Source organism: Planctomycetota bacterium (assembly GCA_016207825.1).
Classification (GTDB): Bacteria; Planctomycetota; MHYJ01; order JACQXL01; family JACQZI01; genus JACQZI01.
The window spans coordinates 1-57,671 of sequence record JACQZI010000027.1 but is presented as its reverse complement, the minus strand read 5'-3'; the positions used below and the strand labels follow the sequence as shown (position 1 = coordinate 57,671).

Genomic DNA, 57,671 nt, shown 5'->3' with positions numbered 1-57,671 from the left:
AGAACCAACGTATGGTGCTTAAGTCTGAATTCATAGTATCAATCCACGTTAGTATAAAGTTATTTTCTTATAAATCACGTGAACTGTCAAGAATTTCAGATATAAAACAGATTCAGTTTAAATAAAATCTTCTTGACTTAACCGCCGCAACAATCTATATTAAATGTAATATATAATGTATGAGGAGAAATTAATATGAAAAAAACGATTATCGGGCTGGCTTTAGTTTTATTAATCGGATTAGCGGGCGCATGCAAAAAGGATGACACTAACGGCGGCGGGAATGGGGGAATCGGAAACGGAGGAACAACACAACCCACCCAAATCATACCGATAAAAATCGGGTATGTAAAAACCATGATTATTAACGCCCACTTAGGAATTGCCCTTAAGCATACAAATATTCTTGAGAAAAACTCTTTCAAAGGAGAAGTTACAGCATACGATTCTGAAACCCAATTATTGAATGATTTAAACAAAGGAACAATTGATGTGGCGTTTACGGTTGATTTTCCGGGATTAATGGCATTAGGAAACGGGACTCCCGCACATATCTTATGCTCTTTCGGGAGCCTCGGCCGGGCGGTTCTGCTTATTGCCCCTGATTCACCTGTTCAATACCTCAAAGATTTAAAAGGTTCTAAGTTAAAAATAGGGGTCCCTTTCAACACGTCTGCACATGCGCACCTTTTAGACTGGCTAAATGCAGAACGCATAATTGCAGAACAAGACGTGTTTATTCAAAACATAAAGGAAACGGAACTGAAATCAGAGCTTACCGGTAAAGCAATAACCGGCGCGGTTATCTGCGACCCAGAAGCCACCCAATATAATACCTATAAACGAATTGCGGACAGCCGTATTACATCAATTGTATTAATAAGCCATAATTTTTATAATACTAACAAATCGAAAACCGCATCCTTATTAAAGAGCCTTAAAACAGCCTGTTATTATTTAACGAAAAACCAGGTTGCTTTAAATAATGAGATGGCTAAAAAAGGAAATTTATCCGGCTCAATCATTCCGGCATGGGCGTCATTTAACGCCATTTATCTGGCGGGATCCCCTGACAAGATAAATATTGCAACGATAAATCTTCTTCCTCTCTGGAATAAGACGGTGCAATATTTGGTTGGACAAAAATCAATCAACACTCCGTTTGCGCCGGGAGAAAAATCAACGAAAGAAATCCAGGAAGAGTCCGAACGCAAAGTTACGGACGCGGAGATCGATCTTAAAGACATAAAGTTCACGCCGGAATAATTTACCGCAATAAACGGATTTGGTTTCGGAAAAACAAAGAAATTTATTTCCCTGTATTGCGCACTTCAAACCGGTTTGTAGCGGAGTTGTAAAAAAGATTCTCTTTATTCCGGTGCCACCATTCACGCCAGCGGTCAAGAGATTCTTTATTATCGTCAGGTGCTTTAGCAGGATTGTACTTAAAATCAAGGCCTGTCAGATTATAAAGCAAATACCAGCCTGTCCAGCGCAATAAAGGATTCGGGTCGCTTAACGATTCCATCATGCTTTCCAGTCCTTTTTTATCACCAAACGGACCGTAATCCCTGATAAGCCATTCTTTCCTGACTTCTTCCAAAGCACGTGTCTGGTCCCAAAACTCATCTCCCGGGCAATCGTAAACAACTTTCCTTATTTTACATTCGTATCCGTATACTATTTTTTCACTAGCTGAATTACCAACCGGATTAGGAGGAGGATCGGCATCAAAACGCCATTTTATAACGTCAAATAACCCTCCTACCATTACTTCAAAGCGGACGCTCTTCGGATCAAATTCATTAAATACGGCTAAACATTTGATTGTTTCTTTAGGCAATATTTCCTTTTTATCCCTGAGTTCTTTACAATTCAAATAATTCAATTTCTTTTTTAACTCTTTAATTCTGTCTGCCTGGAGTGTTTGATTAAGCCCGGCCAATTTCTCTTCGGCAATTATTATTCCATCTTCAATAAATGGATGGATGGCATCCTGGTAATATTTATCCGTATCTTTTACGGGTTTCTCCTTATCGATATTTTCCTTATCGATAATCGCACGCACACATATATCAACTCCAAGATTGATTTTATCATCCGTCGGGTTAGTGATGGTATATACCATATACCAATAATTCTCCCGTTTATCGCTCGGGGTAACGTAAGTAAAAACATTTGGTGGATTGTTGGCAAACTCCAACATCCAACGCTGGCGAACTTTAGCTTTAGCACCTGAATTATCCTGAGCAAACAAAAACGGAACAAACACCGCCGCGCCCAATAAGATTGCCAAAACAGTCTTTTTAAATAATGCGTTCATAATATATTATATAGTAATATCTACATTAAAAACAACCCTGATGTCAAGTAAAAATTCCCCTTTACAATCTGCTTATCTCAGGCAAGTAAAACCGGGCATAAAAAAAGGCAACCCTTCTTAAAGAAAGGTTGCCTTCGCCAAGAGTTTTAGATAGATACCCACGCCTTTACAGGCGTGGTTCTTATTGCTTCAGGCTTCGCCTGTCCAGCAACTTCGTTGCTGGAAACGGCTTTCACCCCCGCCTTCACAGGCGGGGAACTCCCGCTGTTATTAGAGTTATGGTGTGGTTCCTTCGCCGCCTCCTTCATCAGTCAAATTATTGTTGGCATCATCCCACTCGCTGGTCCCTTTTTTTACTTCTTCCACAGTGCCATCAAAAAACAGGATGTTTACCGTATCATCGCCATGATTATCCACAATATCCCCTGCGATGGGCTGGGTGCCTTTGGTTCCGGAGGTAATCAACTTACCAGTCGTATTAATAGGCCCGCGATAATCATTCACACCAAAACCGGACATACCGCCTTTGACCGGGCATACATAATATACATGTTTTCTTTTGTCGTCTGCCAGAATGCTTTCATCTATTGTAGGCGCATTTCTTAAAACCTCCCAGAAGTTTTTGCCCTTATAATTATCCCCTTTCGGATAAGCGCCATAATTGATGTCTGTTACATAACGGAACATTGCTTGATAGAGATGTTTTTGCAGGTTTTGCGCACAAGCTGTTTTTCTGGCTTTTTTATTGCCTCCAACAACTGCCGGCAAAAGAACGGTCGCTAATATGGCGATAATAGCGATTACGACCAAGAGTTCTATCAGGGTAAAGCCTTTTTTCTCTCTCATTTTTCTCACCCCCTTTCTTTTATTAGTAATTCTAATTATTATGATAGTTGTTACACCTTGCAATTATTTAGGGGAGAATAAAGAAGAAATCAACCAGTTCTGGATAATATTATATATGATGCCTTTTTAAATCCTTTTATCCTCTTCCTTAACCCTCTCCTAATATATTTTTCGGTTTCTACCCCTTTCGTCTTTAGTATAATACACTTTTTGGGTATTGTCAACAAATTATTTTTAAAACCGGGTAAATTTTTATTTGCCGGCCTCTTTTAATTTATCGTAGTCTTTTTCCGAAAGCAACTTAGTCCATTCAGATTCTTTTTCATGACCCAGCTTTATTTTAATCAACCAGTTGTCTTTGTTAATCGAACCCAAATTAGAAACGATATTTTCATTAATTTCAACAACCTCACCCGAAAGCGGAGCGTTCAAATCAGAAACAGCTTTAACGGATTCCACTTCCCCGAAAGGAGCTTCACTTTTAACAGGCTGCCCAATTTTAGGAAGGCCTATATAAACAAGATCGCTCAATTGTTGCAACGCAAAATCGGTAATCCCCACAGACGCAATATTGCCATCCTCTATCCGAGCCCATTCATGAGTCCGGCTGTACCGAATTTCCCCTTGTTGCATATACATCTCCTTTTACTTATCAACTCTTTTTTAAATCCTCAACGGCTTTATCCACCGTTGCAAATATGCCGATGATTTGTTCTAACTTTAAGAGGGTTAATGTATTTAACACTATCGATTGCGGAGAAACTACCCTGAGACTATATTTTTCCGAAAGGAACATCAAAGCCGAAGCTCCCTGGCTGCCTATATATTCAAGATTGGTCAAATCAATGATTACTTTAGCTTTATCTTTAGTGTTTAAACGATTAGTGACTTCTTTTATCACATCTTCCGCTTCTTTACCGACAAAACGCCCTGAAAGCTCTATAATATTAATATCACCCTTTTTGGTAAAAGTCACCTGAACGTTCATTTTTCCTCTTCTTTTTTCTCTTCAAGTTCAATGCGTTTAACTTCTTTCAATTCTTCGGTTTTTGTATTTTGCCATACAGACGAACTTACCTTGGCTAATATGCCTCTGGGAATACATTCAATCACCAAAACCATTTTATCCCTTATCTCCAGTGAAACCGCGTTGCTTTCCAAAGACCAGATTGTTTTGCCTTCGTCTTTAGCCGCTGTCTGCTCGATAATTTCTGCATTATCATATTTTTTAGCCAGTAATTTAAAAAACGCATCGTAAAACTCTTTAGCATCTTTAGCGGTATCCCAAGTAGTATACCAAACCAACATCGTATTGGCATCCTGGATTTTTTCCTCTGCCCGCTTAATCACCTGTTTTACCTCAGCGTTTTCAGCTTTAATCCAGCTTTCCTTAAGAAACGGCACCGTGGATATGCCAAGAAGAAACAATTCTGACTCGGCTTTTTTGGCATTTTCTGGCTTGCCTTTTTCAAGTTCATTAATAAGATCTTTTACTTTTTCTTGTTGTTCTTTTGATAAAGGATTCCCTTTCTTCTCAAATACCGCAAACTTATCGCCGCCCCATCCAGCAGCGATTTGCTTGTTTTTTATACTCGGCAAGTATTCCTTGATCAAGATTGTAAGCGTAAATTCACCGATGACATTTTCAAACAGCTTTTCGTATTGTTCCGCAGGCAAAAAACCGGTCAAATCGGGCAATGTTACGGTTATGGGATTATCCGGCTCTTTGGAAGTATATTTTTCCGGGTGTAAAATCTGCTCGGTGGAAGCTGGCAATCTCTTTTCATACATATTATCTATCATATCCCATCCGTATTCTGATTTCACCTTAAGCACAAAATGCAAACCTTGCATATAGGGAAACAAAAGCCCTTCTTTAATATAGTTAGGCGCTGTGCTGAAAACATCTTTACCCCCAAGCGGAACATTATCCATATTCCCGATAATATCGGGAAAAAGAGCAAGGTCCCGGCCGATTCGCTGCATAAGATAATCATACATGACATAGCTGGCATCACCTTCAACCAAAGCCTGGACAGCAGTGGCAATATCATCATTTTCCAGGCTGTTCATAGGCAAGGTCCTCAAATTGTAATTCTGGTCCTGTAATGCATGCGTTAATTCATGGACGCCCGTAAAATTAGTGTAAGGAACACCGAAAAGCATTTCTATCTGTAAGGCTTCCGGGGACATCTTTTCGCCTTCATCGGCTTCAATCAAATAAAGCTCTTTAGCTTCAGGATCATAGAATCCGGCTATTTGCTCGGTGAGCAACTCAACCATAAATTTATTTAAGTCTAGTTCGCTGGGAATAAGCCCCATTTTAACCAGTGCCTTTTGAATGTTAGCCGATTCCTTGCTCCACTCTTCCGACTGGTAATCATCTACTATTTTCTTTTTAAGCTCTTTTTTGTTCTTAAAACCTATCTTGACTTTATCCTTAAACTCCATGTTTCGCAACCTGGATACTATTCTTTCCAGCTTTGACACATCCTCCGCAGAAACTGATTTGCGTGGCTCATTGTTTTCCGGCTGGGATTCGCTCTCGTCCGGCTCTTGCGTGAAAATAAGCAACGGCGTGCTTATAATACATGCCGCAATAAGCAAGCATAAAAAATTAATAGACCTGCTTTTGTTAAATATCATTCTGAAGATTATCTTATAATAAAGCCCCCCCTTTTACAAGAAAAATATATTGCCGCCTAAAGTTTTTTTGTAGTAACACCGATATTTATATATAGAGGAAATAGAGAGAGGAGGGGGGTATGCATTACAACAAAAGACGGTCGCAGCATTGTTTCTATTTGAGAGAGAGAGGGAATAAAACATCTTCCCGCTCTGATGCCTCAACGTTTAATCTCGCATCCCAGAAATTATGGACCATCAAATCCAGGATAAAAGCCGGGATGTATGAGAGCGACGACAAAATCAGGATAACAGCGGTGCGGTTGTTAAAATTCCTTAAAAGCACCTAAGCAGTTTGAGGGATTAGCTTACAAAGTATCGTTTAATCATCGACCCTTAAACTCTACATGGGCAAAATAGAAATACCGAAGCCGGTAAAGCTGATTACCGGAATTCTTTCGTCAATACCAGAATTATTTCCGGAAGCGGAACGACATCTTCTGGAAAAATTCGGGGCGATTGACCACAAAACCGCTTTAATCCCTTTTGACTTCACTGATTATTACAACAAAACCATGGGGAAACCAATCCTACGCCAATTCCTATCGTTTTCCAAACTTATCGAACCGGACACTCTCCCTGGGATAAAAATATGGACCAATAAGCTTGAAGACAAATTCGTAAATACCCGCCGGCAAGGCAATATACCCCGGCCGATAAACCTTGACCCCGGATATTTGGATGCGGCTAAACTGTTATTGGCATCAACAAAAGATTATTCACACCGTATATATCTTTCCAAAGGAATTTATGCGGAAATCACTCTCTACTACCAGAACGGCAGCTATCAATCCTGGCCATGGACATACCCTGATTATAAAACAAAAGCATATACGGAATTTCTACAAACCGTTAGAAATGCCTACCTAAAGCAGTTAAAAACCCTGAATCCGCTTGTTTAGCCCAGTGTAAAAAATGCCTATTTGCCTGGTTTTAATGTAACAAGAGAAATGAAAAACGTTGCGGCAAAATCTTCCTTTTTCGGAGATAATGTCAGCTTGGTTATCTTTACCGGAACATCCGATGTACTTATGTCATATAAAAAAGCAATCATCTTGTCCCTTGTCCCGAAGCAGTCACATCTGACGGAAATAGCGCTTTCCCCGCTTTTAGGCTCCTCTTTTATATTCTCCACACCGATTCCCCGAACCGCTGCGTTTCGCTCGATGAATCTTTGCAGCTCGGTTGCATCTTTAATTGCAATAATCCCTATGATACGGCTGTTAAAATCATTATAGTCGTTTTCTATTTTTTCCTTATTAGTTAAATAATACCTGTCTGATTTTATGTCTTCCTTATATTTTTCTATCTCATTATCAATACTTTCTATCTTGTCAAAAGCCGGGAACAAGATAAAATAGCAAAGGAAGCACACGCCAATAACGGCCACAGCAACGGAAAAAAGCCTTTTTTCCCTTTGAGACAACTTTGCCCACCAACCCATATTTATTTCTCCGCTTTTACGACAGCCTTATTCTTTTTGAACAGGCAAACCACTTCAAAATCATATAGTTCCCCACGCATATTTTTCGTGGCTTTATCCACCTCGAAAAACGGGGATTCTTTCAGAGAATCGATGAACCTCTGGATATCGGCTAACGATTCCCCGCTTCCGTCAAGCTTAAGATTCCTGTTATCTTTCTCATAAACATAGCTGATGTTATTCAGCCAAACAGTTTTGGGTGCCAGGCGGTACATCTCTGTTATCACTTCAAGAGCGAAAGTCCTTTCATCCAAATATCTCTTGATAACCCCGGTTTGCTTGTAAAATTCCTTCAATTTCAATGCATCCTGATGTTCTTTCTCATAAATACCAACGAATGACTTAAGGGTTGTTTGTTTGGTCGTTATTTTATTGTAAAGCACGAAAGAGCCGACAATCAGAATAAACATTACCAGCGTTGCGGTGAATATAAGGTCGCGGCTCTTTTCCGCCATGATTTCGCGCAGGCGGATATCCTCGGGTGTAAGGTCGATAAAATCATTTAATTGATAACACAACGGTGCGTATAACGCCGGTAAATAAGACATTTCCTTGCTATCCGCTTCCTTGACAGACTGCACTTCCGGCATGAAAGAAGCACGGTCAAAATACGGTTCGTTCATTACCGAAAAACCAAACTGGGTTCCCAATACTTTCGGCAATTCTGCCAGCTTATCAACCGCCCCAACCATTACCACCCGTTTGAACTTGTCCACGTTTTCCACCTGGTAACTTTCCAGGGAACTCTGGATTTCTTTCAGGAATCTTTCCTGTTGCGCCGGTCCTTCATAATTTAATTGATAGGCCCCTATCGGAATGTTTCTGGCAAAAATCACCTTGCCGTCCTGCACCACCAAAAAATCGGTGCCGGCATAATCCACGTGTAGCAGGCAAACCGGTTCCTGCTGGGCGCCTCTTAATTCCTGGAACCACCGGCAGATTATTTCCTTGCCCAAAACTACTTTCGTTAATTCTAATCCGGTCCGTTCCAGGATATCCTGGTATTTTTTGATAATATCCTTGTTTACTATCACCAAAAGCACTTTTGTATAACCGCCCTTGATAACGCCTATCGGGATATAATCAATAACAATTTCATCCCTTGAATACGGCGTATGGCGGCTGGCTTGCAGATTGATGATTTCTTTTATTTCCGCTTCGTTAGTGGAAGGCAGTTCTATGTTTTTGTTTATCGTATAACGCGGGCTGATGAACGTAATAACCTTTTTGGTTTTAATCTGGTTCTCGGCAACGTAATTCTTTATAAATTCTGAAATCTCGTCATCGGAAAGGGGGCGGATATCCTTGCTCACCATCTTAAGTACGCGGACTCCGCTTCCGGATTTCTTGATATGGGCAAGCTTCAGGTATTCCCCGCCGATTTCAACGCTTAACAGTTCTTTGGGAGAAAACATATTAGCCAGCATAATAAATCAAAACGCCTTAAGTTTCAAGTATTTATTAATTCCATCCGGCCAGTTTATGGACCTGCGGTATTATCCGCACATCGCTCAGCACTGCCCGTAAAATGCCGTAGGCATCGGCAAGTTTCTTCAGGGAAACGCAACTGCCGCTTTTCCCGTTACTGCCTGAAGAAACCGGTTGTATTACCACCGGCATATCCGGATTGATACTTGCCGCCAAATCGCCCGCTTTCTTTAATTCCTCCTCCTGGATTTTATCGTCTATAATTATTTTCACGTAACAATCTTTCCTGGAGGCAATTTCCAAGAACGCCTTGGTTTTATTCCAATCAATCGTTCCGTTCTGCATACTGGACGGTATTTTTATATCCATTGAAACAATATCCACCATTTCTATCATTTCTTCCAACTTTTCCGGTAATGTCCCGTTGGTTTCCAGGAATATCCTTAACCCGGTCCCCTTAAGTGCCGGTAAAAGCTTCTTCAGAAACCCGTTGCTGACCAAGGGCTCTCCGCCGGTCAACGCGATCGAATGAAATCCGTTAAAACTATCATTCATCCCTTTTACATGGCCGGCAATCACTTCGATTGAAAGCGGGTTTGATAACAGCGTCATATTTCCGGAAAACGGCGTTGCCTCAACCCGGGCAATCGCCTGCGGCGTAAGCGCCTCTGCCGTATCGCAATAACCGCATCGGATATTGCATCCGGTAAAACGTATGAATATTTGGGGGACTCCTACATAAATGCCTTCTCCCTGGACAGAAGCGAAAATGCTGAAAATATTGGCGGTATTCAAAGCAGTCCCTGCATTCATATATGCTAAATTAGTCATCAGCTGTTCTGGCTTTCAATTAATGCCCTCTCCAGAGCCCTGCCTTTATCCAGCGTTTCTTTATATTCGGCTTCAGGCACAGAATCGGCAACAATACCGCCGCCGACCTGATAATATACTTTATTTATCGTCTGATTAAGGGGTGTATCTACAAGTAAAATTCTTATGGCAATGGATAAATCCATCGTGCCGTCGAACCCTATCCAGCCCAAAGCGCCCGTATAAGGCCCGCGCGCGGTCGGTTCCAGTTCGTCTATTATTTCCATCGCCCGTATCTTCGGCGCGCCGGTAATCGAACCGCCCGGAAACGACGCCTTGATTAAATCGACTACATCCTTATCAGGCGACAGTTCCCCCTTTACGGTTGCCACTAAGTGATGCACCGTTTGGTAGCTTTCCAACTCTCTTGCATTTGTCACTTTGACCGAGCCGTATTTGCACACCCGGCCCAGGTCATTACGCTCCAAATCCACAATCATGGCAAGCTCCGCATTATCTTTCTCGCTTTCCAAAAGCGCTTTCTTCAATTTATTATCTTCGCTCTTTGTCTTCCCGCGCGGCCTGGTTCCCTTTATCGGCCTGGTTTCGACCACTCCGTCTTTCACCTTCAGGAACCGCTCCGGGGAAGAGCTCATAACAATCTGCCACGGATTCGGCCTAAGAAACGCGCTGAAAGGCGCCGGGTTAATCTTGCTCAGCTTCTTATATAGATGTAAAGGCGAACCGTAAAAATCCGTCTTGAACCGCTGGGAAAGATTGACCTGGTAAATATCACCCGCTGCGATATACTCTTTGGCTTCCTTTACCGCCCTCAAATAATCCGCCCGGCTGAAATTGGATACGAACTTGGTCGGCATCGTCTCCTTAATCCTGAACCGGCGGCCGGTCATGCTCATGCAGATTGGCTTGGAGATTGAATTATCCGCGGCCACCAATCTGACCAGAGTCATCTTGTTTTTCAGGTGGTCATGGACAATCAGTTGATTGTAAAAGGCGAAAAACATATCCGGAAAACCCAGGTCGTCTTTCGCCGTGTTCGGAAGTTTCTCCACAAAATGGCACAGGTCGTAACCCATATAACCTACCCCGCCGCCGATAAACGGAGCCGTCTCTTCACCCAAGGGCGCGGATTCCAGCCTGTATGTTTTCAGTATTTCCTTCAGCTCACTAAAAGGATTACCGGTTTTATGGATTACTTTATTCGACTTGATAACCGTAATCCGCATTCCCTTGGACTTCAAAACCAGAAACGGGTCTGACCCATAATATGAATACCTGCCGAACGATGGATTCTCCATCAGGCTTTCCAGGAAAAACGGATAGGAATGATAATACATCTGGTCTATCAGCTCTTCCCTTGAAGGGGGATATTGCAAATCCTGTGAAACCATTTTCAGCATATATCAATTATATCCCTTTGGCTTATCACAAGCAAGAAAATCTCTACGAGTTACTTAAATATATGTCTAACAAAACTTGCTTTATTCAAAAGTTTTGTTATTATTCTATTTTATGCCGATACTTTTCTCCTGTAAATGCGGTAAGAAAATAAAGACCAAGGACGAACTGGCCGGTAAAAAAGTAAAATGCCCCCAATGCGCCATGGCGGTTGAAGTCCCTATCCCTAAACGCCCAACCTCGGATAAACTGGAATTGCTACCTCTGGAAAACGAACCGCCAAAGCAAAAGGAAACCGCGCCATCTCCTGCCAAAGGCGATAAAAAAGCGCCTTTGCCTCCGCCGGAGAGCTCCGGAACCAAGCGCTGCCCCAACCCCAAATGCCGCGCGGAAATACCTCAGGGAGATGTTATCTGCCATGCCTGCGGAACGCAGGTCGGATTCATGAAAAGCGGGCGCGCCCAACGAAAGTTTTCATTCTTCCAACAGCCGCTGGTCAGGTTTGCTATCACCATTATCGCCCTGGCCGCCATCGGAATTAGTGTATACATCCAATTCTTTAAGGAAAAACCGGATGATGGAAAACCAAAAGCCGCCTCTCCCGACGAAACCTTAAAAGCGGCCATATTGGATACCGAATCGCCGAACCTTGAACCGCTTGCCAAGGCGCTGGCAGGAAACCCGGCAAACGCGCTCAAAATACTATTCGAAGAATACCAGAAAGGCGACCTGGCAAAAAAGATACGTGCAACCAAAGGAATGATTATCCTCGCTTATTACGGCCAATTCAACAATAAAACCGTTTACCAGAATATCACGGAAAAATACCGCGACCAGCATGCCACACTCAAAACTCTCCTGGCTGACCTCTTTTACCTTATCATAACCGAACAGCCTGAATACGAGCTGATAGAGGACAATACGGAAATCAAACAGTATTCCTCTTATTTCAAGGCAGGCGGCGGCGCAAAAACCTTCCCGGAAGCCAGAAGCTCGCTTTCAAGGCTTTCAACTGATGACGACCCCATGGTCAGCATGAAAGCCTCTGCCGCGCTGGTCTCTTTGGGCGAATGCACAAAGCTTGAAAAAGTCGCTAACTTCCTGGAAAACCCGGATACCCAGGTAAGGGATAAAGCCCGTAAAATAATATCCTATTTCACCAACCAGGCATTTACCGGTAAAGCAGTATGGGACAACTGGTGGTCGGCAAATAAAACCCTTACTCCGAAGGAGTGGAAGAAATGAAGTATCTTTCCCGATTGTCATTCCGGCGCCACATGTCATTCCCGCCCCGCCGAAAGGCGGGATAAACTCCAGCGGGAATCCAGAAAATAGATTCCGAGTCCCACCAAAGGCGAGGCTCGCCAAGGGCGGCAAGCACGGAAAGACAAGTTGATGTAATATATTACTACAATGAATCCTGAAGAAATATTCTCACCCAACGGACTCATTTCCAAGAAGATGCCCGGCTACGAAACGCGGCCACAACAGGTCGAAATGTTCAAGGCGGTCGTCAAGGCAATTAACGAATCACAACACTTGATGGTCGAGGCAGGCACCGGAGTGGGCAAGACCTTTGCCTACCTTATTCCCGCTATCGCCTATGCCTGCTCTGCCAGGGAAACACGTGAAGACACCGCAGAAGGTATTAACAGCCAAGCAGTCGTCATCTCCACACATACCATTAATCTCCAGGAACAGATTTTCCATAAAGACCTGCCTCTCTTAAAAGATATTCTTGGCGTTCCTTTTACCTCGGCACTGGTCAAAGGGCGCAATAATTATCTGTGCCTCAGGCGACTTAACCGCGCCGCCAATTACCAATCCGAACTCTTCGAGACTTCTCTTGAACTGGAGGAGCTCTCCCGATTAAAGGAATGGTCAGCCAAGACCAAGGAAGGCAGCCTCTCCGATATCAGCTGGACGCCTTCGGACAAGGTCTGGTCAGAGGTCTCCTGCGAGCGCGATAACTGCTCCGGGAAGAAATGCACTTATTACCGCCAATGCTTTTACCGGCTGGCGAGGAACGCCGTCTGGAACGCCGATATCATCGTCGTCAACCACGCGCTCCTTCTTATGGACGCCCTGATGCGCGAGGAGGAAAACAACATCCTCCCGAATTACGACGTGGCGATAATAGACGAGGCCCACCGGCTGGAAAGCGTCGCCCAGAGCCATTTAGGGCTGGATATCTCCAACTACCGCGTTAATTATTTGCTTAATTCCATCTATAACCCGCGGACGAATAAGGGATTGCTCTCATTTATCCCTCCCAAGATTACGCCGTTAAGGCGCTGCAAGGAATCGCTCCAATCCGCGCGCGATGCCGCGGAATGCTTCTTCAATTCGATTATCGAGTGGTATGAAAACGAGGCGCCGGAAAACGGCCGCGTCAGGAAAAAGGATTTTGTCCCCAATCCCCTCTCCGCCGAACTCTCCCGTCTCCACTTCGACCTGAAAGAACTCAAAGACGAACTCTTGAAGAAGAAAAATATGAAGGGGGCACGGAAATTTGATGAAACAGAACTGAACGCGTTCCTTATACGCACCGCATCGCTGGCACTGGAACTGGAAAACTTTGTGAAGCAATCAGACGTGAGCGAGTGCGAAGACTCTCCCTCGGTGAATACAACAAATACTCCGAATGGAGTCTATTGGATAGAAAAGCGGAAGTCCCGTTTTAACCGCCCGAACATCATCCTGAAAAGCGCCCCGGTCTCTGTGGCGGAAAGCCTGAAAAAGATTCTCTTCGGGAGATTAAAAAGCGTGGTACTCACCAGCGCGACCTTGGCAACTGCGCAAAAGGACGGGCTGGGGTATCTCAAGAAAATACTCGGGATAGAAAAGACCGGGGAAGTGATTCTCGGCTCGCCCTTTGATTACCAGAAGCAGGTCAGGATGTTCCTGACGCGTGACATGCCGGACCCGAATGACAAGGCATCGTTCCTGCCGATGGCGGGAGAGCGGATAATGAAATACCTCAATCTTTCCAAAGGAAGCGCCTTTGTCCTTTTTACGAGCTATGACCTCATGAACCGGATGTATGAGCATCTTTATCCGGAGCTGGAAAAAGCCGGGATGGCGGCATATCTGCAGGGCAAGGACCTGCCGCGTCACAAGATGCTGGAGGAATTCAAGAACCGGGTCGGCTCGGTCATCTTCGGGGCGGACAGCTTCTGGCAGGGTGTGGATGTGCCGGGCGCGGCATTGGAAAATATTATTATCACCAAGCTCCCTTTCCCAGTGCCTTCCGAACCGGTGGTCGAGGCGAAGATAGAGAAGATGGAGCGTGAGGGAATAGATTCTTTCATGGGCTATTTCCTGCCGGAGGCGATAATCAAGCTGAGGCAGGGATTCGGGAGATTAATTAGGACCAAGACGGATAAGGGCATGGTTGTGATACTGGATAATAGAGTGGTCACCAAGCAGTATGGCAGATTCTTCATTAATGCCCTTCCCAAGTGTGAAACCATTGTAGAATAAGCACCATTCTGTTTTTAATCAATCGGTAGCCCCCGCAACGAAGTGAAAGGGGAGAAATGCGGAGTAGCAACGACGCCCCCGAAGCGATAGCGCAGGTGGGGCACTACGGTGATTGAATAAAATAAGGGGCGTCCGCAACCCCTTTGATTGGGACGCCCTCTTATCAACCTATCAGCTTATAAACGTTTCCACGTTTACACCTGACTGACTTTTACCTCCAAGAACAACTGTCCGTTATCCTTGATAAAGTCAACGTGGCTTGCTCCGCCTGGAGTAAAGCTTTCCAGCCCTAACATCGGGTCAATCATCCCCTGAACAAGCGAGTTCAAGAGGGTATTGACTTCCGTTATGACCGGCATCCCCATTCCCGCATGGATGATTGTTATCCCTCCCTGAATCAGGCGAGCGAATAACAAAGACCTGAGCGAATTCCTCTTTTCCATCGTGGTGACGTTAAAAGGTTCGCTCGCGGCAACGTACTGGTCAGCGGCTCTCATCAGCCCTTTGGCTTTTGAGTCGCCTGATAACCAGAACACCGCTATCCTTGCCGGACCGGATTCCAATGCCTTAACGCCTGTCAAGGCAAGCGTGGTTTCGCTTAACCTGTCGGCATAAGCATCTTTGGAAGCCTGAACTTTGTCTTTAAACCTCTTGGCGGCGACGCCGTCAACGTTCTCAAACATATATTCAAGATTCTTCAGATACCTTGCCCATGCCTGCTTGATTTTATAAGCCTGTGTGGCATTTATCCTGTTCTTGTTTTTGCCTTTACGGCTGATAAAAGCAGGGTCAAGCACTTTCCGGAATTCCTGTTCCGCAGGTTCGGCAATCCGTGAAAGATAGGTGATTTCATCCGGGATAGTCGTCTTAATGCGGTCAATCAGCTTGTCCGCATTGTTGGACAGACCATTCGCCCAAAGTTCAGCCATCTTAGGCACGGCAGTCGTCAGCGGGTTTACGGCCAGCTTTATCCATAGTTTTACTGTACTCATGGTAGTATCCCCGAAGGTCCCGACCCTACAGATTAAACATGTTCGGTCGTCCCGGCCGAAGGTGCCGGGGCCACTTCCTGTTTCTGTCGGGTAGGGATACTTCATTAATTTATCTATCCGCCGATACATCTCCCTTCCGCGCATGCTAACGGAAAGACACCTCGATGCGTCTGATTGACGAACAGAAGAACTGAGGAACGGAAAAACGGAAGAACTATTTAATGTCCTTTCGTCCTTCGGTTCTTTAGTCCTTTGGTCGAGGAAATTGTATATTTCCGAGATAGGAACTATTCCCGCCATGGTAGTTATTAACTGGTCGCCATACAGCCTGACCCACACAGCAATACCGATTAACTCATATTGGTAGGCGTTCCCGTCATTAGACGGGACGGCGCTTCGCTTCGCATATACAGGCCCGCCCGAATTCCCAGGTAGAACAGGTGCAGAGACTTCCCAAGAATCGACCGCTAAGGCGCAAAGATGACCAAAAGAAGGCCTGGGGTCTAATCCTAAAGAACATCCAACCACCCAAACTTCTGCAAATAGATATGGCTTGTAATCCCTCTTTGCCAACTTCGCTGGATAAATCTTTTCACCACTAAGGTCACAAAGAACACGAAGAAGGGCTAAGTCTTTGGAAGTATCTGTCATTACTACGGATGCCGTAATTATGTTAAATGTAGAATTATCGTAATTGTAAAATGTAACTTCAACTTTGGCGTATTTCCCCACTACATGAGCAGCCGTTAATATGTAAGTTTCTTTTGAACTATTAAGCTGTTGAACTATTGAACTCGGAATTACAACCCCGCTTCCGCATCCCGTCAGCGTTTCAATCATAACTGTAGGTGCAAGCATTTCATCGTATTCCTTTTGATATGGGTTATTGGCTTTATCCATTGGCTTTATAATGGTAACGCCGGAAGGAAGTTCCGCAGGCTTAGTCGCCCAGGCGGTAACTCCGATACATAGGATTCCTGTAATAAGTATTATCAGGAGCCTTCCAACTTTTAACTTGCTACTTGTAACTTGTAACTTTGTAGTCATACCTCACCTCTCATTCTGGCTTCCCAGTAGTCTTCCATCTCCGCGCGGAATTCCGGAGACCAGACCTCCGGGTTAAAGCCTGCTTGTTCAGATAACCTGCGTTCTGACCATGACAAAGGTCCGCCTGTCCCCTCCCGTAAATTCATCCTGGTATATTTATGCTGTCTTGGGAACTCTCCTTTGTAGCAATACCGGCAATAACCTAACGTCCGGGCTGTTTGGTTAACCAAGCTGTTACCGTTCGGTAACGGTTTCCCACATAACTTGCACCCCTGTTTGTTTTTGGTTTCGTTTTCCATATCTTTACCCTCACTTTCATCACTTTTCTTCATTGTTACTCATCCCCTTGCATATCCTAATTCCAAAACGAGCCTCTTGTGACAGGAAATCTTTTAAGAAGGGCAAAATTTATCAGATTTGTGTATAGCGACCTTGATGTGTTGCCAAATTACTTTACACTTTTTGACACTCCCTTTACATGAATTGGCAGGGGAACACCTGTGAAAAGCTTTATTTAGGAATAGAAGTGCGTTAAAATCGTCTTTAGCGGTATTTTGTCACTTGGCACGATAATTGCTTACTAATCTGTTGAAGGAGTCTATATATGGTAACGGACGGCAGGTCGGATGAGGAGTTATTAAAAGCAAATTGCATGGAAACCCTGTTTAGCCGTTATTACGAACCTGGCTGGAACTATATCCGCAGCCAAAGCTGGTATCGGGACAAAGGATTTATAGATGACCTCGTCCAACAGGCATGCCTGACCGCGCTGGAAAAGCTTAATAATAATGAATTCACCCCTTCCGGCGAGGGCTCTTTCAAGGCATGGTTTTACCAGATATGCCAGAATGTCTGCTGGATTGGGAACAAAAGACATCGCCACCAGCCAAAATCATTGACTGAAATATATACCGAAGAACTGCCTCTGGATATAGCTGATTTAAGGCCGCACCCTAAGAACTACGACCGCGAGATGGAAAGGCTTAAGAAAATCCTGGCTCAATTGCCCGAAGAAGACCGGCAACTCATGCTCCTCATGGCCGGGCAGGAACCGGGCAAGATGGCTTATGAGAATATCCATAAAACCCCGCCTTTTGATAAATACGAACTGCCAAATCTGAGGCAAAAAGTTTGCCGTTTGCGCAAACTTATGCTACAATTATTAAGAGAGATAAAGGAGAAGGAAAATGGTAAAGAAGAAAAACCAATGCCAGGCAACGGCTGAATGCTCGGAAATGGAAATGGATTTGACCGATTACGTAATGGGCGATACGACCTTCCTGACCAGGGAAAAAGAGGAAAAACTCTTTGCGCATCTAAGGGTCTGCCCCAAATGCAGGCAGGACCTCTTTGACTGGGAAGATACCTTCGGCATGCTGGTCAGCAAAGTCCACCACGAAAAGCTGGAAACCAAGCAGAAACTGGATGCCTTAAAGAATATGCTTAAAAAAGAATTCCTGCCTTCTAAAGTTAAAGAACTCATTACGATTGATAAAATAGGCGAGACCGCGGGCGATATCTGGAAATACCTGAAAAAGAACGGGGCGACCAGCCTGACTGATTTGCCGGAAAAGATAAAGCGCGACCCGTATTTAACGATTCTCTCTGCCGGATGGCTGGCGCGGGAAAAGAAGCTCAAGATAGACGCGCAGATAGTCAATCTGACGGATGCGGAGCGTAAAAACACACAGTTGATGATATAGGAGAGGAAATATAATTAGGCTATAGAGTATGCTCAAAATAATAAAAATAATTACGGTTATTTTATTATTAACTACTTTACTTACTGTAACGGGCGCCGGCGCTCCAAACGATGACATAATTATCGGGTCTTCCGGCTCTAATAAAACGACTTCAAGAGCAAATGAATTCTCAAATCTCTATCTATTGATACTGGAAAACCATATTCCAGCTGCCCCTACTGGTTTACATGCCAATGTTGTATCTGCCTCTGAAATCTGCCTGACTTGGACGGATAATTCGAACAATTCGGAAGGGTTTATTGTAGAACGCAAAACCGGTATGAACGGTAAATACGAACAAATAGTCCAGATTTTCCAACCCAAATTTTCCGATGGCAGTCATTATTGCGGGCCGGTTTCGTCTGAAGATGATGGGATTGCTACCGAAACCACGTATTATTACAGGGTGCTTTCCTACAACAAAAAAGGGAATAGCAGTTATTCCAATGAGATAAAAGTATCTACTTTATTAGCCACTCCGTCAAATCTGGTTGCCACGCCGATTTCGCTTTCCCAAATAGATATCAAATGGCAGGATAATTCCAAGAGCGAAGATGGCTTTATTATAGAACGCAAGCTATGCTATGGCAAGTTCGAGAAAATTGCCACGGTTCCTTCTAATGCAACAAGCTATTCAGATACCGGCCTTCAAGAGGACACACCTTATTTCTATCGGGTTAAAGCCTTTGATGAACAAACCGGTAGCGATTATTCGGGAGAAACTAATGCGAGTACTCTTAAGCTCACCGTTGACTACCTGAAAAAGGTCGTAACCAAATACTTTGATGAGGGGTCAATAACTAACTATGAGGTATACCAGGCGCTCATATCAAAGCTAACCTTAGCGAATGAATCAGCGGCAAAAGGCAATTTAAATAATTACACTAAATACCTGGAAGAATTCCAGGCGATAGTCAAAAAAGAATCCGGGAAGTCAATTACGGGACCCCTAATGACAGAGGACAAAAAATAACTCCCTAAAAAACCACCAAAAGGAACAAATAAGCTTATGCCGAAACGAAAATCGGAATGGGAAGAGCTTGATGCGTGGGCGGTGATGCGCGAACGAGCGGATACCCTATTGAAAAAGCTCTACAAATTGACTACGCGAACCGCTTCCGAGATATCTAAGGGAACCAAGATAGATATGGATTTAACCCAAAAGGCGCTGGATTATCTGGTTGAACAAGGTAAGATTAACCGATTTGACGATGCGCCGGGATATGATAAACCGGTTTATGGCATCTCTCCTGAAAAAGATAAGATAGCAACATCTAATGCGGATATGGAGTTAGCCGAGCGGGTAGTCTGGCATTGCTTGGGCAAAAAAGGGCGGCTTGTGCCCTGACCGATAAGGAGCAGAGAATATCTAATAGACAGAGGAAGAAAAGCAGAAAATAGGAAGTGTGCGATGAATAATGATATTACATATACCCAAAAATTAATTTATATCAACGGGCTTAATTCTGCTATTGGCAATGTTGATATTGGTCCATTTGTTATACGCAAACTTTCTGAACATGAGCTAGCAAAAATATTTAGGGCTAAAAAAGTCAGTCAAATTATTAAGTGTTACGAAGATGGTTCTAAGGAATGTGTAACATCTGAAGCTATAACGCCAACCGGATTTGTTAAAGAAGCCCGATGGGATGATCAGCATGCAGAAACGATTAATATCTTATCTAAAGCTTGGTGTGTTGAGATTAAAAACGATTCTGGCTGGGAAACACTATCAGGTTTACATGCGTTCAGCGTAGGACGCAATCCATGTTCATGGGCAATAATGGCATTATTACGAATGACTCGTTCTGGCTATATAGCATTAGCAGATGAAATTGAAGTCAGATATTATAACAACACACCTACCACAAGTCGATTATGCGCTGGGACACAGTCATTATTACCAGGTGATTTTCATTCATATCTTATAGACGAAGAGCATAAAAACAAACTTATAACCCTAACAAAGCTATTATGGGAATCATTCAAACAATTACCACAAAATCCTCAATCTGATATACTGAATGCTCTTTATTGTTTTGTTCGGGCTCCAACTTCAGGATTGTTTTTTGATGTTATCGTAGATTTATGGACTTGCGCTGAAGCGATGTGTGGAATATCGGAAATGGAATTATCCCATAAACTATGCGAAAAAATGTCGGTTTTATCCATAAAAGACAATGAAAAGATGTATGATATCTTCCAAATATATAAAGATTTATATAAAACACGAAATGAATGGGTTCATGGAAGCGCTAATCTTGTACAACTAGCATATACAAATTTTGCAGAAATGATTGAGCAAATAAATAAATTAGAAGGTATTATTAGAATTGCTCTTATTAGATATCTTGTCTTGCGTCTTATTAAAAATATGTCACGTAAAGAATTACATAAAGAATTGCAGGAAGCCGTGTTTGATTCTCAGAAAAGAGATAATCTGTTAAACGAAGCCCAGATTCAATAAATCCTAAGTAAATCCCGAAATAATACAGCACCGATTCCCAAATAGTTCATTATAAATATTTTTCCATCCCAAATAAATTTAGGTTGAAAATGCTCTAATCATCGGTTATACTTTATATGGATGGATGATGCTATATGGAAAAACGTATCGTCAATTTGTCTCATTACTTCGATGCCGAAAAGGCAAGGCGAGTCCTCATTTCCTATTGGGAAGAAATATATACTGATAGCTTGAAAGACGCGATAATAAAAATAGTGGAAACCGTTTGCATGGCGGATTGTCTGGATATCCGGCTCGACCGCTACTTGAGCGCTTTAAAGGTGGAATACCCGCACCCAAGGTTCGGGGGCAATCCGGTGCCGGGTGATTTATCCGAGGACGGCTATTTCAATCTCGCCTACAGAATATATGAGGAAGAATCCACCCACGGCTGTTTTTGATATTCCACATGGGGGTATCCCCGGGGGGTAGATACCCTACCATCTCCCCCTCCAAAGTCCAACTCCCCCTTACCTGAAAGGCTATTCCACCCACTACACAGACGTAATCCCCCTTCTACATGGACGTAGTGCCCCCTCTATACGGACGGAATACACCCTCTACATGGATGGAATACTCCCCCTATACGGACGTAATACCCCCTTTACACGGACGTAATACCCCTTATAGTCAGATGTAATACCCCCTATAGGCCGACGTAGTCCCCCCTATGTTCAGACGTACTCCCCCTTATAGAATGACGTAATCCCCCCTATAGAAAATCGTATTCCCCCGTGGCACGGAAAGCATCCCCACCCCCTCTGGGGATATTCTCCACCCCCTATGGAAAAATTGATGGTTGGTATTTAATCTAATGGTTTAAATGTTTTTTGGAATGATTCTAATTAAAATCCGGTTTGACATGGGTTAAAACAAAGGATTATGATAGGCGTAAACTATTTCTCTAATGGTATCCCGGACGTAAGTATGTAACCTATTCAGGTGTGATGGACAACCTATTCAAGCGTGATGTATGACCTATTTAAGCGCAATCTATCCCCTATTTGGATGCATTGTATACCCTGCTCGGATATAATATCCACCCTATCCGTGATTTATTTATCCTTTTACCACTCACGGGTATAGTTGCTACTTAGGTTTTTCGGGATTATCCGAACCGCTGTCGGGCTTCTTGTCAGGCGTATCTTTTGGTTTATCAGTATCTGATTGGTCAGGTGAATCTTTGGCATTATTTTGCTTTTCTTTTGTCCTAAATATTTTTAGTTTATTTTTTATTTGGTTAGCTTCTTTAATCCAGCCTTGTTTTGTAAATATACGTCCACTTTCAAGTTCGTTTGCTCTTTTTATTTGGTCATTCACATATCCCTCAATTTGTTTTTCAAGAAATGCTGTACGGTCTTGTTCGCTTTCTTGCATCGTATCAGCCTGTTTAACCCACTTTTGAAGTAAATCGTTAATATGTCGCGTATATTTAAATACCTTTAAAACTGGATAGCGAAGTAACATTTCATTCCATTTAACTATTTGCTCGAGGTATTTTCTCCTGTCATCATTTTTATCCCAAGAAAGGCTGTTAAATAAATTCTTTAGCTGATTAATGCTTTCTTCGGACGGATAAGCCGCAAAGATTTCCAGAAACGAACGAGCAATCGGATAAGAATTTGTATCATCGGGAGTTTTTTCTACGGTTTGCAACATTGTATTTGATATAAGAGCCAAGGAACCGTATTCGGCAATAGCACACCATAATTCCATTACTTGAACTACCTTAGGGTTTTTGACATGCACAAATTCTGGTTTTTCATCTTGCATACTTTTGGCTATCGCATCAAATTTTTCTTTGATTAATTCGTTTATTTCATTGTTTTTATAATTAGTAGTGATATAGACGAAAAGATTTAAGAGCGGTTGCTTTCGTCCGCATACGCCTTTCCATTCCGGCGCGTTTCCGAATGTTAGCTGCCAAAGAGTGTTAATCCCTTCCGTGTCCCATGGTTTATTTAAGATGCTTTTTACTTTTTGAATCTTATCGTCTTCCCATATGAATGCCAAAACATATATTCTAAGTTCGTCTTCAACGCTATTCCTTAAATTAGTAATATCATTCTTTGCGCCTTTCCTCAGTAACTCCGGTCTTGTCATTGCCGGCTGATCAACAAGCGCTTGCTCTTCAGGTGCTAATTTCTGGTCTCTGGTGTCCACCCAAAAACCATAATATTTTTGGTCTATCTCGGCATGAGAGAATGTAAAACAGAAAACAAGTAGCACACCGATTGCTGACACGGTTATAATTCTTTGAACCCAATTTATTCTTTTCATCATACACACCTCCTTTTATAATTAAGGAATTTCCTCGCGGGACACACACCTCGCCTCCTATCCATTTATTTACGCGGTTTATCGGACGCTATTTTCGCAAAACGTCTATCATTCGTAAGGCGCTTCCGCTAACTCGTTTACTAGATGCAAAGCAAGATGAGATGTAAGTATATAATAGGACGGAGAAACTGTCAACGATAAATTAAGCATTAGGGAATAAGGACGATTCAGCTTAATCTTGTTTATCTTTTACCACTCTCCCGCCATAGGCGAGGCTCGCTCCGACTATCGGGGCGGCGGGTATCCCGATTTATCGGGACTACTTAGGTTTTTCGGGATTATCCGAACCGCTGTCTGGATTATCGTCTGGATTATCCTTGGGTTTATCGGTATCTGATTGGTCAGGAGAATCTTTAGGTTTGTCTTTATCTTTTTTACCTTCCTTTTCTTTTTCATTTTTCTGCTCAATTATTTCAGAAAGCTTATCAATAAATTTATTAAGGTCTATTTTAAGATCTATGTTTTCAGCTCCCTCCAGTATCTTTCGATTCTTTTTGATTTCATCTAAACACGCTGATAGCTTTTTGCTTGACCAATATTTTACCCCCTCGCTCTCGATTTTGTTGTTGTGACCAATAAATACATTCAATTGATCCTTATACCCTTCTCCAAGCAATGCATTAAGGCATTTTTCTCTAAAAATATAGGCAGTTGCCATTTTTGCCTTTTGCAGTTGCTCGGTAATTATGATTTGTTTCTTCTTTGTATCGCTTTCCCATACTTTTTCGATATTTAATATAACGAATAAAAGATAATCGACCGCTTTATCGTTTGAGCAATCCGATAGCATATTAATGTTTTCTAAATCCTGGCAAAGTAAATCTTTTAGCTGTTCAATATAATCAAACGCCTGATCGTTGCCAATTTTGATAAATCCTTTAAGAACAGATAGCATTGATTGTTCCTGTATTTTCTCTGATTCAAAATGAGGGCTTTCTGTAATATTACTAAATAATTTAATGGCTTCTTTTTCATTAATAGATTCTGCCGTTACCATTATAAGACTATGAAATATCTCATGATATTTAGGGTGCTCTTGATGTTTTAAATAGCCTTCAGAAAGATATTTCTTTAGAAAATTTTTTACATTTAATAGATTAGTGTTGTTTTTTAGGGCGTTTAAGAAGAATAATTTTTCTCGTCTTTCAGCGAGGATATATATCCATTGATCAGCAATAAAAAACTTTTCTAATGTCGCTACCGTTTTATCATCATTTGATTTTAAGATGTTACTTACGATTTTCTCCGCTTCTTGTTGATCAAACGAAGATGTTTCGATTAACGCAGAAAGTTGTTTTATAGATGAGTTAATATTGTTCTCGTTGTCATCAGTATCATCAGCAACAACAAAACTACAGAGCAAACAAATAAGAATGATCACAATAGTATTATGCTTTAAGGATTCCATGTTTTTTCTCCTTATCTATCTCTAACAAATTGTGATTTTATGGCTATGCTTCCCTGTTCTCCAATTAAATCTTCAGCAACAGGATAAGTCTGCCCGCGACCAGTCATAAGATTCCTCCCATCATTAATAATTAGCGGTGAAACATTACCAATATCATCTGGATGTCTTAAGCGGAAATAATGTCCTATTTCGTGAGCCCATGTATTCTTGATAACATCTAATACGGGAATATTACCGGCCGTATCGCCATCAACAAACATGCAGGGTCTAGCAAAAAGTATATCCCCAGTAGTTAGCTCAGTTGTGGTAAAAGCCAATTCTGATGGGGTATTTGCTGGATTTGTTGCAAGTCCGGGAAATGTAAGCCCCGCTACACCAGCACCTCCAACATTAGCTACAGAATAGATATTTACCACGTTAGCAGAAGCAGACCTGTTTATATTATTAACAATTTGTAATTCTGTTATTTCCTGATTAGTGAGCGCACTAAGTATTGTTCCATCAAAAGCGGTAATAGGCACATTTACTTTAAATACTCCGTTTCCTATGGCGGTTGCTACTACCCCAGAAGGCATATTTCTTATTGTTCTGCTATTTTCTAACTCAAATCTAATACCCAATTGTCGCCAGTAGATATTCATTCTTTCTATCATTCCATCTACTTCTGATTTAGTGCTTACAAAAGTTACTAATCCAGGAGTGTTGATAATATTTACCCTCACCGTTACTGTCCGCTCATTAACAACACGTGATTTAAATTCTGGTGTAATAATTTCATAGCCGTCTATTTCGAGAGCAAATTGAATATCCCCCAATTTGGTTCCTCTGCAGGATATTTCTGTCCCGATATTATTGTAAAAACGTACATCACCAGTGGAACCGCTTTTAATTCTCCATTTTAATCTATCATTGTTAACGCCATCAAAAATCGCAGGAGAAATGCTTTTGATTCGGAATATAGCTTCGCCGCTGCTATCATTTACTATGTAGGCTGGATTTCTAATAGAATTCAACCGATTTAAAGGCGTTGTTCTAGTTGTTTGTTCTATGTATTCTATATTGTAAACAGTTGCTAACACCGTATCTGTTATGGGAACTGGATTATATTGAGGAATAAATTCAAGTTTTATCCGATTCTGAAAACTGACAGTTGTTCCTTCTACTTCTATAGGAATACTAATTGCTTGATTAGCTACAATGGGATGTAAATCGCCAGAGTTGATGAATGCGGATGTATCCGTTCTACTAATGGTTACATTGTTTGGAAAGGTTAATCGCCAGTTGCCGGCTATGATGGAGGATATAACTATTGTTCCTGTTATCGCCCCGCTTTCTAATACAAATGCCCCAGATATTTCCTCATTTATTTCCGGTAGATTCTGCAAATCCAAATCAACTTTAACTACATTTACCAACCATCCGGGCGGTCGGATACCAAAATCATGGCGCGGCAGGTCTTCCCAATAAGTGAAAACTAATCTTCCCCCGACAACAGCCGGAACACCACCGGCAGGTTCATTGGAAGAAGAATCTTGAAACTGAATATTTTCAGTTACCGCGAACATTCCGCTAAGCGGATCATTTATATATTCAAGTTCCGTGCCATTTATTAATATTGGTTCAAGTTCGTTCGCATCCATGTAATTGTTTTTTGTCGGCACTTCTTCCTTGAAAGTGATTGTTTTTCCAGCCGCTCCGGGGGTAAAGCTGAAAGTTTCTATATCTACATCACTGCCGTTAGATGCCAGATAAACCCGGGCATGCACTTTTCCTTCTGTCATTTTGTCAATATCCGTTTCGCCATTAGGAGCATCCTTATTATCAAACAAGCGGATATAATTAGTTGTGAGGCTGTTAATATCAGCTTCGGCATGCACCTCAACCCCAACTACGGTCAAATTTATAGCATCGCTTCTGACCAAGCCTCCACCAGAAAAGATACTAAGGGTAAGAGAGAGGTCTCGAGGTTCTCCACTTAATCTCGTCCCTTCAACCCAAAGTTCGGCAGGCAGATTTTGCGTGGTAAAGTTTGCAACTAGATTATTTTCATCAATAACAGGACCCTGGGTATCTTTTTGTCTAGTTCTCCAGATTCGTATCCTCCCTCCTTTTACGCCGTTTATTGGCTTTTGTTGAAGCATTAATTGGATTGAAGGATTAGGAACTTGTTGTGCCACTTCAGCATACAAGGTCAACTTAACAAGGTCATTTTCATGGTTGATAGCAATATTTTCTTCGTCTTTGTCCATTTTATAATTCTTATTATCATCATCGGCGTTGAAGCCAACAATCGCACCGGGATTAAGCTCTTTTTCTTCGTCTAACCTGTTTCGGGGCGCTTCATAATTATTATCCTGATATTCCTTAAAAATATCGTTACCATCGGTAGCATATTGTAATTTCCAGGCATCTATATTAACGAATGGCGCGGCAATAACCGTAAAATTTTCTATGGGCTTAAACTCTAAACTCCCTATTTTACCAGTAACTTTCAGAAATGTTTTATCTATGCCTACGCTCATTTTTTCGCCAAATACTATTACATTAAGCGGATTGGCAACACTAATAGGTTGTGGCAATTGATTAGGTGCCGTAATCCTGGCATCATCCGAAGGGTCGATAGCGAGTGCCGTAATATTACCAACGCTTGTTGCCGGACCAACCAATTTTACCTTTACATTTTGGGTAACTCCTTGCATTACATAGTCATCATCATCACGAGGTGTATTTGCGAAATCAATCTCTAGTCCAATGACCGTCCCTTCGATAGGTTCAGAGGTTTTGTTTTCACCCAGCATACCACCAGTAGGAAAAAACTCATCATATTCTAATAAAAACCTAATATCTTTCTCAAAATCACTGCCTTTTATCCCTTCGACCCAAAGGCTTTTCCCTAAATCACCTGATAAAAATTGTTCCGGTAAAAGTACTTCTCTTCCCTTTTGCTGGCTTGTCCATACTTTTATTTTATCACTACCCGAGTTGTTGATATTCAATTTAACTTCTCTTCCAACTATAGATGGTATTGGCTTAATCACGAGTTCGACCAAACTTGCATCCGTAAAGCCTGATTCTCCCATATCGTTAACGTTGTTGTTATTATTATCATCATTATTCAATCCGATATATGCATCATTTTCTTCATTTCCATTTACGATAAACTTCAGTTCTAATTTACATACGGCAAATAGTTTGTCAGCAGCCGGTTTAGTAGGATTTGCTTTTTCTATGGTTACTTTCACGTCTTTCCATCCGGTTATATCCGCATCGGTATCGCCTATGGTAACTGTGGCTTTAGCGGTAAATTTGTCTATGAGTTCTATATCACTGACTGTAATTTCTTCAGTTCCGAAAGTAATTTCATCTGGAATCACATCAAAGTAACCGCGAAAAGTCGCTTTTCCTTCTGATGGAATTAATCCGGCGCGAGGGGTAACGCTGTGCAAACTGACTATCATAGTAGTGTTATAATCCGATGCATAACAACCGCTGGAAATAGTCTTTGTCAATGCTTCATCGTATTGGGCAATTTCCGCAAAAAGAACTTTTAATAAGTTCTGTTTATCTTTTATTTGTTCTCTTAAACTTTCCACTTCATCTTTAGCGTTTTGTCGAATAGTCTCTTTTTCTTCCTTGCATTTATCTTCAGATAGATTCCCAGCTTCGAATTGACTCATAACTTCTGCAATATCGCCCCAAGATTTTTCTTCAGTTTCTATTATTTCCTTTTCCAAATCAATTATGCCGAGTTCACCCCCCGTTCCTTTCCATAGTTTTTCTACTTCTTCTGCTTTTGGCCTTCGTTGGCTTAGTATATCATTAAGCTGCCAGATTTTTAACACGGCAATCCATGGCGGGAAACAACCTGAGCCGACATTTATATTTATACCGGCACGGTTATCTCTTACTGGTAATGTTATATTCCTTGTTCCCGGATGAGACGGAAAGAAAACCCTATGATTACCTGTTTCATAAGCAACCGGTATGCCCGGAGGTGGCCAACCGCAGGGAATACCTCGTTCAGAACCAATCTCAAAGGTGGTGGTTCTCTCTGTTTCAGAAACATAGTTTTTACCGTCATCTACCGTCCATGAGCATGGGGCTGGAGGCGGTAGTGGATTAATCAAATAACTCAATTGAGCTAAACCGAAAATTATATGGGAACCAATTTCTAATTCTACACGCCTATCAACCTGATTCATAAGTGTTCTGATAAAGTCATTTATCATGTTTACCGCAGCACTAATATTTCCGTTTTCAATGGCTCTTTCAATCCAAGCTAATCTGAATAGGAAGGAGTAACCAAGCCACCATCTGATTGAACCATCGGCCATGCCTTTTAGTATCAATGCCCGGATGCTTGCCACTGAACAATCAACGTAAAATGTACTGGATTTAGTTGCTTCGTTACCGGCATTGTCTATCGCCCAGACGGTTAAGGTGTTCGTTATCGCCAGAAGGCTGGCAATCTCAATGTTATAGCCTTGATTTACCTCTTTGCCATTAAGAGTGATTTTGCTCGCTGCCACACCTGATTGGTTATCAATTATCATAACATCTATGCTGGTGCTTTCTACTAATCCGTATTTCTTGCCATCCTGGGGCGAGTTGATTGTAATGGCCGGAGGCGTGGCATCAGAAAGTTTTACTCCGTAAGTCATATACAGTTCTGCCGGCAGATGGGGAGAAGCCCCTAAACTCCTCATAATAAAATTTATCACTTCATGGCTTGCATGAGTTATATTATATGTATAGGCAATCGGACCGAATTGGTTGCCCGCGGTTACGCCGGTATCGGTTAATACGGTGCTTCCACCCTGTGTATCCACCCTTTCCGCCGAAGCAGAGTATTCATTTATATTATACATCAATTCGCCATATGCCTTGATAGTAACATCCGACCCAACTGCGGCCGTAACCGGGCCGGAAGCCTGCATCCAGACGTTTTGCCCTTCTTTATGAACGGATTGGTAATTTTCTTCACGCGGGACAACCGCTATCTCCTGCTCCGGCTGGACATAATCAAAATTCAGCCAGCTAAAGTCGAACTGCTCGTGGCGGGAAATCTGAACCGTGACTTTTTCGGCATCTTTTAATCTTAATCCGAGGCGAATGCCTGACCTGGGCGGGACATAAGCACCTGCAGAGCCTGAAAAGAAGAACCGGGCTTCAGAAACTGCCGTGCCGCTGACAATACTGCCGGATGGCCCCTGCGCAGAACCATAAAGCTCGCCTTCCGCTTCCCAGGCGGCTGACCAGGATGAGCCTTCGCTTTGATATGTGTCGTTATCAGGCGAATGGATGTGGTCGTAATAATAAAGTTTTCCGGCGCCGCCCCGGGCAGGGTCTGCCGAAAAAGACATCCACCACAAACCCATTCCGGTATTCCATGTATCATAGCTTTCTTCTATGGAAATAATATCCGCGCCGGTAACTTTGGCCAGGACCGCGCCCCAGTAATAACGGGGTGCTAAATTCAACTGTAATTCCACGTAAACCACATCATCCACGTTTCCCATCAAGGCTTCGGTAATCACGCCGAAATCGTCCAGAGGCGTTGCGACCATGCCGGTAATCTCTTCGGCAGAAGCGCCGACCAGCGTATCTGACGAAAAGGCAAGGCTTTTGAGCGGATTGGTATCAGGCGGTTCGGCTTCGTTCGCCACAGGCGATTGCGGGGCCGTATCCAGGACTAATTTATTATCTGTTATTTCAAGGAGTTCGTTTGTTCCGTCGTTATCAATATCTATTTCCAGGGTAGTGAACAGTTTATCCGGTTTAACCGAATCAGGCATTTTGAAATTAGCCTGTGTATTGAATGCGCTATTACCCTGATTAAGGAGAACCGTATATTCGGAAGTTTTATGCGGATTGAAAAGGATTATATCAGGCCGGCTGTCGTTATTGACATCGGCAACAAAGAAACTGCTGGCATTTTCTGCCAATGTGGTTTGATTGTTTGACTCCGATAAAAGAGGAAAAACAGAGGCTAAGCAAATCGTAAGCAATCCTAAAGCAAACAGTCTTGTTTTTCTCATGGCGTTCTCCTTTATAGACAGATAACGATAAATAGCCCGCCAAAATCTGCTGCTTGCTCAAAGATGCTGAAATCTATTTTGTGTCCAGGCGAATCAATTAATTATTTTTGATTATAGTATCTATCATGGAGTTGTCAAGAGAAAAATTCTATTTGTGGCAAAATATTTTGAATGTCTCTCTGGTGAGAATTCAGGGAATACACCACTCCTGATAATTTTAAATCATTACCTGCCTTGCCATAAACAAATCATGGGCGAGTTTTTTGATGCCTGCGGAGTTTTCCACCTCACGGATAAGGTTCTCCGGAATCGCTTCCGCGCCGAGCAACCCTCCCAGAATCGCCCCGGCTGATTCATGCTAATTATTGTAATGTCGAAGTGCAATGCGGACACTTGACAGCCTTAAGCGGAATCGCCGTAAAGCAATATCCGCAGTCCTTGGTCGTCGGCGCAGTAACCGGTTTGGGCTCTTCTTTCTTCAGGCGGTTTATCTGCTTTATCAGCATGAATATCACAAACGCCACGATGATAAAATCTATAAGCGTGTTTACAAACAGCCCGTAATTTACCGTCACCAGTCCCGCCGCTTTGGCGTCCGCCACGGTGTTTATCGCCTTGCCGGCGGTATCACCGGACAATACCACAAAAAGGTTGGAGAAATCCATCTTGCCCAAAAGCATGCCGATAGGCGGCATCAGGACGTCATTCACTATCGAGGTGATGATTTTACCGAACGAGGCGCCGATGATGATGCCGATTGCCATATCCAGGACGTTCCCCCTCATCGCGAAAGCCTTAAACTCCTTAAACATACCCCGCTCCTTTCTTTATAATACGCAAGATGCTTATTCAGGAAGATTTTGAAGCATCATCTCGGCCGCTTTGGCCATGGGGTCGTCAGGGTAATAGGTCACAATCTGCTTTAATTTCAGCCTGGCAGTTTCCATATCGCCTTTTTGCATTGCCTGCTGGACCTGCTGGAATAATTGGGCCGCGTTTTCCGTCGGCTTGGGGACGTCACCGGCTTTCGGCTCGGCGAAAATCTCATCCGGAATTTTGCCGTTTACTTTAACATCGGAATAGCTGATGGTTATTTTTTTCATATTATCCGGAATCTCCTTGCCATCCATGGAGACTTCCGTCTTGGCCGGCACGGTGAACTTATCCACAGTCGCGTAAGTATTGGTCACTACGGTGCTCGCGCTTAAAGTGGTCGCGGACATCTTGGTAATCAAACCGTCTTTGTATTCAAAATCAACCACGGCTTCACCTTCTTTTGTGGTTATTTTTGACTGCCTTAACACCCATTCTTTGGTGTCTATCATAAAAATCGTTTTAATGAAGCCTAACTCCTTTGCTTTTTTATCGTCTTTGGGGACAATAGTCAGCTGGGTAACCTTGGTGCCGTCTTTCAAAACAGCCGGTTCAGAGGTTATCTTTACATTATCTTTGTTAAAACCAAACATTTCTTTTTGTGTTTTTATCCCCAGTCCGGTAAGCCTTATATACGCCTCAACCATTTGCTTAGCCACCATGGAATCGGTGCCATCGCCTTCGGCCTTTGCTTTAACGCCTTTTCCTTTCATCCAATAAATCATAACATCTGTTTTAGGGGACAAGGAACAATTAGCCTTGGCAGCCAGTGTATCCAGCCCCGGTTTTTCCAGTCCGACATAATTCTTTTCCAGTTGCTCCAAAACCGCGAAGGCATCGTCCTCCGCCATGGTTATCGTTGCATAACCCGCCACAAATACCGCGCATATCGCGGCAATCAATAAGGTTCTGGTATTCATATTTCCCGCTCCTTTCTTTAATCAGATATGAAAACGCCCCGATTTCATATCGGGGCGTTTTAGATTCATCTTACCTATATCAAACTTACGCCTTAATCTTCGCGCCCAAGATGCTGTTTAAGTCTTCCTCGGGCGTGGTTATCGGGGCGATATTGAATTTCTCCACCAGTATTTTCAGGACATTGGGCGAGACAAACGCCGGCAGAGACGGACCCAGCTTAATATTCTTTATGCCCAATGACAAGAGCGTCAGCAGGATGCAGACCGCTTTTTGCTCATACCAGGAAAGCACCAGCGACAACGGCAGGTCATTAACCGTGCATTTGAAGGCGTCCGCCAGCGCGCCGGCAACTTTTATCGCCGAATAGGCGTCGTTGCACTGGCCCATGTCCAGCAATCTCGGTATCCCGTTGATATCGCCGAAGTCCAGCCGGTTAAACTTGAACTTTCCGCAGGCGAGAGTAAGTATCACGCAGTCTTTGGGCACTTTCTGGGCGAATTCGGTGTAATAGTTCCGGACCGGCTTGGCGCCGTCGCAGCCGCCTATCAGGAAAAAGTGCTTTATCGCGCCGCTCTTTACCGCGTCAATCACTTTGCCCGCCACGCCCAGGACGGCCGCGTGGCCAAACCCGATGGTGATATCCTTTTCGTGGCTGTCTTGGGCAAATCCCTTTAACGCCAATGCCTTTTCGATGACTTTGCTGAAATCCTTGGGCGTGTAGTTGGGAATATGGTTTAATCCGGGAAACGCGACCATGCCGGTGGTAAATATCCTGTCTTTGTAAGAATCGCGCGGCTGCTGGATGCAGTTTGTCGTCATCAGGATTGCCGCAGGGACGTTATCGAATTCCTTTTGCTGGTTTTGCCAGGCGCTTCCGAAGTGTCCGGCCAGATGTTTGTATTTCTTCAAGCCGGGATAGGCATGGGCGGGAAGCATCTCGCCGTGCGTGTAAATATTCACGCCTTTGCCTTCGGTCTGTTTTAAGAGCTCCTCCAAATCCACCAAATCATGCCCGGAAACAATGATTGCCGGACCTTTTTTCACCCCCAGGTAAACCGAAGTCGGCTCGGGATTTCCAAACCTTTCGGTATGCCCCTGGTCTAGGATTTCCATGCATTTTAGGTTAACCTTACCCGCTTCCATGACAAGACCGGTCAGCTCATCCGCGGAAAGCGAGTAATCGGCCAGTGCGGCCAGCGCTTTATGGAAAAATGCCGTGACGGTTTCGTCTTCTTTGACCAAAAGCCAAGCGTGGTGCGCGTAAGCGCCGATGCCTTTTACGCCGTATAAAAGCAATTCACGCAGGCTTCTTAAGTCTTCGTTCAAATCCGGATTTTCCCGGACGCCCACTTTAGACCCTTCCGCCAGCATGCCCGGCAAATCATCAGCCGGCTTCCATTCGGCCGCTTTAGGCAGCGTTCCGGAAAACTCCTTGCTGTTCTTCTTTTTATAGGCATCCAAAAACAGCTTCTTTATCTTTTCCTTTGTTTCGTAAGTCTCTTTGACTATTTCTTTAAGCCTTTTTACGTCAAAGTTGACGTTGGTAATCGTGGTGAAAAGGGCGTTCATGACAAAGTAATCGACATCCTTGTCTTTAACGCCGAGCTGGCGGGCGAGTTGCCCGTAGATTCCGACGCCCCTTAAGCCATACAGGATTAAATCCTGCAAGACCGCGGCTTCCGGCTCTTTGCCGCAGACGCCTTTAACGGTGCATCCGGTTCCTTTGGCGGTTTGTTCGCATTGCCTGCAAAGCATGTCCATAATACCTTCCTTTCTATTTATAATAATTTAAATCATCTCTCCTATGGAGCTTCACTTCTTCGTATATTTTTCCGGGTCTTTGGCAAAATCATCCGGGCAGCCATCGCAACAGAAATAATAAATCTTACCCCGGTATTCAGCGGAAAGCGTGTCCTTGGTCACCTTTATCTTGCTCCCCATCACCGGGCAAGCCGCCTCTTTCCCTATTTCGGCCTCGGTTATCGTATGTGGAAGCACTTTTGCGTTTTCGTCTGCCGTGGGCACCGTTGTGGTTGCCGTTGTTTCAGCCGCCGGCGAGGTCTCCGGCTTCTCCGGTTCGGACTTATTGCATCCCGCAATAATTACCAAGCAGGCAATTGCCATGCCTATCACTATATTCCTCATGTTTTTCTCCTTTCCTTATTCTTATATTTTATTTCCAGATAAATCGCGTAGTAAAGCGGTATCAAAAGCAATGTATGGATAACGGAGGTAACGAGCCCGCCCATCAAAGGCACGGCCATCCTGAGTAAGGGTCCCCCTTCCGCGGCGCTCGTCCAGAGCAAGGGCAATAACCCGAAAAAGCTGGTCGCCACGCTCATTATTTTCGGGCGGACGCGCATGACCGCGCCTTCTATCATCGCGGCATTTATCACGCCTTTGGTTATCGGGATTCCGGACTTTATTTTCTCTTCCATTGCCAAATCCAGGTAGACATGCATGATTATCGCGGTCTGCGAAGCAAAGCCTGCCAGGACAATGAATCCGGAAACAACCGCCAGGCTCATATTAAAATCCATTATATACATATACCAGAATCCGCCAATCAGGGAAAACGGCAGGGTGATAAGCAATATCAGCGTCATCAGGATGCTGCCGACCGTAAAATAGACGATGATTGTAATTATAACCAAGGTAAGCGGAACGACTACCAAAAGCCTTTTATTGAGCGCCTCCATATATTCGTATTGCCCGCTGAAAGAATAATAATATCCGGCAGGCGGTTTTATTTTGCCTTCAAGGAATCCTTTCACGCGCGCCACATAACTTCCTACGTCCTGCCCTTCTTTAAGAGTAATATAAACCACGCTTACCGGGATGGATTGCTCTGTTTTTATGGAGGAATATCCGTCCTTAAAGACGATATCCGCGACGCTCATCAAGGGAATATTCTGTCCGCCGGAAGCAGAAACCAAGACCCTTTTGAGTTCTTCGATATTATCCCTCATCTCCCTGGGATACCTGATATTTACCGAGAAGCGGTAAGGGCCTTCGACTATCTCCGAAATATTCATCCCGCCGATGGCGGTTTCGATAATATCCTGCACCTCTCCCACGCTCAAGCCGTAACGGGCGCATTCTTCGCGCTTGATATCAAATGTAACATACCCCTGGGTAAACCTTTCCCCGATGGCGCTCTGTGTGCCGGGGTCGCGCTTTACCGCGGTCTCTATTTCCTTGGCTATCTCCTGCGCGATATTGATATCCGGCCCGAAAACCTTGATGGCAACCGGAGTTTTTACGCCGGTGGAAAGCATGTCTATCCGCGTTTTTATCGGCATGGTCCAGGCATTGACAAACCCGGGGAATTTCATCTCGGATTCCATATCATCGGACATAAGCTCGTAGGTGGAGGCAACCGGGCGCATGGGGATTTCGGAAACAGGAAGTTTCAAGTTAGAGGCATCAAACTTGATGTTTTCAGCCCGGAGATTTTCCTTGATGGCATTAATAAGCTCTTCGTTTATTTTTGCGGGGAGTTCGTCTCGGATAATCCGTTCCAGCTCGGCTTGCTGCCCGGAAGAAGAAACAATCTTCAGCCTGATAAACTTATTCAGCCTGAAGAGCGCCATGTTCTCCGTTTCGCGGGAGATTCTTTTGAGCGTTTGTTCATCCAGCCCGCTCGAAGCCAACGCGTCTTCAGCCAGGCCAAGCAAATATCCTTCTTTTATCTTGCGGGCAAGCCACTCATCGCGGGGCTTCAAGGAAATGGTCGTCTCCACCATTTCCAGCGGCGCCGGGTCGGTCGCGGTCTCCGCCCGGCCGGTTTTGCCGAAGACCACCGCTACCTCAGGGAACATCTTGATAATCTGGTCCTGCCGCTGTAACGCGTCCTGCGCCACAGTGACGGAAATTCCCGGATACGACGTCGGCATATAAAGGATATCACCTTCATCCAAAGGCGGCATGAATTCCGAACCAATCTTCTGGTAAGGGATATACATGGAAAGCAATCCGACAACCGCAATCAATAAAACCGTTTTGCGGTATTTAAGGCAGAAATTAAGTATCGGGAGGTAAAGATTAATCAATCCGCGGTTGACCGGATTTTTCTTCTCCGGGATAATTTTGCCCCGGACGAAATAGCCCATCAAAACCGGGATAAGCGTTATCGTAATCAGGCATCCGCCGGCCAGGGCAAATGTCTTGGTATAAGCGAGCGGCTTAAACAGCCTTCCCGCCTGCCCGTCCAGCGCGAAGATAGGCAGGAACGAAACAACCAGAACCAGTAACGAGCCGAAAATTCCAGGGCCGACTTCCTTGGCCGCCTCGGCAACCAGTTCCCAATGATTCTTGCCAGCCTGGTTTTTTTCCAGCTTCTTATGCAGGTTTTCCACGAGCGAAATAGCGCCATCCGCCATATCGCCCAGCGCGATGGCAATCCCGCCCAGGGACATAATATTGGAATTTACGCCCAGGAAATACATTATGATAAAAGCGATGAGCGTGCCGATAGGCAACGCCAGCCAGGAAACCAGCGCGCTCTGGATATGAAAGAGAAAGATGATGCAAACCAACGCCATCATGCCGAGTATTTCTTTCAGCTGGTCGGAGAGCGTCTTAATACTGCGGTTAATCAGCGCCGAGCGGTCGTAGACCGGCTTTATCACCACGCCGGCCGGCAAGCCCTTTGATATTTCGCTTATTTTCTCTTTTACATTATTAATCACTTCGCGGGCGTTCTTGCCGAAGCGCATGACGACGATTCCGCCGACCACCTGCCCTTCGCCGTTTTTCTCCGCGATGCCGCGGCGCATTTCCGGACCGATTACAACCGCCTTGGAGACATCACGCACGAGTATCGGCAACCCATTGCGCACCTCCACCACGATATTTTCCAGGTCGCCCAAGGTCTTGATATAACCTATCCCTTTAAGGAGTTTTTCCCTTTCCGCGACTTCCACCGAGGCGCCACCGGCGTCATTATTGCCGGATTTAATCGCTTCCGCCACGCGAGAAAGCGGGATATTCAAAGAGAATAATTTCGCCGGGTCGATAATCACCTGGAACTGCCTGGCGAAGCCGCCGATGGAGGCGACCTCGGCGACATCAGGCACCGTGGTCAAAGGATACCGGACATACCAATCCTGGATGGCGCGCAATTCGCCCAAATCGTATTTACCGGAAGTGTCTTCAAGGGTATATTGATAAATCCAACCGACGCCCGTGGCATCGGGCCCCAGTTGGCTCGTTACGCCCTCAGGCAGCTGCCCAGCAATGGTCGAAAGATATTCCAGGACGCGGCTGCGTGCCCAGTAAATATCCGTCCCGTCTTCGAATATCACGTAGATGAGCGAGTAGCTATACATGGAAAACGCGCGCACGACCTTGCTTTTGGGAACGGCGAGCATTTTGGCTGTTATCGGGTAAGTGACCTGCTTTTCTATGGTTTCCGGGTCGCGCCCTTTCCAGGTCGAATAAATAATTACCTGCGTATCGGAAAGATCCGGGATGGCATCAATCGGCGTATTGATTACCGACCAGACGCCCCAAACAGTCAGGAGCGCCGCTCCGAAGAGCACAATCGCCCGGTGCTTAATCGATAAATCTATCAGCTTCCTTATCATATTTAATGGTTATGTTCCGAATGGTCCTGTTTTTCCCCGGCTTTCGGATTCGGCACCAAATTCATCCCACACTTGGGGCATTTACCGGGCTTATCAGAGATTACATCGGGATGCATCGGGCAGATATAAGCATCCTTTTCTGCCGGGTTTTCCTGTTTCACCGGCTCCTTTTCCGGCGATGGCGTATTCGGCACCAGATTCATCCCGCATTTGGAGCACTTGCCGGGTTTATCCGAGCTTTCGCATTTCATCGGGCAAACATAGGCGTCGTTTTCATTAAACGATGGTTTTACATTCTCATGGGAAACTGTTTTATCCTGCGCGGGCAAATCTTTAAGAAATCTCTGGAGCGCGCCCTGAATCTGGCTTTCCGCATCCACCAGGAAATTGCCGCTGGTTACGATTATATCGCCTTCTTTTACCCCGCCCAAAACCTCGTGATACCTCTGCATGCCCTGATGGAAAGGCAAAGCGCTTTGTTCCGAGTAAATAAAATCCTTGTCATAAAGCCACTGCGCCCCCAAAGAAACAAGCGTGGGGGTAAACACCCCGGCGCCGTCCGCCATAAAAACAATATTTCGTTTGCCGGTATAGACCACCGCGCTTTCCGGAATAGCAAGCTTTTCCCCGAAAGCCGCTTTAATCCGGGCGTTGGCAAACATCTCCGGACGCAGTTTTAAATGCGGATTCGGAATGGTAATCCGTATCCTCATCGTCCGCGTTTCCGGATTGACAAAAGGATAAGTAAATTCTATCCGGCCGCTGAATATTTCTCCGGGAAAGGCCTTGGATGTTATTTCCGCTTCCCGGGCTGAATCTTCCGCGAGCAAAGGAATATCCTGCTCGTAAATATCCGCGTAAAGCCAGACATTGGAAAGATCGGCTGTTTCAAAAAGGACATCGCCTTCCTTGACGTATTGCCCTTCCACAATATTTTTGGTTATAATTGTCCCCTTATTCTGGGAATAAATCGTCAGATGATTTTCCACCTCACGCGTCTTTTCCAGCTTGCTGACCTGTTCCGGGGTGATTCCCCACAGCAGCAATCTTTGCCGGCTCGCCTCGACAAGCTCCTCGGCGCTTTTCACAGTTTCCTTGAATTCACTTGCCCGGACACTTTTAAGCGTATCGAGGGACAAAAGATATTCCTTCTGCGCGGAGACCAGCTGCGGACTGTATATATCAACCATAGCTTGATTCGGCTTAATAGTTGCGCCGGTAAAATTGACATAAATTTTATCCACCCTGCCGTCAACCCGCGCGCTGACCGCGTAACGGGCGCGTTCGTCGTAATCTATTTTGCCGATAGCATCCACGGTTTTGACCAAACCCCTCTTTTTAACCGCTTCCGTCCTTATCCCGCCGATTTGGACCTGGCGGCCGGAAAGGGTGATGCTCGTGGCTTTTTCCTCTTCCTTGCCGGATTCCTTTTTAACCAGGCTCATCCCGCAGATAGGGCAATCACCGGCAGAAGGAAGGTGTATTTCCGGATGCATCGGGCAGGTATAATAATAACCCGCTTCCAGGGCTTTGGGCGAACCGAAAACCCAGTTCCACCCGGCAATAAATCCGTCCCTGGCCTGCGGGACAAACACAACAATCCCGGCAAGAGCCACGATAAGAATTATAAAAATAATCAAACCTTTTTTAGACATACTACAACTCCTTATTAAAACTATTTGGATTCCTTTGTATTAGGCGTTGCCTCTTTAGGGGTTCTTTCGCCGGTAACGCTTTCCACCGGGAAAGCGCAGCATAATTCCAGCGCGGCCAGTTCCTTTTTATAATCAACCTGAGCTTGGTATAAACCGAGCTTCAAATCCAAAATCAGGCTGACACTGTCCAATAAATCCAGGAAATCAGATTTGCCGGTCTGGTAACCGACCTGGGAAACCGCCAGCGATTGGCTTGCCTGCGGAATCAGGGTGTTTTGGTACAACTCAATCACTTTCCAGGCGTTGGCGATTTTCACGTAACTGTCTTTCACGTCGAAAATGGTCTTGCTTTTGGCTGATTGCGATTCATATTGGCTTGCCTTTTGGTTGGCGTTTGCCTCGCGCACGGCGGCGGCATATTTCCTGCGCCACAAGGGAATATTGATTCCCGCCTTGACGCCCCATTCGTTATCTTCGCCTTCTATGCCGTTGTCTAAGCGGTTATACTCCAGCGAGAGAACCCAGTCCGGGTAATACTGCTTACGCGCCAGGGCAACTTCATTATCAAACTTTCTTATTTCTTCCTCGCTCATTTTAACTTCGGGCGAAAACTTCAAAGCCAGCCCGGTTAATTGTTCGAGCGATAATTTCAAGGCGGACAGATTATTCATTTCCGGTTCCCCCAGAGGCGCCGAGGACGGGCGGTTCAAAAGCCGGTTAAGTGCGGCTATCGCCGCAGTCCGGCTCTCGTTTAAAACGCCAATTTCGTTATTTATCCGGGCGAGTTCTATCCGCGCTTTCAAAACATCCTGCTGGCCGGTCTTGCCGGTTTCGTATTGCAACAGCGCTATTTTTTCTATATTGGATATGATGCCTTTGGCTTCCTCATTCACGCGGATAGCCCGGTTAATCCAGAACAAATCGTAATAAGCTATTTTGACCTTACCGACCAGAAGCCAGCGCTCGTTTATCGCTTTCTGTTCTTCTATCAAAACATCCGATTCGGCAATCTTTCCCGCGAGGCTGAGTTTGCCGAACCACGGTATTTTCTGCGAAAGCATCAAACCGGTTTTATACATATCCGGATTATTCATATATTGGGCTAATAACATCGGGTCTTCCGGGCTTCTCGCCTGGACCGGCCTTTGCCGGGACGCCTCCCAGCGGCTGTTGGCCGCTTTCAAGGATGGATTATTATCAAGGGCAAAACCGATTACATTATCCAGATTCAGGGGAGAAGCAATTAAATCCGTTTCCGTAACCGAAGGAAACGGATTTTCCGGCGCGGTGTAATTATCCGCGCTCGGGGCATTAAGCAATACAGGTTCTTCTGCGGATGAAGCGCATCCGCAAACCGCGAAAAGCATCAGCAAAAATACCGTCAGCCTCATAAATCACCTTTATCTTACGAACTGGTCAATCGTCTGGATCAATTCATTGACTTTCTGGGTATCGTGCCCCTTTTTAATCTCGCTGGAAACGCAGGTGTTGATATGCTGTTTCATCACGATTAAGCCCACCTGGTCAAGGGCGCGCTTGATGGCGGTAATTTGGTTAATGATATCAACGCAGTATCGGGGCTCCTCGACCATCCGCTGGACGCCCGCAATCTGGCCCTTAATGCGGTTAAGCCGGCTCAGCACATCCTTTTTGGATTTTGTGTCTAACATATTCATGCTCCTTCCCATATACCCCCTACGAGTATATAGTATAATTTACGGCACGTGATTTGTCAATATATTTTTGGAATATTTAATAATATTTCCACTTCCCCTTGCCGCAAGCTTTATTTACTTGAATTGCCCTGGCTTTTATAATAAACTGCCTTCTTAAAACAAGTAAGGAATTTATATATGCTTAAAAAAGTCCTGATAGTTTACCATTCGCAGACCGGTAACACCAAGCTTGCCGCAGAATTTGTGGCTGAAGGAGTCAGGAGTGTAAAAGAGACTGCGCCGATAGTGAAAAAAGCGCCTGATGCCGGGCCGGAAGAACTCATCGCCGCTGACGCGGTTTGCCTCGGCTCGCCGGATTATTTTGGCTATATGTCCGGGATCGTTAAGGATTTCTTCGACCGGACTTTCTACCCCACCCAGGGAAAGCTTGATAATAAACCCTGCGGTATATTCGTCACCCACGGAGGCGGAGGGACGGCTGCCAAGAGCATCGAACAGCTCTGCCGCGCTTTCAGGCTGCAGCAACTCGGGAAATCTGTTTTGGTGAAAGATAAACCGGATAAGGCCTCCCAGGAAGCATTGCGCGAACTCGGTATTGCACTTGCCAAATCAATCGCGAAGTGATTTATTGTTTCTTCGATTCCCTGGAAAGATGGAATTTGGTAAGGATGATATCAAAGATGCGGTAAACGGAAGGTATCACAACCAGGGTCAAAAGGGTCGAGGTTACTATCCCGCCGAATATGGCTATCGCCATCGGGCGGCGGCTTTCCGAGCCTTCCCCCAAACCGATAATCACCGGGATAGTCGCGGCAATCGTGGTAATCGAGGTCATAAGAATCGGCCTTAACCTGACCGGGCAGGCCTGCTTCAGGGCATCGTCACGGCTTAACCCGCTTTTCCTAAGCTGGTCGGTATAATCAATCAAGAGAATGGCGTTTTTCTTAGCCAGGCCGACCAGTAGAATTACGCCGATCATGAACATGATGTTTATGGTCATGCCGGACAGGCCGATAACATTCGCGCCAAACCACAGGAACCCCAGAGCACCGACCACGGCCAACGGAAGCGAAAGCGTGATGGAAAAGGGATGGATGAAGTTTTCAAACTGGGCGGCAAGAATCATATAGCTGAAAATAAGCGCCAAGACAAGCGCGAAAATTATGCTGAAATAGGCATCTCCGAACATCTCGCTCGAGCCTGAACGCCTGCCGTAATAACCGGGAGGAAGCACTTTTTTGCTTATCGCTTCCATCTGCGCGATAGCATCGCCCAGGGGCAATCCTTCCAGGTTGGCCGAAAGCGTCACGGAACGCTCGCGGTCGGTCCGGTTTATCATGTTCGGCCCGATCGAAGGCTTGACATCGATTATATTGGTCATATCCACGACCTCTCCCTTTGCCGAGCGGATGCTGATATCCGAGATATCCTTTATGGTCCTCCGCTCGCTATCCACCGCTTTAACGCGGACTTTATATGTTTTTCCGCCTTCGGTATAATCGCCCACTTCCAGCCCGCCGAAACTTACACCGATGATGCCGGAGATATCCGCTGCGGAAATTCCCATCTCGGCGGCGCGTTCACGGTCTATCTTCACCTGTAGCTCGGGTTTCCCGATGCGCAAATCGCGGTCCACATCGACAAAGCCGTGCGTTTTCTTCAGTTCTTCCATGATAGTATTCGTTGCCCGGTCAAGCACGGCAAGGTCCGGCCCCTGGATGACATACTGGATGGCGCCTCCGCGCCCGCCGCCGCCCGGCGCGCCTCCGCTTGCCTCGGAAACGCTCACCGCCGCGTCCGGGATTTTGGAAAGCATGCGACGAACATCCGCCATTATTTCAAACTGCGAACGCGTCCTGAAACGCCTGTCCTTCAGGGTCACGTTCAGGCTGCCGGAGTTTGCCGAACCGCCGAAGCCGCCGGTGGCCGCCATGAAATATTCCACCTCCGGAATGCCTTTGACTATATCCACGACTTTCCTGGTCACCTGTTCGGTGGCCAATACGGAATAATCTATGGGCGTTTCTATGCGCACCATAAAGCGCGACTGGTCTTCCTGCGGCTGGAATTCCACGCCTAGATTCCTGACCAGCCAGACGCTCCCGATAAAAAGGATGATTGCCGCCACAATAGTCGTGATGCTGTATTTTAAAGTGACGGCAATAACCCTGGTGTAGAGCCTGCGCGAGCCGTTCATCAGCGCTTCAAACCATTTGAAAAGGAAAAACCGCGCTACTCCGACCTTAAGGTACCGGGAAGAAAGCATCGGGGTCAGGGTTAAAGCCACGACGAGCGAGATGAATATGGAAAAAGCCATGGTCATCCCAAATTCATAGAAAAACCTGCCGATGAGCCCGGACATAAAAGCGACCGGCAGGAATATGCCCAAAAGCGCGAAGGTCGCGGCCATGGCGGCAAAGCTTATCTCGCTGGCACCGTCCTTGGCGGCTTCCAACATGCCTTTACCTTCTTCCCTATGGCGGTAAATATTTTCGACTATTATGATGGCATCGTCTATGACAATCCCCACGGCCAGCGCCAGCCCGAGCATGGTCAGCGTATTTAATGTAAAGCCCATGAAATACATGAATCCGAAGGTGGCGATAATCGAAGTCGGGATAGCTAGGGCGCTGATAACGGCCGTCCCGATATTCTGCAGGAACAAAAGTATAACCAGGGAGGCCAGTATCGCGCCAACTACCAAGTTCATATTGACATCGTTTATGGCGCGCTCGATAAAGACCGAGTTATCGAAAGCTATATCCATATACATCCCTTTGGGGAGAATCTTGCGCGTGTTTTCTATCTCCTCGCGTATGGCGCGCGCCACGGCAACCTGGTTGGCGCCGGTCTGCGGCGAGACGCGCATCCCGATGCTTAAGCGTTCGGCGCCCGCCGGGTCCACGAAACGGACGATCGAATCCATATCGTTCATCCCGTCTTCGGCGTAGCCGACATCGCTTATTTTTATCGATGTCCCTTCGCGGTAAGTAATCACAATATCGTTAAAGCGCCGGGCGTTATCAATCCTGCCCTTGGTATTGATGACCAGTTCCTGGACATTCGTTTCCACCTTGCCGCCGGGCATTTCCAGGTTTTCCGTCTTAAGCGCATTGATGACATCCTGGATGGTTATCCCGTATTGCTTGAGCTTGTCGCGGTAGAGCCAGATCCTGATTTCTCTCGTCCGGCCTCCGCCGACATCGATGGAGCCTACTCCCGGTTTCTGCTGGAGCCGCGGGGCAATGGTCTCCTCTGCAAACTGGCGTATCTCGGTCACCGGCAAATCTCCATAAACGGCAATCATCATAATCGGCTGGGCATTGACATCGTATTTACTGATGGTCGGCGGGTCAACATCATCCGGCAAATCATGGGATGCCCGTGAAACGGCATCGCGCACGTCTTGGGTCGCGCTTTCGATATCGCGGGATAATTCGAACTCCACGGTGACGCGGGATGAACCGCGCCGGTTGGATGAGGTAATATGCTTGACGCCTTCCAGCTGTCCGATGGCGGCTTCGATTGGCTTGGTCACGCTTATTTCCACCTGTTCAGGCGTGGAATTGCGCCAGCTGGTGCCGACGCTGACTATGGGAAAATCGACATCGGGCATGAGCGCAATGCCGAGCCTGAAAAATCCGATAACGCCGAAAATGAGAAGCGCGCAAATGACCATCACCGTGGTCACCGGTCTTCTTATGGACATATCCGGAAGCCACATAATTATTTATCTTTCTTATTTTCCGGTTTATCCGCCGCCTCTGGAGAGCCTTGCCATTCGGGGCGGGACTGCGGGACAGGCGTTCCAACCGGAGAATCCGGTATCACCTCCACCTTGGTGCCATCTTCCAAAAACGAGCCCGAACGGACCACCACCTTATCGGTTAAGCTGAGCCCGGAAGTTATTTCCACATATTCATCATGTTCAATTCCGATGGTTACATCTTTCTTCTTAAGCACCCCGTCCATGACTACCAGGACGTATGATTTATCCACGTCAAAACGCAATGAACGGCGGGAAATCATCATGGCTTTCTCGCTGAGTTCTCCGACGAAACTGACGTTGGCGGAATAGCCGGCACGCAAAACATGGTCTTTATTGTCGACATACGCCTTGACGGTGACTGCCCGCGTGCTTTCGATGATATTCGGGGCGATGTAAAATATTACTGCCTTAAAATCGCCGGGCGCGGCCAGGGTGGTAAATTTCACGGCCTTGCCCATGGCAAGATAACGGGCTTCCCGTTCCGGTACGGTGAAACGCAGTTTCAGGGTCGTCCGGTTAACCAGCTCGGCAACCGGGCTGCCGGTATTCAAATACTCTCCCACGGAAACAAGCTTCTTCTGGACTTCCCAGGTGTATTTGCCCTTGGGGAATTCGCCGGCCGGGACGCCATCCCGTGATTGGCCGTTCTCGGTTGAACCGGAAATGCCGCGCCCGCGGAACGGTGCTTTGATGACGGAAAAATCCAGCGCCCGCTGGGCAATCCGGCAATTGGTCTGGGCGCCGGCAAGGTCGGACTTGGCATTCTGAAGCGCCAGTGTGGCTTCCTGGTATTCCTGGTTTGAAATCAATTCCTTCTCCTTTAAGGTCTTGGCGCGATTGTAATTATCCTCCGCCAGCGAAAGTCCTGATGTAGCCTTGTCCAAAGCAGCATTTGCCTTATCCACATTCAGCTTAAAATTAGTCTCATCCAGCACGACCAAAATATCGCCCGGAGATATCTCCTGCCCTTCCTCAAACCGGACTTCCTTGATGAGCCCGCCGACTTCGGTGGCGACATTAACCTCGTCTTCCAGATCGAGCGTTCCGATGGCGGTTATGATGCGCTCAACCCGTTCCTCCGCGGGTTTCGTGACCGTCACGGTCGCCAGGCGCGCCTGCCTGGCCTTGGGCGGTTCCTTTTGCGAACAGGAGGAAAAAACGATTAGACATAAAATAAAACACAGCGCTCTCGCAAGAATCTTTGCTTTTACCATTATAGCTTCTCCTATAACAGGTATTAGAATTTTTTATTATACAGCACATTCTCGATAAAAACAAGAAAATCATTGCCCGGTAATTTCCCGCTCTGCATATTTTACAATAGGCCTCCGCAGGAAGAAAGAAAACATCCCGATAAACCTTTCTAAAATTTGACATTAGTGTTTCATGATGATATTATCTTTTGGTATGGATAATGCCTCCGATAAATCCGGCGCGTTGGGCGGCAGAAGCGCCGACAATAAAACAATCTTAAAGCGTTCCTGGACCATCCAGATTTCCGCAATTATCTCCGCGGTCCTGGCGCTTATTTCCATAGGATTGCTCATTGCAAATATCAAATTCAATCCAGACGATAAAATTCCCGCTTCCGCCATACCGCTGTGCGCATCAGGCGGATTCCTTTTTGCCGGCCTGATACTAAACCTCCTCTGGGGCGTAACCAGCAACGCCCGGATGTCTATCTACTGGTTTTCGCTGATAGCCGGTTCCTTTATCCCGTTATTAATAATGCTGATACTAACGAGCGCTTTATCGCTTCCGGATGATAGTTTCATCCTTAACCTGCTTGTCGCCGTGTCTATCGCCGCGGCTGGAATCATGGTCGTGTTCTACGAGCGGGGCTTATCCATAGAAATAGATTCCAAGGGCATCAAATGGATAAGGGAAATGCCTTCCCTTAAAACAGTATCCATCCCCTGGGACAGCGTGGAAGCAATCAAAACAGACTTCCGGGTAATCACCACCCAGACATACGGCTCAACCACCGTAGAAGACGAACAGAGGGTGGAAATTACCGGAAGCGAAGGGGGGAAAATAGCCTTTGAATCCACCCGTTACGCGAATAGCCTTAATTTAATCCAGGATATCGTAACCAAAAGCCTGGCCGTCGCCAAGGAAAAATCCCTGCAAAAGGTAAAGTCCGAAGGCAGAATCTCGCTCGGCCCCGTGGCGCTTACCAAAGACAGTATCGCACTAAACCGAAATATCGCCTCTTCAGGAATGTCGGAAACAAACCCTTTGGTTATCATCCTGTTAGGGCTTATGACGGCAGGCGCCGGCTGGATTATATACGGTATCTATAAACTAATAATCCATCTTAAAGGGCCAATCAATCTTGCTTACAGCGATATCAAGAACATCTCACTGGAAGCGGGCTATGTGAAGATAGAAGGCCCTAAAAAGACCTGGTTCCTTCCGGTCAGGCGCGTTCCTAACGCCTTGATACTTGCTGAACTGGTCGCCGCGATAAAGCAAAACTAATAGCAAAACTTTAACAGGGACTTTTACGAGACTAAAACAAATTATTTTCTCTGTGTTCTCTGCGTCTCAGTGGCTATTTTAAACCGTCATTCCCTGCTTAATCTTAAACTCAGAATAATCTTTGCCCTTAAACCTCTCCGGTGAAAGCAAGGAGATATCAAGCGATGATTTATCTCCCCTCAATATTTCCGCCAAGAGTTTGCCGAGCATCCCGGCCCTCATAAATCCGTAGCCGTTATCGCCCCCGGCAATCCAGAATCCTTCCAACTCCTTCACCGGCCCTAAAACCGGCAGGCGGTCAGGAGTTGCCATGCAAAGCCCGGCCCATGATTTTACCACTCCAGCCTCGGACATTCCGGGAATTAACGATGATATCTTATCCGCAATCTCGGAAAGGAATTTATCGTCACCCCGCTGTTTATATTGGTCGGGGTTTTCCTCTGTCTCGGTCGTGCCGTCCCCGGCAAGTAGAAGGCCTCCGGTTTCCTCATGGAAATACACGTTCTTAGCCATATCATAAACGGCGGTAAAATTATTGGGGAGCTTGTGCTTGGGTTTCAGGACGGCCATCCGCCGCTCCGTAGCCGTCGCTCCGGACTGGCATAGGACGGCAATCTGGGTGCGGTAAGGTTTCAAAGGAAGATTCAACCCAGCCAGTGCGCCGACCTTTTTAGCCCAGGCGCCTGCGGCATTGATTATAAGTGGAGTGGAAATATAGCCCTGGCTGGTCTTGACCCCGCTGACTTTATTATCCGAGACATCTATTGCTATGGCTTCGGTCTTCTCCCAAAACTCCACTCCCTTTTTACGCGCCAGGGAAGCGAACGCGGAAACTATCTGGTAGGGGTCTATGTAGCCGTCATCGGGTGTGTATAAACCGGCAGTGAAAATATCCGTCGCCATCCAGGGGAGATTCTTTTTAATAGCGGCTTTATCCCAGCGGGAATATCGGACACCGGCTGTCTTTATAAGTAACTCGGATTGGGTGAGGTATTTATCGTCATCCGCAGTGCTTGCCAGATACACAAGCCCGGTCTGCCTGAAAGCGGAATTAATACCGGGCAGGCTCTTATATATTTCCAGTGACCCGTTGACCAGGGCGATATCGAGTTCTGTGGTCCACTGTCGTATGGTTAAACCGGCGGCCTTGCCGGTGGCGCCGCTTCCGAGCAGGTCTTTTTCCAAAAGAATTATATTCTTAGCGCCTGCCTGCGTCCCGCGCAACGGGACAGGCAGACCGGATTGGGCGAGGTGGTAGGCAACGGAAGTCCCGAAAACCCCGCCGCCGATTATGACAATATCCGCTGATTTAAACATGGGCTCGTTCAATTGAATTCATAGTTCAGAGATCATCCCGAATACTTTCGAGACAGTTGCTCCACTTATAAAAACTTACGCAAGAGCTGTCAATTAAATACCAATTCAGAAAAAGAGGAACACAAATAGCACGAATTAGGCGAATAACACGAATATAACTAATTTTATTATAAAAACAATGGAGTAATTATTCGTGAGATTCGTGTTTATACTTTCCTATATCTCAAGTAAAAACTTACGGAAAGGATGCCAATTAAATACCAATCGGGGAAAAGCGGGATAGGCGGAGCAGAGAGTGATAACATGAAATTAGATTTTTCTTGGTGGTTTTAAGGCAACAATATATATTAGATATTATGAACAAAGAAACAATCAAGCGGCTGGTAAACGTGCTTTATAATGAGCTTTCGACCTTGAGCGCGGACAACCCCTCTTTCTACGCCAATATTTACGCAGAAAAGTATAATAACATCTTAAAGGAAATGAAAGCCCTTTATAAGGATGATTCTTTCATTCAAAGGCTGGGAGAACTTCCTTTAGCCAAAGATGACAACGCCGACCACAGCAAAGAGCTCATTCTCCTTTTCCGCGATGTCAATGCCTCGGTAAACCAATTAGTCGCATTCCTAGAATGATTAAACGGTTGCCACCTGCACATCCAATCCAAGCTGTTTAATTGTCTCACCAGGTTTTACCGGATTCGACATCTCAACTGCAATGAAATTTATGTATGAAACTCCCACAGGGCTAAAAGGCGCGATTTCCGGCAAACGGTATTCATTCGCCAAGCGGTTAACTGTTTCGTTTTCATCCCGGAGGCTTTGTTCTTTATAATTCGTATCGATTATGTATTTTCCTGAGCGGGTGATTTGGTTTCTTAAAGCGTTCTTGAACTTCCCGGCCTTATCCGGCAAAGCAATAGAAAGCGGGACGCCATCAATAATTTTATCCGTATCTTTTTTCAAAAACTGATTTAGGTCTTTATCCGCGGATAACGCCATTACGGCCAATGCGCCCAGGCCTTTTATTCCGCCTTTTTTGTAGCCTCTTAAAGGCCCGTTATATTTTACCCACTTTTGGGCGTAGAATTTTTTGCCGAATTGGACGTCATCGGCGAATTTACCGGATTCATACGCCCTTTTGCGTTTCTCGAAAAACTTTTTCGCCGCCAGATTTTTACCATCCCTCAGCTTATTCATGATTTGCTCGTGGCTTTTATACTTTCCCTTTGAAATAAATTTATCTATCATCTCCTCGGCTGGTTTGGCAATCTTTTCCTCGTAGTCTTTTTTTGTCCGGATTGCTTTTTTGCTTTGGGAGTATGTTTTTTGGGCGGCATCAATGGTGTTTTTAGCCCATTTCTCCACCTCTTCTTCGGGCGCATGGTCGAAAAAAGGAGCGCGAAGGATGGCCTTGAATAAAATTTGCTTAGTCGGCTCTGCCATATTTATAACCCCTTATATATTAGAACATTAGATGCCAAATCTTTTTAAAAACCTTGCTGCAAGACCGATACCACCCTACCCCCGTGCCCTACCTCCCACGCTCTTAAATCTACCCTCCTACGTGCTTGAATCTACCCTTCCATGCGCTTGAATCTACCCTCCCACGCGCTTAAATCTACCCATCCACGCGTTTGAATCCACCCATCCATGCACTTGAATCCACCCGTCCACGCGCTTGAATCCATCCTTCCACGCGCTTGAATCTACCCATCCACGCGCTTGAATCTACCCTCTCACGCGCTTGAATCTACCCGTCCACGTGCTTGAATCCACCCTTCCATGCGCTTGAATCTACCCGTAGCCACACTTAAAACAATGATACTATAATAATGTCAACCTGAAATGTCAAGGGGAAAGTTTGAATAAGGAGACTTCAGGATTACGTCCCCGGAATTACTCCGATATTTCCATATTATTTCGGGGTTTCCGGCCCACCTGAAGTCGGGGCAGGCGGGAATATTTTACTCACCCAGCGCGAAGCCTCCCTTTCGGGATAGTTTTATTTATTAAAAGCTCCGGATTTCAACTCTTCCTTGAATTTAGTAATAGCATCGGATAAGTTCTTCTTCTTGGTCTCATCCTTTTCCTCTTTCAGCGCCTTTTCTAAGCGATGAACCGCACAATCATCTTCTATTAGATACAGCATTTCCCTGAAGAAATAATTCTTCTTAGCATTACTATTATCATTTGCTTGTATTAGACGTTTGCCTTCATTTGTTACTCCTGCGGCAAAGTGTGTTCTAGTGGTTCCATTTTTTATCAATTCAATCAGCTCTGGCACAGCAGGCTTTCCTATTTTCGATAAAGCCTTTTCGGTAGATGATTCTAATCCTCTCAAAGCCATATCACGATCAGTACTCAAAGATATTGAAGGCGTTCGTTCATCAATAAGAAAACATCCCAAATCAATTAACGTATTAACAGATTCTACGGCTCTAATATCGCCTAATAATTGAACAGACATTTCAGCTGGGGGAGTCCTCAAAGAGGGACGGCCTTCGGCTAAGCCTTTTTGAATATCTGTAATGACATAAATTAACGCTTCTATTTGAACTTGCCGGTCTTCTTTAATCCTCTTTGCTTCATTGGCAAGAGTGTCCTCATCTTTTAGTTTAATAATAATTTTATCTTTCTCGCTTAATTTATCTTCTGTGAAAACTATTTGAGTGATAGCCCCTATTAAAACGAGTGCTATAAAAACCATCCCTATCCGGCTTAAGTAATTCTTGCGTAGCGATTTCATTTTTATCTCCTTTCTTTATGATTTACGGATTTCCGGGACACATCCCATCGGCATAACTCTTTTAACGCAAGAATATTAGGAAGGTGATTTTTCACTTTTCCGTCTTTTCTTCCGGTGGGAATATTTTATTTACCCGCTTTTCCCATTCTGAATAGTCTTTGTCATTCTTGAACTTTTGGGATAGATTATTCAGTATTGTTTTAACACCCTCTTTAAGTTCATAGTTTTGTTCAAAGGCTTTGGTGTCAAATATTCTAAGATGAGCAACGCCGTCTATTACTGTTGCTATAGTAGACAGATTTTTGGTGATAATATTATTCAATATGGTTAGTTTGTTTTGTTTTATGTCATTATGATGTGTTGCAACAAGCTCCATAGCTAATCTATAGCTGATAAATTCGCGTTCAGGGGTTATCATCCCCTTAGTGAATAACGTTTCAATTGACGATATGGTTTTACTCAGCCCCTCCTCCTGAGCTATTTTTCTGATTAAGTAAAGAAGTAAATCCTGGTTATTAGATTCAACGAGCAATTTTTCCCGTTGCTTTTGAGATTCGTTCTTATCCAGACTTAGTAAGCTTTTAATTGCCTTGCAACTTTCAGTGAATACTGATATGTTCTCTCGTTTTATGGGCTTTATAATTTTGATGTTTCCTGCTTCCACCTTTCCAAAGATTATTAAAGTATCGTCTTCTTTAGGTTGAAGGCCTTTCCAGACTGCGTCAAATTCTCCCATCTGTCCGCCAGCCTCAGAAGATAGTACAAATAAACTGGTTACCATAGTAAAGTCAATCGTTTTAACATTTGGCTTTCCATATATGACAGAATCGATTTTGATTTCTCCTTCTATGTTCCACTTGAAAGGTTTTTTAGTAACATTCCCGTTTTCATCCTTCCAGTTTATTTCATCCAGAACCTTCTGCCCTTTGATATGCGCCTTCCCCACGATGCAGAAATCAGAAGTTGCTATCTGTTTTTCAGTTACTTCTTCACTGTAATTAAGAAATTCTATTGAGGTCTCATTTTGCTTAAGATTGACATTAGAGGAAGACACATTATTTGTACCACAACCTAGTATGCTTATAAAAATAATCCCGATACTGAAAAACCATATTTTTTTCATCTTCAACATATTTTTCCTTTCATTGCGATTTTATTATTTTACTATTGCCATCCCCATTGCCAAGTAATTGGATCATTAGCAAGAGGCGGTTCAATAACAGGGGGATTCTTCTGTAGACTTAAACTCTCCCAGTTTCCCTTATCATTGCCGGAATTAATTTGTCCTACGGTGCTTGTTTCTTTTATAGTCGTTCTTGCCTGCACAGTTCCATTAGGAGGCAAAGGTTTCGTTGTATCGAAGACAATGTCATGAACGAGTTTCCACCGCCACCACCTTAAGTATCTAATTTCCTTTGTGGTTTTGTTATATGCCACTAGCCAAACGATGAATTCTGCATAACGATAAAACGATTGTAATGGCTCTCCTGTTCCTAGATAATTCCATGAAAGCGTACATGATGGCGTGTCTCTAAACCATTGTGGTTTTAATGACTGATTATTTGAAGTGAATTTGTTTCCATATAAAACTAGTTCGTCAGGAAATGAATCTAAAAGCGCTAAATTGATTTGTGTTCCCTTGATTGGGGTAATACCTTGATATGTATATAGGATAGTATCGGATATCACATTTTGAATGTAACCTAATTCCCATTGTTTACAATATGAGTCAAACACCGGAGTAGTGCTAATAGTTGCTGTTGATGATATGACAAAAGCAGAACCTGTTATCGTAACAACAGTTGCATCTGCGATAACTGTTGGAGTTTGAGGATTGGCCATAGTTAAAATTGGTTCGCTTGAGAAACTGGTTGTAATTACCGTGCTGTTATAGGTAGTAGAAATAACGTTACCATTTGGAGTGGAAGTAAACACAAAGATAATCCCAATATCATTTGTTGCATCGCTCCATTTTAAGCCATGGACTGCAATAGTTGGCGTAACAGGATTATCTGGGTCAAAGGTTCCTGCATCAGGACTTTCAAATCTCAATTTATCCGTGCCAGTTGGCGTAATTACCCATTTGTATTCGCCGGGTGTATTAGTGGGGGTAACTGTCGCCGTAAAAGTAATAACATGGCATACTGGAATATATGTTATTGGGTCGGATTTTGCGTCTATCCCTCTAATCCCTGCCTTTAATTCTTTTACTTGCAATCCCATTCCTAATAATGCCAAGCCGGCATTTTGGTTAATGGTAGTGCCTGTTTCTGTAATAACTTTATCATTAAAGGCATTAAGGTAACTGACATAAGAAACCAAATCTCCCTGACCGGCAGATGAGTGTGCAGAGGAAAGATAACCCAATAGCGTCTGGTAAACCGAATAATCGGTTATCAGACCCTGGTTATAATACTCCGTAACTATCCCGCTTAAATATGGCACGGTTAATCTTATGGTAACCGTGTTTGTCACTCCAGAATAACCGCTGCTATTTCCGGTTCTGTATGCCTTGACCCGGTAATCATAACGTGTATCAGAAATAAGAGTTGTATCAGAATAACTGGTGGTATTTGCATAGACCGTGGCAATCTGGGCAAAATCGCCGTAGCTTGCTTTTCGCTCTATTACCAATCCGTCTTGGTTTGTGGTATTGTTCAGCCAGCTTATATCTATCTGGGAAATGGAAACAGGCGTTGCCTGTAAACTTGTCGGCGTCTGCATCCATGTTAATGCATTCGCTTCATTGGAATAAGGACTATTGCCAACGTCGTTATAAGCCCGGACACGATAATAATATGTGGTATTTGGTGATACTATTTTATCATAAGATATAATTGGAATGCCGGAGCCGGTATCAGAACTAATTGGTACGATATAGGCAATGGTTTCATAGGTTCCATATATTTCAGTCTTACGCTCTACGGCAAAGCCCTCTTCATTATCTGAATTATCCAGAAACTCAAATGCTATCTGAGATGATGAAGTAGCCGTGACGATTAAATTAGTCGGGCCATTATTGATTGGGCATTGGAAGACTTTTCTCATTTGGGGCAGTCTTATTTATTATAAGCGCCTGATTTTAACTCTTCCTTAAACTTGGTGATGGCGTCGGTTAGGTTCTTCTTCTTGGTCTCATCCTTTTCCTCTCTCAAAGTCTTTTCCAAGCGATGAATTGCACAATCACCTTCTATCAAATAGATTGTCTTTAAGGCAAAGCTGTTTTTATCCGGAAGGATGCTACCGTTCTTTAGTATCTTAATCAGGAATGGAACTGTCGGTGAACCTATTTTAACCAGGGTAGTTTGAGAAGCGGAAAAGATAGCTTCCCGTGCAAACTCCTGGTCAGTATCTGTCACTCTTATGTAATATGTCACAGGTTCTCCATCTATCGTACTGCCACCACTGATTTCAAACCATATAAGATTAACTATTGGTTCAACGGCTTCAATAGCTCTAATATGTCCCAATAGCTTAATAGCGTCTTCTATAGGAGGAGTTCTCAAACATGCCCTTCCCTCTTTTTCGCCTTGTTGATAGTCCCTAACGATGTAAATCAGCGCTTCTATCTGAGTTTGACGAATTTGTTTGATTCTTTCGACCTCATTTGGCGATGTATTTTCATTCTTGAAAGCGTTAATAATTTTATCCTTTTCATTGTCATTACTATTATCTGCTGTAAACACGGTAGTCGTAAATGTCATATAAAGAATAAATATACTTGCCGCTATAGCAATACTAAATTTAAACAATTTCATTTTATTTTCTCCTTTCTTTATCTCCCCATTGCATTAAGCGCTTCGGCTTTAGTAAATCCCAATGGAGGAAATGTTTCTCCCGGATTCAACTCTCTAATTTCATTAGCGCCAACACGTGTATAAACACCATTACCATCTTTACGAACAGTAATTGAGCATGTCCATTCAACGACTCTTGTTACTCTATCACCATTTGTACACAGAGTCAACCATTCTCTTCCATGGAAACGCAGAGCAAATACTGTTCCTATTGGGGCAGCGTCGGCTCCACTAATGTCTATCCGTGGCCAATCCCAAACAAAGATTCTATTAGCGCTATTAGGGGTAAGATCTTCATCTGTGTCATTTGTATCATCATTAAAAGTCGGAGGTCCGCCGGTGAATCTCTTCGCGCCAAAAGGAACTGGAATAGGATCTCTTCCGGCATCGGCATCAGCCGGAGTATATTGCCAGCTTTGAGATTCAACATCTCGCCGGAAATTCCACTGGCTGGTAGTCGTTGGTGTAATATTTTTTATTATACCCATAATCTCCATTTGATTAGCAATATAATTTCGTGATAGGGTATAAGTTATTGGAACTACGCCTAATAAATCTGTACCAACTGTTCGAGATATTGGGTCGTGTTTATCATTATCTGCGGAAATTGTTCCGGTAATATTAAACGTTAAATCTACTTGTATGACCGTTATTTTAGTGCTGGTAATAACAGTAGCTGTAGTTGTTTCAGATGGGGTAATTATCAGCCCGATTTCAATATCATCCTGATTCGTGCTACTCACGATGCCATGTATAGTAATTGACGTTTGAGTGATTGGAGTATGCACGTTGCCACTGGTATTACCTCCCAGCTCAACATCTCCAGTTCCGGTCTTAGTCACTACCCATTCGTAGCTTCCGGTAAAACCAGGTTGAGTGATTCCTGTTATAGTTATTGTGTTACAGTATGGTATGTATTTAGGCGCAGGAGCAGTGGAATTCGCTCCCCGAATTTGGCCGGTTAGCAGTGCTAATATCTGCGCCATCCCATATAACTCTGCGCTGGCTTGGGCAGTAATATGCTCCGGTGTATTCGCGGTTATTTCCGTGCAGACTCCATTCAACTTAGCGATGCCTGAGCCCACATCTCCCTGGCCGTAAAAATCCTGGGCTAAAGAAACATCCGTGTGAAGCGATTGGTAGACGTCGTAATTATTTATTGCCCCGTTCTGATAATGCAGGTCAAGCTTATTTAGAAGCCTTTCAAAAGACCTTTCATGCGTAACCGAACCTGTTTCAATAGAATAATGGCTGTTACCGCTCTGATTATATGCCGTGATGCGGTAGCCATAAAACATCGCCGGTGCAAGACCGGTATCGGAATAAACGGTGACGTTGGCGTTAACCAAGGCAAGTTGTTGATATTTCCCATACGGGCCTATTTTACGTTCTATCTTGAATCCATCCTCATTATAAGAATTGTCAAGCCAGCTTAAGTTAATTTGTGAATCTGAAACGATTTCACTAGATAAAGTTGAAGGCGCTTCTATTACGATATAAGTCATTGCATGGGCTTCAAACGAATAGAAACTTTCTCCAATTTGATTGTAGGCTTTGATGCGGTAATAATAATTCGTGCCCGGGGAAAGTCCCGTATCAGCATAAGCTATGACATTAGTTGATACAGTTCTGGTTCGATTGGCTATACCATTCGCACGGGTCGCCGTTCGTGGAAGTCAAGCCCAATCCCGGAGGCAGTGTCCCTTCCAGCGTTATCAAATATCCCGTTCCGGCAAACCAATCGCCGTATTCGCCATCAACCACTGTCGCGCTGATGACCGTCCCGCCCGTGACGCTGATAACCGTGCTGTAAGGAGTATTGTAAACCGGCTGTGGCAAGCTTTCCGTATGGACGGTTAATGCCGGCGCAATATAAAGCGATAAATTCTTATTTATTGTTTGTCCGTCATAGGAAGACGCCTGAACGGTAAAATACGCGGTCGTTCCGGCTTCTGTTGTTGTCCCGGCAATCACTCCGGTCTGGCTATTTAATGTAATGCCCGAAGGCAGAGAGCCGTTTATGATTGACCAGGTTACCGGGGTTATTCCGCCGTTAAAGCCGAGCGTGGTTGAATATGCGATATTCGGGTCGCCCTGCGGGAGTGAATTGGTCGTGATGCTTAACGGAGTTACCGTAACGGTAATACTGAATTCCTTGGTGATACTGCGGTTGAGATATCCGATAGCGCGTAAGGTAAAATTATATGTGCCAGTTGCCGAAGGCGAACCAACCAGCAAGCCTTGTCCGGGAAGCCAGCCTGAGAAATGGTTATTTCCCTGGTCATACCAATCCTCT

The 57,671-nt window shown here is 44.7% G+C and carries 48 protein-coding genes (1 of these 48 running past the window's edge); 15 read left to right on the top strand and 33 right to left on the bottom strand.

The window, feature by feature from the left end:
* Window positions 1-34, bottom strand: partial view of a hypothetical protein gene (locus tag HY811_09930; protein ID MBI4835121.1) — the 5' portion only. Its footprint begins 314 nt before the window's first position; only the first 34 of its 348 coding nucleotides appear in the window; it begins with the start codon at window positions 32-34; its stop codon lies off the left edge, out of view.
* Between the two features lie 161 nt (window positions 35-195).
* Between HY811_09930 and HY811_09925 the strand changes: the two genes are divergently transcribed.
* Complete coding sequence (locus tag HY811_09925; GenBank protein MBI4835120.1) at window positions 196-1,266, top strand: ABC transporter substrate-binding protein; 1,071 nt, start codon at window positions 196-198, stop codon at window positions 1,264-1,266.
* Between the two features lie 43 nt (window positions 1,267-1,309).
* Here HY811_09925 and HY811_09920 read toward each other — a convergent pair whose 3' ends face one another.
* The 5 genes from HY811_09920 to HY811_09900 all read right to left on the bottom strand — a co-directional run bounded on the left by HY811_09920 (window position 1,310) and on the right by HY811_09900 (window position 5,815).
* Entirely contained in the window at window positions 1,310-2,323 is a 1,014-nt protein-coding gene (locus tag HY811_09920; protein ID MBI4835119.1) for a hypothetical protein, read from the bottom strand.
* 276 nt (window positions 2,324-2,599) lie between these two features.
* Window positions 2,600-3,169 carry a type II secretion system protein gene (locus tag HY811_09915; protein MBI4835118.1) on the bottom strand — a complete coding sequence of 190 codons (570 nt, stop codon included), beginning with the start codon at window positions 3,167-3,169 and terminating at the stop codon, window positions 2,600-2,602.
* A gap of 252 nt (window positions 3,170-3,421) precedes the next feature.
* Window positions 3,422-3,802, bottom strand: a complete 381-nt coding sequence (gene gcvH / locus HY811_09910; protein ID MBI4835117.1) for a glycine cleavage system protein GcvH — start codon at window positions 3,800-3,802, stop codon at window positions 3,422-3,424.
* 19 nt (window positions 3,803-3,821) lie between these two features.
* Window positions 3,822-4,157 carry an STAS domain-containing protein gene (locus tag HY811_09905; protein ID MBI4835116.1) on the bottom strand — a complete coding sequence of 112 codons (336 nt, stop codon included), beginning with the start codon at window positions 4,155-4,157 and terminating at the stop codon, window positions 3,822-3,824.
* Window positions 4,154-5,815: a hypothetical protein gene (locus HY811_09900; protein MBI4835115.1), complete on the bottom strand. Its 1,662-nt coding sequence runs from the start codon at window positions 5,813-5,815 to the stop codon at window positions 4,154-4,156. Before HY811_09900 ends, HY811_09905 begins: the two co-directional genes overlap by 4 nt.
* 119 nt (window positions 5,816-5,934) lie before the next feature.
* Here HY811_09900 and HY811_09895 point away from each other — a divergent pair, with 119 nt between their 5' ends.
* Window positions 5,935-6,144 carry a hypothetical protein gene (locus tag HY811_09895; protein ID MBI4835114.1) on the top strand — a complete coding sequence of 70 codons (210 nt, stop codon included), beginning with the start codon at window positions 5,935-5,937 and terminating at the stop codon, window positions 6,142-6,144.
* Between the two features lie 57 nt (window positions 6,145-6,201).
* On the top strand, window positions 6,202-6,756 hold the full coding sequence (locus HY811_09890) for a DUF4416 family protein (protein ID MBI4835113.1): 555 nt from the start codon (window positions 6,202-6,204) through the stop codon (window positions 6,754-6,756).
* Window positions 6,757-6,773: 17 nt separating this feature from the next.
* On the opposite strand, the gene HY811_09885 is transcribed toward HY811_09890, so the two are convergent.
* Genes HY811_09885 through pabB form a run of 4 tightly spaced genes read right to left on the bottom strand, consistent with a single transcriptional unit; the run spans window position 6,774 to window position 10,996 of the window.
* Entirely contained in the window at window positions 6,774-7,298 is a 525-nt protein-coding gene (locus tag HY811_09885; GenBank protein MBI4835112.1) for a type II secretion system protein M, read from the bottom strand.
* A 2-nt stretch (window positions 7,299-7,300) separates the two neighbouring features.
* Complete coding sequence (pilM, locus tag HY811_09880) at window positions 7,301-8,764, bottom strand: pilus assembly protein PilM (protein MBI4835111.1); 1,464 nt, start codon at window positions 8,762-8,764, stop codon at window positions 7,301-7,303.
* Window positions 8,765-8,798: 34 nt separating this feature from the next.
* Complete coding sequence (locus HY811_09875) at window positions 8,799-9,596, bottom strand: 7-carboxy-7-deazaguanine synthase QueE (GenBank protein MBI4835110.1); 798 nt, start codon at window positions 9,594-9,596, stop codon at window positions 8,799-8,801.
* Window positions 9,596-10,996 carry an aminodeoxychorismate synthase component I gene (pabB, locus tag HY811_09870; GenBank protein MBI4835109.1) on the bottom strand — a complete coding sequence of 467 codons (1,401 nt, stop codon included), beginning with the start codon at window positions 10,994-10,996 and terminating at the stop codon, window positions 9,596-9,598. The genes HY811_09875 and pabB overlap by 1 nt, the downstream gene beginning before the upstream one ends.
* Before the next feature lie 112 nt (window positions 10,997-11,108).
* Between pabB and HY811_09865 the strand changes: the two genes are divergently transcribed.
* A complete protein-coding gene (locus HY811_09865; GenBank protein MBI4835108.1) occupies window positions 11,109-12,239 on the top strand; it encodes a hypothetical protein in 1,131 nt (376 codons plus the stop codon).
* A 168-nt stretch (window positions 12,240-12,407) separates the two neighbouring features.
* On the top strand, window positions 12,408-14,477 hold the full coding sequence (locus HY811_09860) for a DEAD/DEAH box helicase (GenBank protein MBI4835107.1): 2,070 nt from the start codon (window positions 12,408-12,410) through the stop codon (window positions 14,475-14,477).
* A 194-nt stretch (window positions 14,478-14,671) separates the two neighbouring features.
* Here HY811_09860 and HY811_09855 read toward each other — a convergent pair whose 3' ends face one another.
* Window positions 14,672-16,516, bottom strand: a complete 1,845-nt coding sequence (locus HY811_09855; protein MBI4835106.1) for a trypsin-like peptidase domain-containing protein — start codon at window positions 16,514-16,516, stop codon at window positions 14,672-14,674.
* Window positions 16,513-16,848 (bottom strand): hypothetical protein, encoded by a 336-nt coding sequence (locus HY811_09850; protein ID MBI4835105.1) that lies wholly within the window; start codon window positions 16,846-16,848, stop codon window positions 16,513-16,515. The genes HY811_09855 and HY811_09850 overlap by 4 nt, the downstream gene beginning before the upstream one ends.
* Before the next feature lie 272 nt (window positions 16,849-17,120).
* Here HY811_09850 and HY811_09845 point away from each other — a divergent pair, with 272 nt between their 5' ends.
* The 6 genes from HY811_09845 to HY811_09820 all read left to right on the top strand — a co-directional run bounded on the left by HY811_09845 (window position 17,121) and on the right by HY811_09820 (window position 21,165).
* Complete coding sequence (locus HY811_09845) at window positions 17,121-17,741, top strand: sigma-70 family RNA polymerase sigma factor (GenBank protein MBI4835104.1); 621 nt, start codon at window positions 17,121-17,123, stop codon at window positions 17,739-17,741.
* Window positions 17,704-18,219: a winged helix-turn-helix domain-containing protein gene (locus HY811_09840; GenBank protein ID MBI4835103.1), complete on the top strand. Its 516-nt coding sequence runs from the start codon at window positions 17,704-17,706 to the stop codon at window positions 18,217-18,219. The genes HY811_09845 and HY811_09840 overlap by 38 nt, the downstream gene beginning before the upstream one ends.
* A 28-nt stretch (window positions 18,220-18,247) precedes the next feature.
* Entirely contained in the window at window positions 18,248-19,231 is a 984-nt protein-coding gene (locus tag HY811_09835) for a fibronectin type III domain-containing protein (protein ID MBI4835102.1), read from the top strand.
* Window positions 19,232-19,267: 36 nt separating this feature from the next.
* Window positions 19,268-19,606 (top strand): hypothetical protein, encoded by a 339-nt coding sequence (locus HY811_09830; protein MBI4835101.1) that lies wholly within the window; start codon window positions 19,268-19,270, stop codon window positions 19,604-19,606.
* 63 nt (window positions 19,607-19,669) lie between these two features.
* Entirely contained in the window at window positions 19,670-20,725 is a 1,056-nt protein-coding gene (locus HY811_09825) for a hypothetical protein (GenBank protein MBI4835100.1), read from the top strand.
* Window positions 20,726-20,859: 134 nt separating this feature from the next.
* On the top strand, window positions 20,860-21,165 hold the full coding sequence (locus tag HY811_09820) for a hypothetical protein (protein MBI4835099.1): 306 nt from the start codon (window positions 20,860-20,862) through the stop codon (window positions 21,163-21,165).
* 688 nt (window positions 21,166-21,853) lie between these two features.
* Here HY811_09820 and HY811_09815 read toward each other — a convergent pair.
* The 3 genes from HY811_09815 to HY811_09805 all read right to left on the bottom strand — a co-directional run bounded on the left by HY811_09815 (window position 21,854) and on the right by HY811_09805 (window position 30,079).
* Window positions 21,854-23,047, bottom strand: coding sequence for a hypothetical protein (locus tag HY811_09815; protein MBI4835098.1), 1,194 nt, complete (start codon window positions 23,045-23,047; stop codon window positions 21,854-21,856).
* Window positions 23,048-23,363: 316 nt separating this feature from the next.
* A complete protein-coding gene (locus HY811_09810) occupies window positions 23,364-24,512 on the bottom strand; it encodes a hypothetical protein (GenBank protein MBI4835097.1) in 1,149 nt (382 codons plus the stop codon).
* A gap of 11 nt (window positions 24,513-24,523) precedes the next feature.
* A complete protein-coding gene (locus HY811_09805; protein ID MBI4835096.1) occupies window positions 24,524-30,079 on the bottom strand; it encodes a hypothetical protein in 5,556 nt (1,851 codons plus the stop codon).
* Here HY811_09805 and HY811_09800 point away from each other — a divergent pair.
* A complete protein-coding gene (locus tag HY811_09800; GenBank protein MBI4835095.1) occupies window positions 30,078-30,347 on the top strand; it encodes a hypothetical protein in 270 nt (89 codons plus the stop codon). The genes HY811_09805 and HY811_09800 overlap by 2 nt on opposite strands.
* A gap of 565 nt (window positions 30,348-30,912) precedes the next feature.
* Here HY811_09800 and mscL read toward each other — a convergent pair.
* The 8 genes from mscL to HY811_09760 form a co-directional block, all read right to left on the bottom strand.
* A complete protein-coding gene (gene mscL, locus HY811_09795; protein ID MBI4835094.1) occupies window positions 30,913-31,362 on the bottom strand; it encodes a large conductance mechanosensitive channel protein MscL in 450 nt (149 codons plus the stop codon).
* 33 nt (window positions 31,363-31,395) lie between these two features.
* Window positions 31,396-32,343 carry a hypothetical protein gene (locus HY811_09790; protein MBI4835093.1) on the bottom strand — a complete coding sequence of 316 codons (948 nt, stop codon included), beginning with the start codon at window positions 32,341-32,343 and terminating at the stop codon, window positions 31,396-31,398.
* Between the two features lie 85 nt (window positions 32,344-32,428).
* On the bottom strand, window positions 32,429-34,105 hold the full coding sequence (hcp, locus tag HY811_09785) for a hydroxylamine reductase (protein ID MBI4835092.1): 1,677 nt from the start codon (window positions 34,103-34,105) through the stop codon (window positions 32,429-32,431).
* Between the two features lie 51 nt (window positions 34,106-34,156).
* A complete protein-coding gene (locus tag HY811_09780; protein MBI4835091.1) occupies window positions 34,157-34,285 on the bottom strand; it encodes a YHS domain-containing protein in 129 nt (42 codons plus the stop codon).
* 200 nt (window positions 34,286-34,485) lie between these two features.
* Window positions 34,486-37,932, bottom strand: coding sequence for an efflux RND transporter permease subunit (locus HY811_09775; protein MBI4835090.1), 3,447 nt, complete (start codon window positions 37,930-37,932; stop codon window positions 34,486-34,488).
* 2 nt (window positions 37,933-37,934) lie between these two features.
* Window positions 37,935-39,587 (bottom strand): efflux RND transporter periplasmic adaptor subunit, encoded by a 1,653-nt coding sequence (locus HY811_09770; GenBank protein MBI4835089.1) that lies wholly within the window; start codon window positions 39,585-39,587, stop codon window positions 37,935-37,937.
* Between the two features lie 20 nt (window positions 39,588-39,607).
* On the bottom strand, window positions 39,608-40,978 hold the full coding sequence (locus tag HY811_09765; protein MBI4835088.1) for a TolC family protein: 1,371 nt from the start codon (window positions 40,976-40,978) through the stop codon (window positions 39,608-39,610).
* Between the two features lie 9 nt (window positions 40,979-40,987).
* Complete coding sequence (locus HY811_09760; protein MBI4835087.1) at window positions 40,988-41,257, bottom strand: metal-sensitive transcriptional regulator; 270 nt, start codon at window positions 41,255-41,257, stop codon at window positions 40,988-40,990.
* 183 nt (window positions 41,258-41,440) lie between these two features.
* Here HY811_09760 and HY811_09755 point away from each other — a divergent pair, with 183 nt between their 5' ends.
* Window positions 41,441-41,887 (top strand): NAD(P)H-dependent oxidoreductase, encoded by a 447-nt coding sequence (locus HY811_09755; protein ID MBI4835086.1) that lies wholly within the window; start codon window positions 41,441-41,443, stop codon window positions 41,885-41,887.
* Between the two features lies 1 nt (window position 41,888).
* Here the strand turns inward: HY811_09755 and HY811_09750 are convergent, their stop codons facing one another.
* Together HY811_09750 and HY811_09745 are read right to left on the bottom strand one after the other, a co-directional pair.
* Window positions 41,889-44,972: an efflux RND transporter permease subunit gene (locus HY811_09750; protein ID MBI4835085.1), complete on the bottom strand. Its 3,084-nt coding sequence runs from the start codon at window positions 44,970-44,972 to the stop codon at window positions 41,889-41,891.
* A 17-nt stretch (window positions 44,973-44,989) separates the two neighbouring features.
* Window positions 44,990-46,246 (bottom strand): efflux RND transporter periplasmic adaptor subunit, encoded by a 1,257-nt coding sequence (locus HY811_09745; GenBank protein MBI4835084.1) that lies wholly within the window; start codon window positions 46,244-46,246, stop codon window positions 44,990-44,992.
* A gap of 172 nt (window positions 46,247-46,418) precedes the next feature.
* On the opposite strand from HY811_09745, the gene HY811_09740 reads away from it, so the two are divergent.
* Window positions 46,419-47,513, top strand: a complete 1,095-nt coding sequence (locus HY811_09740; GenBank protein MBI4835083.1) for a hypothetical protein — start codon at window positions 46,419-46,421, stop codon at window positions 47,511-47,513.
* Window positions 47,514-47,591: 78 nt separating this feature from the next.
* Here HY811_09740 and HY811_09735 read toward each other — a convergent pair whose 3' ends face one another.
* On the bottom strand, window positions 47,592-48,830 hold the full coding sequence (locus HY811_09735) for an FAD-binding oxidoreductase (GenBank protein MBI4835082.1): 1,239 nt from the start codon (window positions 48,828-48,830) through the stop codon (window positions 47,592-47,594).
* 356 nt (window positions 48,831-49,186) lie between these two features.
* Here HY811_09735 and HY811_09730 point away from each other — a divergent pair, with 356 nt between their 5' ends.
* Window positions 49,187-49,465, top strand: coding sequence for a hypothetical protein (locus tag HY811_09730; GenBank protein MBI4835081.1), 279 nt, complete (start codon window positions 49,187-49,189; stop codon window positions 49,463-49,465).
* On the opposite strand, the gene HY811_09725 is transcribed toward HY811_09730, so the two are convergent.
* From HY811_09725 to HY811_09695, 7 genes are all read right to left on the bottom strand, one after another.
* Window positions 49,466-50,275 carry a hypothetical protein gene (locus HY811_09725; protein ID MBI4835080.1) on the bottom strand — a complete coding sequence of 270 codons (810 nt, stop codon included), beginning with the start codon at window positions 50,273-50,275 and terminating at the stop codon, window positions 49,466-49,468.
* A gap of 559 nt (window positions 50,276-50,834) precedes the next feature.
* Window positions 50,835-51,578, bottom strand: coding sequence for a hypothetical protein (locus HY811_09720; GenBank protein MBI4835079.1), 744 nt, complete (start codon window positions 51,576-51,578; stop codon window positions 50,835-50,837).
* Window positions 51,579-51,669: 91 nt separating this feature from the next.
* Window positions 51,670-52,710, bottom strand: coding sequence for a hypothetical protein (locus tag HY811_09715; protein ID MBI4835078.1), 1,041 nt, complete (start codon window positions 52,708-52,710; stop codon window positions 51,670-51,672).
* Window positions 52,711-52,742: 32 nt separating this feature from the next.
* Window positions 52,743-54,626, bottom strand: a complete 1,884-nt coding sequence (locus HY811_09710; protein MBI4835077.1) for a fibronectin type III domain-containing protein — start codon at window positions 54,624-54,626, stop codon at window positions 52,743-52,745.
* A gap of 11 nt (window positions 54,627-54,637) precedes the next feature.
* Complete coding sequence (locus HY811_09705; GenBank protein MBI4835076.1) at window positions 54,638-55,336, bottom strand: hypothetical protein; 699 nt, start codon at window positions 55,334-55,336, stop codon at window positions 54,638-54,640.
* Window positions 55,337-55,353: 17 nt separating this feature from the next.
* Window positions 55,354-56,880, bottom strand: coding sequence for a fibronectin type III domain-containing protein (locus HY811_09700; protein ID MBI4835075.1), 1,527 nt, complete (start codon window positions 56,878-56,880; stop codon window positions 55,354-55,356).
* A gap of 109 nt (window positions 56,881-56,989) precedes the next feature.
* On the bottom strand, window positions 56,990-57,671 hold a 682-nt coding region (locus tag HY811_09695; protein ID MBI4835074.1), incomplete at its 5' end, for a putative Ig domain-containing protein.

What these genes read in the sequence shown, in the direction of transcription:
- HY811_09925 (MBI4835120.1), top strand. Translation starts at nt 196, where the DNA reads ATGAAAAAAACGATTATCGGGCTGGCTTTAGTTTTATTAATCGGATTA.
- HY811_09920 (MBI4835119.1), bottom strand. Translation starts at nt 2,323, where the DNA reads ATGAACGCATTATTTAAAAAGACTGTTTTGGCAATCTTATTGGGCGCG.
- HY811_09915 (MBI4835118.1), bottom strand. Translation starts at nt 3,169, where the DNA reads ATGAGAGAGAAAAAAGGCTTTACCCTGATAGAACTCTTGGTCGTAATC.
- gcvH (MBI4835117.1), bottom strand. Translation starts at nt 3,802, where the DNA reads ATGCAACAAGGGGAAATTCGGTACAGCCGGACTCATGAATGGGCTCGG.
- HY811_09905 (MBI4835116.1), bottom strand. Translation starts at nt 4,157, where the DNA reads ATGAACGTTCAGGTGACTTTTACCAAAAAGGGTGATATTAATATTATA.
- HY811_09900 (MBI4835115.1), bottom strand. Translation starts at nt 5,815, where the DNA reads ATGATATTTAACAAAAGCAGGTCTATTAATTTTTTATGCTTGCTTATT.
- HY811_09895 (MBI4835114.1), top strand. Translation starts at nt 5,935, where the DNA reads ATGCATTACAACAAAAGACGGTCGCAGCATTGTTTCTATTTGAGAGAG.
- HY811_09890 (MBI4835113.1), top strand. Translation starts at nt 6,202, where the DNA reads ATGGGCAAAATAGAAATACCGAAGCCGGTAAAGCTGATTACCGGAATT.
- HY811_09885 (MBI4835112.1), bottom strand. Translation starts at nt 7,298, where the DNA reads ATGGGTTGGTGGGCAAAGTTGTCTCAAAGGGAAAAAAGGCTTTTTTCC.
- pilM (MBI4835111.1), bottom strand. Translation starts at nt 8,764, where the DNA reads ATGCTGGCTAATATGTTTTCTCCCAAAGAACTGTTAAGCGTTGAAATC.
- HY811_09875 (MBI4835110.1), bottom strand. Translation starts at nt 9,596, where the DNA reads ATGACTAATTTAGCATATATGAATGCAGGGACTGCTTTGAATACCGCC.
- pabB (MBI4835109.1), bottom strand. Translation starts at nt 10,996, where the DNA reads ATGCTGAAAATGGTTTCACAGGATTTGCAATATCCCCCTTCAAGGGAA.
- HY811_09865 (MBI4835108.1), top strand. Translation starts at nt 11,109, where the DNA reads ATGCCGATACTTTTCTCCTGTAAATGCGGTAAGAAAATAAAGACCAAG.
- HY811_09860 (MBI4835107.1), top strand. Translation starts at nt 12,408, where the DNA reads ATGAATCCTGAAGAAATATTCTCACCCAACGGACTCATTTCCAAGAAG.
- HY811_09855 (MBI4835106.1), bottom strand. Translation starts at nt 16,516, where the DNA reads ATGACTACAAAGTTACAAGTTACAAGTAGCAAGTTAAAAGTTGGAAGG.
- HY811_09850 (MBI4835105.1), bottom strand. Translation starts at nt 16,848, where the DNA reads ATGAAGAAAAGTGATGAAAGTGAGGGTAAAGATATGGAAAACGAAACC.
- HY811_09845 (MBI4835104.1), top strand. Translation starts at nt 17,121, where the DNA reads ATGGTAACGGACGGCAGGTCGGATGAGGAGTTATTAAAAGCAAATTGC.
- HY811_09840 (MBI4835103.1), top strand. Translation starts at nt 17,704, where the DNA reads ATGGTAAAGAAGAAAAACCAATGCCAGGCAACGGCTGAATGCTCGGAA.
- HY811_09835 (MBI4835102.1), top strand. Translation starts at nt 18,248, where the DNA reads ATGCTCAAAATAATAAAAATAATTACGGTTATTTTATTATTAACTACT.
- HY811_09830 (MBI4835101.1), top strand. Translation starts at nt 19,268, where the DNA reads ATGCCGAAACGAAAATCGGAATGGGAAGAGCTTGATGCGTGGGCGGTG.
- HY811_09825 (MBI4835100.1), top strand. Translation starts at nt 19,670, where the DNA reads ATGAATAATGATATTACATATACCCAAAAATTAATTTATATCAACGGG.
- HY811_09820 (MBI4835099.1), top strand. Translation starts at nt 20,860, where the DNA reads ATGGAAAAACGTATCGTCAATTTGTCTCATTACTTCGATGCCGAAAAG.
- HY811_09815 (MBI4835098.1), bottom strand. Translation starts at nt 23,047, where the DNA reads ATGATGAAAAGAATAAATTGGGTTCAAAGAATTATAACCGTGTCAGCA.
- HY811_09810 (MBI4835097.1), bottom strand. Translation starts at nt 24,512, where the DNA reads ATGGAATCCTTAAAGCATAATACTATTGTGATCATTCTTATTTGTTTG.
- HY811_09800 (MBI4835095.1), top strand. Translation starts at nt 30,078, where the DNA reads ATGCCGGTAATCTCTTCGGCAGAAGCGCCGACCAGCGTATCTGACGAA.
- HY811_09805 (MBI4835096.1), bottom strand. Translation starts at nt 30,079, where the DNA reads ATGGTCGCAACGCCTCTGGACGATTTCGGCGTGATTACCGAAGCCTTG.
- mscL (MBI4835094.1), bottom strand. Translation starts at nt 31,362, where the DNA reads ATGTTTAAGGAGTTTAAGGCTTTCGCGATGAGGGGGAACGTCCTGGAT.
- HY811_09790 (MBI4835093.1), bottom strand. Translation starts at nt 32,343, where the DNA reads ATGAATACCAGAACCTTATTGATTGCCGCGATATGCGCGGTATTTGTG.
- hcp (MBI4835092.1), bottom strand. Translation starts at nt 34,105, where the DNA reads ATGGACATGCTTTGCAGGCAATGCGAACAAACCGCCAAAGGAACCGGA.
- HY811_09780 (MBI4835091.1), bottom strand. Translation starts at nt 34,285, where the DNA reads ATGGGGAGCAAGATAAAGGTGACCAAGGACACGCTTTCCGCTGAATAC.
- HY811_09775 (MBI4835090.1), bottom strand. Translation starts at nt 37,932, where the DNA reads ATGATAAGGAAGCTGATAGATTTATCGATTAAGCACCGGGCGATTGTG.
- HY811_09770 (MBI4835089.1), bottom strand. Translation starts at nt 39,587, where the DNA reads ATGTCTAAAAAAGGTTTGATTATTTTTATAATTCTTATCGTGGCTCTT.
- HY811_09765 (MBI4835088.1), bottom strand. Translation starts at nt 40,978, where the DNA reads ATGAGGCTGACGGTATTTTTGCTGATGCTTTTCGCGGTTTGCGGATGC.
- HY811_09760 (MBI4835087.1), bottom strand. Translation starts at nt 41,257, where the DNA reads ATGTTAGACACAAAATCCAAAAAGGATGTGCTGAGCCGGCTTAACCGC.
- HY811_09755 (MBI4835086.1), top strand. Translation starts at nt 41,441, where the DNA reads ATGCTTAAAAAAGTCCTGATAGTTTACCATTCGCAGACCGGTAACACC.
- HY811_09750 (MBI4835085.1), bottom strand. Translation starts at nt 44,972, where the DNA reads ATGTCCATAAGAAGACCGGTGACCACGGTGATGGTCATTTGCGCGCTT.
- HY811_09745 (MBI4835084.1), bottom strand. Translation starts at nt 46,246, where the DNA reads ATGGTAAAAGCAAAGATTCTTGCGAGAGCGCTGTGTTTTATTTTATGT.
- HY811_09740 (MBI4835083.1), top strand. Translation starts at nt 46,419, where the DNA reads ATGATGATATTATCTTTTGGTATGGATAATGCCTCCGATAAATCCGGC.
- HY811_09735 (MBI4835082.1), bottom strand. Translation starts at nt 48,830, where the DNA reads ATGTTTAAATCAGCGGATATTGTCATAATCGGCGGCGGGGTTTTCGGG.
- HY811_09730 (MBI4835081.1), top strand. Translation starts at nt 49,187, where the DNA reads ATGAACAAAGAAACAATCAAGCGGCTGGTAAACGTGCTTTATAATGAG.
- HY811_09725 (MBI4835080.1), bottom strand. Translation starts at nt 50,275, where the DNA reads ATGGCAGAGCCGACTAAGCAAATTTTATTCAAGGCCATCCTTCGCGCT.
- HY811_09720 (MBI4835079.1), bottom strand. Translation starts at nt 51,578, where the DNA reads ATGAAATCGCTACGCAAGAATTACTTAAGCCGGATAGGGATGGTTTTT.
- HY811_09715 (MBI4835078.1), bottom strand. Translation starts at nt 52,710, where the DNA reads ATGTTGAAGATGAAAAAAATATGGTTTTTCAGTATCGGGATTATTTTT.
- HY811_09710 (MBI4835077.1), bottom strand. Translation starts at nt 54,626, where the DNA reads ATGAGAAAAGTCTTCCAATGCCCAATCAATAATGGCCCGACTAATTTA.
- HY811_09705 (MBI4835076.1), bottom strand. Translation starts at nt 55,336, where the DNA reads ATGAAATTGTTTAAATTTAGTATTGCTATAGCGGCAAGTATATTTATT.
- HY811_09700 (MBI4835075.1), bottom strand. Translation starts at nt 56,880, where the DNA reads ATGACTTATATCGTAATAGAAGCGCCTTCAACTTTATCTAGTGAAATC.